The organism is Fulvivirga marina (assembly GCF_016775155.1).
GTDB lineage: Bacteria > Bacteroidota > Bacteroidia > Cytophagales > Cyclobacteriaceae > Fulvivirga > Fulvivirga marina.
On the sequence record NZ_JAEUGD010000042.1, the window covers coordinates 115343 to 173013 of the forward strand.

General features: G+C 39.0%; 50 protein-coding genes (2 of these 50 running past the window's edge). 27 read left to right on the top strand and 23 right to left on the bottom strand.

The window, feature by feature from the left end; translation table 11 throughout:
- The 9 genes from rpoB to chrA form a co-directional block, all read left to right on the top strand.
- A protein-coding gene (rpoB, locus tag JMN32_RS11285) for a DNA-directed RNA polymerase subunit beta (RefSeq protein ID WP_202856437.1) crosses the window boundary here: on the top strand, positions 1-1453 show its final stretch. Its footprint begins 2420 nt before the window's first position; 1453 of the gene's 3873 nt are visible here — the last part of the coding sequence; the start codon falls outside the window, past its left edge; the stop codon is at positions 1451-1453.
- Positions 1454-1514: 61 nt separating this feature from the next.
- The gene (gene rpoC, locus JMN32_RS11290; protein ID WP_202856438.1) at positions 1515-5822 is read left to right on the top strand and encodes a DNA-directed RNA polymerase subunit beta'; all 4308 of its coding nucleotides are present in this window, start codon (positions 1515-1517) and stop codon (positions 5820-5822) included.
- A gap of 2 nt (positions 5823-5824) precedes the next feature.
- On the top strand, positions 5825-6154 hold the full coding sequence (locus JMN32_RS11295; protein ID WP_202856439.1) for a DUF3467 domain-containing protein: 330 nt from the start codon (positions 5825-5827) through the stop codon (positions 6152-6154).
- Positions 6155-6313: 159 nt separating this feature from the next.
- The gene (gene rpsL / locus JMN32_RS11300) at positions 6314-6688 is read left to right on the top strand and encodes a 30S ribosomal protein S12 (RefSeq protein WP_009581870.1); all 375 of its coding nucleotides are present in this window, start codon (positions 6314-6316) and stop codon (positions 6686-6688) included.
- A 14-nt stretch (positions 6689-6702) separates the two neighbouring features.
- Entirely contained in the window at positions 6703-7170 is a 468-nt protein-coding gene (gene rpsG / locus JMN32_RS11305; protein ID WP_202856440.1) for a 30S ribosomal protein S7, read from the top strand.
- 11 nt (positions 7171-7181) lie between these two features.
- Positions 7182-9296, top strand: a complete 2115-nt coding sequence (gene fusA, locus JMN32_RS11310; protein ID WP_202856441.1) for an elongation factor G — start codon at positions 7182-7184, stop codon at positions 9294-9296.
- Between the two features lie 11 nt (positions 9297-9307).
- On the top strand, positions 9308-9613 hold the full coding sequence (rpsJ, locus tag JMN32_RS11315) for a 30S ribosomal protein S10 (RefSeq protein ID WP_009581876.1): 306 nt from the start codon (positions 9308-9310) through the stop codon (positions 9611-9613).
- Between the two features lie 138 nt (positions 9614-9751).
- Positions 9752-10723: an isopenicillin N synthase family dioxygenase gene (locus JMN32_RS11320; RefSeq protein WP_202856442.1), complete on the top strand. Its 972-nt coding sequence runs from the start codon at positions 9752-9754 to the stop codon at positions 10721-10723.
- Positions 10724-10731: 8 nt separating this feature from the next.
- On the top strand, positions 10732-11907 hold the full coding sequence (gene chrA / locus JMN32_RS11325) for a chromate efflux transporter (RefSeq protein ID WP_202856443.1): 1176 nt from the start codon (positions 10732-10734) through the stop codon (positions 11905-11907).
- Between the two features lie 568 nt (positions 11908-12475).
- Here chrA and JMN32_RS11330 read toward each other — a convergent pair.
- The 16 genes from JMN32_RS11330 to JMN32_RS11405 form a co-directional block, all read right to left on the bottom strand.
- Complete coding sequence (locus JMN32_RS11330) at positions 12476-13150, bottom strand: energy transducer TonB (RefSeq protein WP_202856444.1); 675 nt, start codon at positions 13148-13150, stop codon at positions 12476-12478.
- A gap of 72 nt (positions 13151-13222) precedes the next feature.
- Positions 13223-13591, bottom strand: a complete 369-nt coding sequence (locus JMN32_RS11335) for a VanZ family protein (protein WP_202856445.1) — start codon at positions 13589-13591, stop codon at positions 13223-13225.
- 5 nt (positions 13592-13596) lie between these two features.
- Positions 13597-13977 (bottom strand): glycine cleavage system protein GcvH, encoded by a 381-nt coding sequence (gcvH, locus tag JMN32_RS11340; protein WP_202856446.1) that lies wholly within the window; start codon positions 13975-13977, stop codon positions 13597-13599.
- 57 nt (positions 13978-14034) lie between these two features.
- Positions 14035-21261 (bottom strand): T9SS outer membrane translocon Sov/SprA, encoded by a 7227-nt coding sequence (gene sov, locus JMN32_RS11345; protein ID WP_238354439.1) that lies wholly within the window; start codon positions 21259-21261, stop codon positions 14035-14037.
- A gap of 13 nt (positions 21262-21274) precedes the next feature.
- Positions 21275-21868 carry a Holliday junction branch migration protein RuvA gene (ruvA, locus tag JMN32_RS11350; protein ID WP_202856447.1) on the bottom strand — a complete coding sequence of 198 codons (594 nt, stop codon included), beginning with the start codon at positions 21866-21868 and terminating at the stop codon, positions 21275-21277.
- Positions 21865-24144 carry an NADP-dependent malic enzyme gene (locus tag JMN32_RS11355; protein ID WP_202856448.1) on the bottom strand — a complete coding sequence of 760 codons (2280 nt, stop codon included), beginning with the start codon at positions 24142-24144 and terminating at the stop codon, positions 21865-21867. The genes ruvA and JMN32_RS11355 overlap by 4 nt, the downstream gene beginning before the upstream one ends.
- Positions 24145-24291: 147 nt before the next feature.
- Positions 24292-25389: a DUF4837 family protein gene (locus JMN32_RS11360; RefSeq protein ID WP_202856449.1), complete on the bottom strand. Its 1098-nt coding sequence runs from the start codon at positions 25387-25389 to the stop codon at positions 24292-24294.
- A gap of 82 nt (positions 25390-25471) precedes the next feature.
- Positions 25472-26872 carry a lytic transglycosylase domain-containing protein gene (locus JMN32_RS11365; RefSeq protein ID WP_238354440.1) on the bottom strand — a complete coding sequence of 467 codons (1401 nt, stop codon included), beginning with the start codon at positions 26870-26872 and terminating at the stop codon, positions 25472-25474.
- Complete coding sequence (gene gatA / locus JMN32_RS11370) at positions 26869-28296, bottom strand: Asp-tRNA(Asn)/Glu-tRNA(Gln) amidotransferase subunit GatA (RefSeq protein ID WP_202856450.1); 1428 nt, start codon at positions 28294-28296, stop codon at positions 26869-26871. The genes JMN32_RS11365 and gatA overlap by 4 nt, the downstream gene beginning before the upstream one ends.
- A 6-nt stretch (positions 28297-28302) precedes the next feature.
- Complete coding sequence (gene tatA / locus JMN32_RS11375) at positions 28303-28506, bottom strand: twin-arginine translocase TatA/TatE family subunit (protein ID WP_202856451.1); 204 nt, start codon at positions 28504-28506, stop codon at positions 28303-28305.
- Positions 28507-28610: 104 nt separating this feature from the next.
- Positions 28611-29804 carry a murein hydrolase activator EnvC family protein gene (locus JMN32_RS11380; RefSeq protein WP_202856452.1) on the bottom strand — a complete coding sequence of 398 codons (1194 nt, stop codon included), beginning with the start codon at positions 29802-29804 and terminating at the stop codon, positions 28611-28613.
- On the bottom strand, positions 29791-30549 hold the full coding sequence (locus tag JMN32_RS11385) for a DUF4292 domain-containing protein (RefSeq protein ID WP_202856453.1): 759 nt from the start codon (positions 30547-30549) through the stop codon (positions 29791-29793). The genes JMN32_RS11380 and JMN32_RS11385 overlap by 14 nt, the downstream gene beginning before the upstream one ends.
- Complete coding sequence (locus JMN32_RS11390; protein WP_202856454.1) at positions 30542-32218, bottom strand: tetratricopeptide repeat protein; 1677 nt, start codon at positions 32216-32218, stop codon at positions 30542-30544. The genes JMN32_RS11385 and JMN32_RS11390 overlap by 8 nt, the downstream gene beginning before the upstream one ends.
- Positions 32219-32287: 69 nt before the next feature.
- Complete coding sequence (locus JMN32_RS11395) at positions 32288-33292, bottom strand: sugar phosphate nucleotidyltransferase (protein WP_202856455.1); 1005 nt, start codon at positions 33290-33292, stop codon at positions 32288-32290.
- 67 nt (positions 33293-33359) lie between these two features.
- Positions 33360-34847, bottom strand: coding sequence for a lipopolysaccharide biosynthesis protein (locus JMN32_RS11400; RefSeq protein WP_202856456.1), 1488 nt, complete (start codon positions 34845-34847; stop codon positions 33360-33362).
- Positions 34848-34858: 11 nt separating this feature from the next.
- The gene (locus JMN32_RS11405; protein WP_202856457.1) at positions 34859-35644 is read right to left on the bottom strand and encodes an enoyl-CoA hydratase/isomerase family protein; all 786 of its coding nucleotides are present in this window, start codon (positions 35642-35644) and stop codon (positions 34859-34861) included.
- 315 nt (positions 35645-35959) lie between these two features.
- On the opposite strand from JMN32_RS11405, the gene JMN32_RS11410 reads away from it, so the two are divergent.
- Positions 35960-37048: a T9SS type A sorting domain-containing protein gene (locus JMN32_RS11410; RefSeq protein ID WP_202856458.1), complete on the top strand. Its 1089-nt coding sequence runs from the start codon at positions 35960-35962 to the stop codon at positions 37046-37048.
- On the opposite strand, the gene JMN32_RS11415 is transcribed toward JMN32_RS11410, so the two are convergent.
- Complete coding sequence (locus JMN32_RS11415) at positions 37025-37981, bottom strand: NAD-dependent epimerase/dehydratase family protein (RefSeq protein ID WP_202856459.1); 957 nt, start codon at positions 37979-37981, stop codon at positions 37025-37027. The two genes, JMN32_RS11410 and JMN32_RS11415, sit on opposite strands and share 24 nt — an antisense overlap.
- Positions 37982-38004: 23 nt before the next feature.
- Between JMN32_RS11415 and JMN32_RS11420 the strand changes: the two genes are divergently transcribed.
- Both JMN32_RS11420 and kbl read left to right on the top strand, forming a co-directional pair.
- A complete protein-coding gene (locus JMN32_RS11420) occupies positions 38005-38541 on the top strand; it encodes a hypothetical protein (protein ID WP_202856460.1) in 537 nt (178 codons plus the stop codon).
- A gap of 6 nt (positions 38542-38547) precedes the next feature.
- Positions 38548-39744, top strand: a complete 1197-nt coding sequence (gene kbl, locus JMN32_RS11425) for a glycine C-acetyltransferase (RefSeq protein ID WP_202856461.1) — start codon at positions 38548-38550, stop codon at positions 39742-39744.
- 82 nt (positions 39745-39826) lie between these two features.
- Here kbl and cdaA read toward each other — a convergent pair whose 3' ends face one another.
- Together cdaA and folP are read right to left on the bottom strand one after the other, a co-directional pair.
- On the bottom strand, positions 39827-40711 hold the full coding sequence (gene cdaA, locus JMN32_RS11430; RefSeq protein ID WP_202856462.1) for a diadenylate cyclase CdaA: 885 nt from the start codon (positions 40709-40711) through the stop codon (positions 39827-39829).
- Positions 40708-41574, bottom strand: a complete 867-nt coding sequence (folP, locus tag JMN32_RS11435; RefSeq protein WP_317191774.1) for a dihydropteroate synthase — start codon at positions 41572-41574, stop codon at positions 40708-40710. The genes cdaA and folP overlap by 4 nt, the downstream gene beginning before the upstream one ends.
- Positions 41575-41611: 37 nt before the next feature.
- Here folP and JMN32_RS11440 point away from each other — a divergent pair, with 37 nt between their 5' ends.
- From JMN32_RS11440 to JMN32_RS11450, 3 genes are read left to right on the top strand one after another with little or no spacing between them, the layout of a single operon-like run.
- Positions 41612-42160 carry a DUF1599 domain-containing protein gene (locus JMN32_RS11440; RefSeq protein ID WP_202856463.1) on the top strand — a complete coding sequence of 183 codons (549 nt, stop codon included), beginning with the start codon at positions 41612-41614 and terminating at the stop codon, positions 42158-42160.
- A complete protein-coding gene (locus JMN32_RS11445) occupies positions 42157-43266 on the top strand; it encodes a BT_3928 family protein (protein WP_202856464.1) in 1110 nt (369 codons plus the stop codon). Before JMN32_RS11440 ends, JMN32_RS11445 begins: the two co-directional genes overlap by 4 nt.
- A complete protein-coding gene (locus JMN32_RS11450) occupies positions 43250-43777 on the top strand; it encodes a shikimate kinase (RefSeq protein WP_262896714.1) in 528 nt (175 codons plus the stop codon). The genes JMN32_RS11445 and JMN32_RS11450 overlap by 17 nt, the downstream gene beginning before the upstream one ends.
- A 47-nt stretch (positions 43778-43824) precedes the next feature.
- On the opposite strand, the gene JMN32_RS11455 is transcribed toward JMN32_RS11450, so the two are convergent.
- Together JMN32_RS11455 and JMN32_RS11460 are read right to left on the bottom strand one after the other, a co-directional pair.
- Positions 43825-45426: a hypothetical protein gene (locus JMN32_RS11455; RefSeq protein ID WP_202856466.1), complete on the bottom strand. Its 1602-nt coding sequence runs from the start codon at positions 45424-45426 to the stop codon at positions 43825-43827.
- Between the two features lie 28 nt (positions 45427-45454).
- Complete coding sequence (locus tag JMN32_RS11460) at positions 45455-46810, bottom strand: hypothetical protein (RefSeq protein ID WP_202856467.1); 1356 nt, start codon at positions 46808-46810, stop codon at positions 45455-45457.
- 145 nt (positions 46811-46955) lie between these two features.
- Between JMN32_RS11460 and proS the strand changes: the two genes are divergently transcribed.
- From proS to JMN32_RS11490, 6 genes are all read left to right on the top strand, one after another.
- Entirely contained in the window at positions 46956-48431 is a 1476-nt protein-coding gene (proS, locus tag JMN32_RS11465) for a proline--tRNA ligase (protein ID WP_202856468.1), read from the top strand.
- Between the two features lie 154 nt (positions 48432-48585).
- Entirely contained in the window at positions 48586-49272 is a 687-nt protein-coding gene (locus tag JMN32_RS11470) for a glycosyltransferase family 2 protein (RefSeq protein ID WP_202856469.1), read from the top strand.
- 3 nt (positions 49273-49275) lie between these two features.
- Positions 49276-50730: a cellulose synthase family protein gene (locus tag JMN32_RS11475; RefSeq protein ID WP_202856470.1), complete on the top strand. Its 1455-nt coding sequence runs from the start codon at positions 49276-49278 to the stop codon at positions 50728-50730.
- Positions 50723-52072, top strand: coding sequence for a polyprenol phosphomannose-dependent alpha 1,6 mannosyltransferase MptB (mptB, locus tag JMN32_RS11480; protein WP_202856471.1), 1350 nt, complete (start codon positions 50723-50725; stop codon positions 52070-52072). Before JMN32_RS11475 ends, mptB begins: the two co-directional genes overlap by 8 nt.
- Positions 52065-52562 carry a rhodanese-like domain-containing protein gene (locus tag JMN32_RS11485; protein WP_202856472.1) on the top strand — a complete coding sequence of 166 codons (498 nt, stop codon included), beginning with the start codon at positions 52065-52067 and terminating at the stop codon, positions 52560-52562. The genes mptB and JMN32_RS11485 overlap by 8 nt, the downstream gene beginning before the upstream one ends.
- Positions 52555-53145, top strand: a complete 591-nt coding sequence (locus tag JMN32_RS11490; protein WP_202856473.1) for a TIGR04282 family arsenosugar biosynthesis glycosyltransferase — start codon at positions 52555-52557, stop codon at positions 53143-53145. The genes JMN32_RS11485 and JMN32_RS11490 overlap by 8 nt, the downstream gene beginning before the upstream one ends.
- Positions 53146-53165: 20 nt before the next feature.
- On the opposite strand, the gene JMN32_RS11495 is transcribed toward JMN32_RS11490, so the two are convergent.
- Positions 53166-53846: a Crp/Fnr family transcriptional regulator gene (locus JMN32_RS11495; protein ID WP_202856474.1), complete on the bottom strand. Its 681-nt coding sequence runs from the start codon at positions 53844-53846 to the stop codon at positions 53166-53168.
- Between the two features lie 91 nt (positions 53847-53937).
- Here JMN32_RS11495 and JMN32_RS11500 point away from each other — a divergent pair, with 91 nt between their 5' ends.
- Genes JMN32_RS11500 through JMN32_RS11515 form a run of 4 tightly spaced genes read left to right on the top strand, consistent with a single transcriptional unit; the run spans position 53938 to position 56401 of the window.
- On the top strand, positions 53938-54756 hold the full coding sequence (locus JMN32_RS11500) for an MOSC domain-containing protein (RefSeq protein WP_202856475.1): 819 nt from the start codon (positions 53938-53940) through the stop codon (positions 54754-54756).
- 38 nt (positions 54757-54794) lie between these two features.
- Entirely contained in the window at positions 54795-55343 is a 549-nt protein-coding gene (locus JMN32_RS11505) for a CopD family protein (protein WP_202856476.1), read from the top strand.
- Positions 55327-55959, top strand: a complete 633-nt coding sequence (locus tag JMN32_RS11510) for an SCO family protein (RefSeq protein WP_202856477.1) — start codon at positions 55327-55329, stop codon at positions 55957-55959. The genes JMN32_RS11505 and JMN32_RS11510 overlap by 17 nt, the downstream gene beginning before the upstream one ends.
- Before the next feature lie 4 nt (positions 55960-55963).
- Positions 55964-56401, top strand: a complete 438-nt coding sequence (locus tag JMN32_RS11515; RefSeq protein WP_202856478.1) for a c-type cytochrome — start codon at positions 55964-55966, stop codon at positions 56399-56401.
- 3 nt (positions 56402-56404) lie between these two features.
- Here JMN32_RS11515 and JMN32_RS11520 read toward each other — a convergent pair whose 3' ends face one another.
- Positions 56405-56815: a DUF2141 domain-containing protein gene (locus tag JMN32_RS11520; protein WP_202856479.1), complete on the bottom strand. Its 411-nt coding sequence runs from the start codon at positions 56813-56815 to the stop codon at positions 56405-56407.
- Positions 56816-57019: 204 nt separating this feature from the next.
- Here JMN32_RS11520 and JMN32_RS11525 point away from each other — a divergent pair, with 204 nt between their 5' ends.
- Together JMN32_RS11525 and JMN32_RS11530 are read left to right on the top strand one after the other, a co-directional pair.
- Positions 57020-57436, top strand: a complete 417-nt coding sequence (locus JMN32_RS11525) for a c-type cytochrome (protein ID WP_202856480.1) — start codon at positions 57020-57022, stop codon at positions 57434-57436.
- A 46-nt stretch (positions 57437-57482) separates the two neighbouring features.
- Positions 57483-57671 carry the beginning of a nuclear transport factor 2 family protein gene (locus JMN32_RS11530; RefSeq protein ID WP_202856481.1) on the top strand. It continues 270 nt past the right edge of the window, so only the first 189 of its 459 coding nucleotides appear in the window; the start codon lies at positions 57483-57485; its stop codon lies off the right edge, out of view.

Here is a 57671-nt window from a genome sequence, read left to right on the forward strand (position 1 = left end):
AGATACCAAAAGAGGAGAAGAGGAATTGACCTCTGAAATTCCTAACGTTAGTGAAGAGGCTGTGAAGCACCTTGATGAAAATGGTATCATAAGAGTTGGTGCAGAGGTTAAGGAGGGAGATATCCTTATTGGAAAGATCACCCCTAAAGGAGAAACAGACCCTACGCCGGAAGAGAAACTTTTAAGAGCTATTTTTGGAGATAAGGCAGGAGATGTAAAAGATGCATCTATGAAGGCTCCTCCATCATTGAGGGGCGTGGTTATAGATACAAAACTCTTCTCACGTCCTAAGAAGGATAAAGACCTTAGAGCAAAATCTAAGAAGGAGGTAGAAATACTTAAGAATAAATACACTAAGCAGTTATTAGCTTTAAGGTCTCAAATGATTGAGAAGCTAACTCAGTTGCTTGATGGTAAAGCATGTCAGGGGGTTAAGCACAAATTTGGGGATGAACTTATCAGCAAAGGAGTGAAATTTAATGCTAGAAATATTGAGCAGAACTTATTCCCTGAAAAGAATATTTATAAAGACGAAAGTACATATAACGTACCTGAAGAGGTAAATTTAATTTCTGATGTTATACTTGATAACTGGACAACTGAAGAGAAAGTAAACGATTTAGTGTTTAGACTTGTTAAAAGTTACAATATCAAACGTAACGAGATAGCAGGTGATTTCAAGAGAGAAAGGTTTACTTTGGAGGTTGGTGACGAGTTACCTGCCGGTATTGTACAGCTAGCTAAAGTTTATATAGCTAAAAAGAGAAAACTTAAGGTAGGTGATAAAATGGCTGGGCGACATGGTAACAAAGGTGTGGTCGCGAGAATCGTTAGAACTGAGGACATGCCATTCCTTGAGGATGGAACGCCTGTTGATATCTGTTTGAATCCACTTGGTGTACCTTCTAGGATGAACTTGGGACAGATTTATGAAACAGTATTGGCATGGGCTGGTCTTGAGCTAGGAAGAAAGTATGCCACTCCAATTTTTGATGGAGCTTCAATGGATGAAGTAGCCAAGGAATTGAAGGAAGCAAGTCTTCCTGAATATGGTAGAGCGTACCTTTATGATGGGCTTACGGGGCAGCGATTTGATCAACCGGTTACAGTAGGTATAGCTTATATGCTTAAGTTAGGTCACTTGGTTGATGATAAAATGCACGCAAGATCTATAGGACCGTACTCATTGATTACTCAACAACCGCTTGGAGGTAAAGCTCAGTTCGGTGGACAGAGGTTTGGTGAGATGGAAGTTTGGGCTCTTGAGGCATTCGGTGCATCACACGTTCTTCAGGAAATCCTTACCATTAAGTCGGACGACGTAATCGGAAGGGCTAAAGCTTACGAGGCTATAGTAAAAGGTGAAAATATGAAAAAACCTAACATTCCTGAGTCATTCAATGTTTTAGTTCATGAATTGCGTGGACTTGCATTGGAAATTACTTTAGACTAATATTTAAAATATTGATGGCTGGGAGTTTATCTCCCGGCTATAGACATTAAATAATCAAACTATGTCGTTCAGAAAGAATAAAAAACTAAACCTTGATTTTTCTAAGGTTACCATTAGTTTGGCATCACCTGAATCTATTCTTGAGAGTTCTCACGGTGAAGTCACACAACCGGAAACCATAAATTACAGGACTTACAAGCCTGAGATGGGCGGATTATTCTGTGAAAGAATTTTCGGTCCAGTTAAAGATTGGGAATGTCATTGTGGTAAATATAAAAGAATACGGTACAAAGGTATCATTTGCGACAGGTGTGGTGTTGAAGTTACCGAGAAGAAAGTAAGAAGAGAAAGAATGGGGCACATAGAACTTGTTGTTCCGGTTGCTCACATTTGGTACTTCAAGTCATTACCTAATAAAATTGGCTATTTGCTTGGGCTACCTACAAAGAAGCTAGATCAAATCATATATTATGAGCGATATGTAGTTATTCAAGCTGGTATCAAAGAGGAAGACGGTCTGGCAAAGATGGATTTCCTTACTGAGGATGAGTATCTGGATATCTTGGATAAATTGCCTAGAGAAAACCAACTTCTTGATAACGATGATCCTAACAAGTTCATTGCTAAAATGGGAGCAGAGGCTCTTGAAATGTTGTTGGCAAGAATCCAACTGGATGAACTTTCTTACGAACTGAGACATCAGGCTGCTACAGATACTTCTCAGCAGAGAAAAGCGGAAGCATTGAAAAGGTTGAAGGTAGTTGAAGCTTTTAGAGAAGCTCGAACCAGAATCGAAAACCGTCCTGAGTGGATGGTTATAAAAATGGTTCCTGTAATTCCACCAGAATTAAGACCATTGGTCCCTCTTGATGGAGGTAGGTTTGCTACTTCAGATCTTAACGATCTTTACAGAAGAGTAATCATAAGAAACAATCGTCTTAAGAGACTTATAGATATTAAAGCTCCTGAAGTAATCCTTAGAAATGAAAAGCGTATGCTTCAGGAAGCAGTGGATTCACTATTTGACAATTCAAGAAAAGTTAATGCTGTGAGATCTGATGGGAATAGAGCTCTTAAATCTTTAAGTGATATGCTTAAAGGTAAACAAGGTCGATTCCGTCAAAACCTTTTGGGTAAAAGGGTTGATTACTCTGGTCGTTCAGTAATCGTTGTAGGACCTGAACTTAAGTTACACGAGTGTGGCCTGCCTAAAGATATGGCTGCGGAGCTTTTCAAACCTTTTATTATCAGAAAACTGATTGAAAGAGGAATAGTTAAGACTGTTAAATCAGCTAAGAAGATAGTAGATAGAAAGGATCCAGTAGTTTGGGATATTCTGGAGAATGTCTTGAAAGGACATCCAGTTCTTCTTAACAGGGCTCCAACGCTTCACAGATTGGGTATTCAGGCATTCCAGCCTAAATTAATAGAGGGTAAAGCAATTCAGTTGCACCCATTGGTTTGTACAGCATTCAACGCAGACTTTGACGGTGACCAGATGGCTGTTCACGTACCGCTTGGTCAGGAAGCTGTTTTGGAAGCTTCATTGCTGATGCTTTCATCTCATAATATCCTAAACCCTGCAAACGGAGCTCCTATTACGGTGCCTTCTCAGGACATGGTACTGGGACTTTACTATGTAACCAAGGGTAGAAGAGGAACAGAGGAAAAGCCTGTTGATGGTGAAGGAATGATGTTCTACAGCGCTGAGGAAGTTATCATAGCGATTAATGAAAATAGACTTTCTAAGCATGCCTATATTAAAGTAAGAACCAGGGTTAGAAATGATAATGGCGAATTAGAAACCAAAGTTATAGAGACCGTAGCTGGTAGGGTTTTATTTAACCAGTATATACCAGAGGAAGTAGGTTTCGTTGATGAACTCCTTACAAAGAAAAAACTTCAGCAAATTATCTCTGATGTATTCAAGATTTCCGGAATGGCAAGAACCGCACATTTCTTGGATGATATAAAAGAGCTTGGTTTCCAGATGGCATACAAAGGAGGTCTTTCAATGGGACTAAATGATGTGGCTATACCAGCTGAGAAAGAGGAACTTGTTGCTCAGGCTAAGGAGGAAGTAGATGCAGTATGGAATAACTACCTGATGGGTCTTATTACCGATAATGAGAGATACAATCAGGTAATTGATATTTGGACAAGAATAAATACTCAGCTTACTAATACACTAATGACGAAACTTGCTGAGGATGATCAAGGCTTTAACTCAATCTACATGATGATGCACTCAGGAGCAAGGGGATCGAGAGAGCAGATTCGTCAGCTGGGAGGTATGAGGGGGCTGATGGCCAAGCCTCAGAAAAACCTTGCTGGATCGGTTGGAGCTATTATTGAGAACCCAATTCTTTCCAACTTTAAGGAAGGTCTTGACGTAATCGAGTACTTTATTTCAACTCACGGTGCTCGTAAGGGTCTTGCAGATACCGCTTTAAAAACTGCCGATGCTGGATACCTTACAAGGCGTCTTGTTGATGTTGCTCAGGATCTTGTAATTACTGAGGACGATTGTGGTACATTAAGAGGATTAACAGTTACCGCACTCAAGGATAATGAAGATATCGTTGAGGCGTTATCGGAGAGAATTCTTGGACGTGTATCTGTTCACGATATTTATGATCCACTTTCAGATGAACTCATCTGTGAGTCTGGAGAAGAAATTACTGAAGAAATAGCTAGAGTCATTGACGAAAGTAGCATTGAGGAAGTGGAAATCAGATCACTTCTGACTTGTGAAACGAAGCAAGGAGGTTGTGCTAAATGTTACGGGCGTAACCTGGCAACAGGTAATATGGTACATGCTGGTGAGTCTGTTGGTGTTATTGCAGCACAGTCAATTGGTGAACCAGGTACGCAGCTTACATTAAGAACCTTCCACGTTGGTGGTACTGCCTCAAACATTGCTGTTGATGCTAACATAAAAGCAAAATTTGATGGTACTATAGAGTTTGAAGGAATTAGAACTATCAAGACAACCAATAAGGAAGGTGATGCTGTTGAAGTAATCATGGGACGTACTGGTGAAATTAAAGTTGTGGATGAGAAGAGAGGCGTGGTGCTAATGACAAATCACGTACCTTACGGATCATTCCTTAAAGTGAAAGAAGGACAGAAAGTTGAAAAAGGACAAGAACTTGTTTTCTGGGATCCTTATAATGCTGTAATCCTTTCAGAATTTGATGGTGCAATTGAGTTTGAATCAATTATAGAAGGGATTACTTATAAAGAAGAGTCTGATGAGCAAACAGGTCACAGAGAAAAAGTAATTACTGATACAAAGGATAAAACCAAAAACCCTGCAATTAGAGTAAATACCAAGGATGACGGTAAATCATACAATATTCCGGTGGGAGCTCACTTGGCAGTTGAAAATGGAGAGAAGATTAAGGCAGGGCAGATTCTGGCTAAGATTCCTCGTACCATGGGTAAATCAAGAGATATTACAGGGGGTCTTCCTAGAGTTACTGAGTTATTTGAAGCCAGAAACCCTTCAAACCCTGCAGTAGTTAGTGAGATAGATGGAGTTGTTACATATGGAGGTATTAAACGTGGTAACAGAGAAATCTTCATTGAGTCAAAAGATGGTATTAAGAAGAGGTATTTGGTGTCATTGTCTAAGCACATTCTAGTTCAGGATAATGACTTTGTGAAAGCGGGTTATCCACTTTCTGATGGAGCGATTACTCCAGCCGATATTCTTGCTATTAAAGGACCAACTGCTGTTCAGGAATATTTAGTAAATGAGATTCAGGAGGTTTACCGTCTGCAAGGTGTGAAAATCAATGATAAGCATATTGAGGCTATCGTTAGCCAAATGATGCAGAAAGTTCAAATCGTAGACCCGGGAGACACCAGTTTCCTTACTCACGAGATTGTTGATAAGTTTGTGTTCAGTGAGGAAAACGATGCGGTTCTAGATAAGAAAGTGGTTACCGATGCAGGTGATTCTGAAAACCTCAGGCCAGGTCAGATCATTACAGCTAGAGAATTAAGAGATGAGAATTCTACCCTTAAACGTAAAGATCTTAAAACTGTTGAAGTAAGAGAGGCAATGCCAGCGGTATCTAAGCCTACATTACAAGGAATCACTCAAGCGTCGTTGAAAACAGAGAGCTTCCTTTCTGCGGCTTCTTTCCAGGAAACCACTAAGGTGCTTAGTGAGGCTGCAATACGCGGTAAAGCAGATCAATTACTAGGACTTAAAGAAAACGTAATTGTTGGACATTTGATACCAGCAGGGACAGGACAGAGGACTTTCAAAGATGTTATCGTAGGTTCTCAGGATGAGTATAACGAGCTGGTGTCTTCAAAAGAGGAATCTAAAGAGAGACAACTTCAGGAAGGTAATTAATAATGGCTGAGGATAATAAAGAAAAAAAAGAGAATCCCAATCAGATAAACATCGAATTATCTGAAGAGGTTGCCGAAGGAGTTTATTCGAATCTGGCGATGATAGCCCATTCGAATAGCGAATTCGTTATAGACTTTATTCGTCTGATGCCGGGTGTACCAAAGGCAAAAGTTAAGTCCAGGATAGTAATAACTCCTGAACATGCAAAACGGTTACTAACGGCTTTGAATGAAAATATTCATAAGTACGAAGAGACTTTTGGTCCCATTAAAAAGACTGAAGAAGCCCCTAAATTTCCAATTAATTTTGGAGGGACTGTTGGGGAGGCCTGATACACTGAAGGAATCTGTGTATCAATAGAAAATAAATTCAACCCGAAGTATTGCTTCGGGTTGAATTTATTATATAAAGTATTTGATAAGTAAGACTGTTTTTTTTAACTTTGCAGTCCGAATTTTAAAATGGAATAAAAACTAAAGAAAGAAATATAAATGCCTACTATTCAACAATTGGTTAGAAAGGGTAGAAAGAAGTTGGTAACTAAATCCAAATCGCCTGCTCTTGATTCATGTCCACAAAGGCGAGGTGTTTGTACCAGGGTGTACACTACTACACCTAAGAAGCCTAACTCTGCTATGAGAAAAGTGGCAAGGGTAAGATTAACAAACGGTAAAGAAGTTAACGCTTATATACCGGGCGAAGGCCATAATTTACAGGAACACTCGATCGTATTGATCAGAGGGGGAAGAGTAAAGGACTTGCCAGGTGTAAGATATCATATCATTAGAGGTGCACTGGATACTGCTGGTGTTAATGGTAGGTTGCAAAGAAGATCAAAATATGGTGCTAAAAGGCCCAAGAAATAAATAAGTAGAAAATAATGAGAAAAGCTAAACCAAAGAAAAGGTATATCCTGCCAGATCCTAAATTTCAGGATACTCTTGTTACCAAGTTTGTTAACTATCTAATGATTGACGGTAAAAAGAGTACTGCTTATGCTATTTTCTACGAGGCTATGGAGCAAGTAGAAAGTAAGACAGGAGAAAATGGCTTGGAGACTTGGAAAAAAGCTCTAAATAATATCATGCCTTCTGTTGAGGTTAAGAGTAGAAGAGTTGGGGGCGCAACATTTCAGGTGCCAATGGAGGTTAGACCTGAAAGGAAGATCACTCTGGGAATTAAATGGATGATTAGATATGCTCGTCTTCGTGGAGAAAAGACTATGAGAGACAGACTGGCGGGTGAGATTATTGCAGCTTCAAAAGGAGAAGGTGCTGCAGTTAAGAAAAAGGATGATACGCACAGAATGGCTGAGGCGAATAAGGCATTTTCACACTTTAGATTTTAATATCTGTTACAATGGCAAGAGATCTTAGATTAACGAGAAACATAGGTATCGCTGCACACATCGATGCTGGAAAAACTACTACTACAGAGCGAATCCTGTATTATACTGGAGTAAGCCACAAGATAGGAGAGGTACACGACGGTGCTGCAACTATGGACTGGATGGAGCAGGAGCAAGAAAGGGGTATTACAATTACTTCTGCTGCGACAACAGTATTCTGGCCTTACAAAGGTGACAATTATCATATTAATATTATTGATACTCCTGGACACGTTGACTTTACGGTTGAGGTGAATAGATCTTTGAGGGTATTGGATGGTTTAGTTTTCTTATTTAGTGCGGTTGATGGTGTTGAGCCTCAATCAGAAACTAACTGGAGACTTGCAGATAATTATAAAGTTGCTAGAATCGGATTTGTAAATAAAATGGACCGTGACGGTGCCGATTTCTTAAACGTGTGTAAGCAGGTTAAGGAGATGTTAGGTACTAAAGCAGTTCCACTTCAATTACCAATTGGAGCTGAAGCTTCTTTCAAAGGAGTTGTAGACCTTGTTGAAATGAAAGCAATGGTTTGGAACGAGGATGACATGGGAATGACATTCAACGAAATTGACATTCCTGAGGATATGAAGGAAGAGGTGGATGAGTATAGAGAGCATTTATTAGAGTCTGTTGCCGAGTACGATGAGACTTTAATGGAAAAATACTTTGAGGATCCTGATTCAATATCTAGAGATGAAGTAGTGGCAGCTTTGAGAAAAGCTACCATTGACTTGGCTTTCGTGCCAATGATGTGTGGTTCAGCCTTTAAAAATAAAGGAGTACAAACTATGCTAAACTATGTAATGGAGCTTTTACCATCTCCGTTAGATAGAGATAATATTGTTGGTGTAAATCCAGATACAGACGAGAAAATCTCTAGAAAGCCTTCAACTGAAGAACCTTTCTCAGCATTGGCATTTAAGATTGCTACCGACCCATTCGTAGGTCGTCTATGTTTTGTGAGATCGTATTCTGGGCTACTTGATTCAGGTTCGTATGTGTTTAATACCCGTACGAATAAAAAGGAAAGAATTTCTCGTATTTTCCAAATGCATGCTAACAAGCAAAATCAAATTGAACAGTTGCATGCTGGTGATATAGCTGCAGTAGTAGGTTTTAAGGATATAAAGACAGGAGATACGCTTTGTAACGAGAATCATAAAATTGTTCTCGAGTCAATGGTATTCCCTGAGCCTGTAATTGGATACGCAATTGAGCCTAAAACTCAGGCCGATGTTGATAAAATGGGTATGGCAATTGCTAAGCTCGTTGAGGAAGATCCTACGCTACAAGTAAATACAGATGAAGAAACTGGTCAGACTATCCTAAGGGGTATGGGTGAGCTTCACTTAGATATCATCATGGATCGTTTGAAAAGAGAGTTCAAAGTAGAAGTTAACCAAGGTGCTCCTCAAGTAGCATACAAGGAAACTATAACTTCGCTGGTTGATCATAAGGAGGTATACAAAAAGCAGACCGGTGGTAAAGGTAAGTTTGCCGATATCGTCTTCAAATTAAGTCCAGCCGATCCAGATGAGGATGGAGTGATTAAGCCAGGATTACAATTCGTTAATAGTATTACAGGTGGTGTGATACCAAAAGAGTTTATCCCAGCCATTCAAAAAGGTTTCGATCAGGCTATGAGCAACGGACCTTTGGCAGGATACCCAATTGAGGCTATGAAAGTTGAGTTGTACCACGGAAGTTTCCACGATGTTGACTCAGATGCCCTTTCTTTTGAGTTAGCGGCTAGGCTAGGATTCAAAGCTGCTGCTAAGCAAGCAGGACCTCAACTACTAGAACCAATTATGAAGGTAGAAGTGGTGACTCCTGATGAGTATACAGGTTCAGTTACAGGTGATTTGAACAAGCGTAGGGGATTGATGAAAGGTATGGATACCAAAGGAGCTGCTCAGGTTATTAAAGCTGATGTGCCTTTATCAGAACTGTTCGGGTATGTTACTGACCTTAGAACTATTACTTCAGGTAGAGCTACTGCATCGTTGACGTTCTCACACTACGATCCAGTTCCTAAGAACCTTGCTGACAAAGTAATAGAAGAAGTTAAAGGAGCAGCCGTTTAATTAATAAAGCTATGAATCAGAAAATTAGAATAAAACTTAAGTCATACGATCACAATTTGGTTGATAAATCATCTGAGAAAATTGTGAGAGCTGTGAAGACTACTGGTGCAGTAGTAAGCGGACCTATTCCTCTTCCGACAATAAAGGAAAAATTTACAGTGTTGAGATCACCTCACGTAAATAAAAAGTCGAGAGAGCAGTTTCAGCTTTGTACTTACAAAAGACTAGTTGATATCTATTCAAACAGCACAAAAACTGTTGACGCTCTAATGAAGCTTGAGCTTCCAAGTGGGGTAGATGTGGAGATCAAAGTCTAAGTAGGCATACTGAGATTAAAGATAAAAAGGCTGATACATTGTATCGGCCTTTTGTATTATTGAGGCTCTAGTCTAGCCCACTATAGCTTTATTTAAATTAATTCATTTAATTTAGCATAGTAATTAAAACGCTAATTTATGAGTGATATATTATATGATGAAGTACCATCACTTGATCTTGCAGATTTCAATAGTGGTGATGAAGCTCGCAGGAGCAAATTTGTAAATGACCTAGGAGAAGCTTATAATAATATAGGTTTTGTAGCAATTAAGAATCACTACCTCACCGAAGAGTTATCTCAAAAGTTATATGCAGCTATACAGAAGTTTTTTTCGCTGTCAGATGATGTTAAGCAAAAATATGAAATTGATGGACTGGCAGGTCAGCGAGGTTATATAGGCAAAGGAAAGGAGCATGCCAAAGGAAGAAAAACAGGTGACCTAAAAGAGTTTTTCCATATTGGGCAGGAGGTAACGGACAATGATCCTATAAAGGAGGAGTACCCTGACAATGTTTGGGTCGATGAAGTGCCTGACTTAGAGGCCATAGGCTTAGAAGTATACAAGCGGTTGGAAAAGACAGGTGTTGAAATGTTGAGAGCGATAGCTCTATACCTTGGTCTTGAGGAGAGCTATTTTGATAATAAGGTTAAGAATGGAAACAGCATATTAAGACCTATACATTATTTTCCTATTGATAATCCAGAGGCGGTACCAGATGATGCTGTTAGAGCAGCTGAGCATGGAGATATTAACCTTATAACTCTCTTAATGGGTGCAAGTGCCGATGGCCTTCAAGTTTTAAGGAGAGATGGTAAATGGATACCTATTACAGCGCTTCCTGAGCAGCTGGTTGTCAACGTAGGTGATATGTTGGAAAGACATACCAATAAGAAATTAAAGTCTACGATTCATAGAGTGGTTAACCCTCCTAAGGAGCAGATGAAAACATCTAGATATTCTATTCCATTTTTTATGCATCCTAGGTCTGAAATGGATTTAACCTGTCTTGAGAATTGTGTTGATTCAAATCATCCTAAGGAGTTTGACGATATTACTGCAGGACAATTCCTTGACCAGAGATTAGCGGAGATAGGCCTTAAGAAATAACCTGAGCGTTGATAAAGAGGGTACGATATTATATCTTCCTGAAAGACGTTTTGGTGTTGGCATTAAGCGCCTTTGGCGGTCCTCAGGCGCACGTTGCGCTTATGTTTGATCTTATGGTCGCGAAGAGAAGATATTTGTCTGAAGAAGACTTAATAGAGCTTAATGCTTTGTGTCAAATATTACCGGGGCCTACTTCCACCCAAACAGTTACTGCAATTGGTTTTAGGATAGGTGGCCCCAATCTTGCTTATTTGACTTTGCTAGTGTGGATGATACCGGCTGTTACATTAATGACTATTGCTGGGATTACAATGAGTCATTTGCAGTCTCAAAATATGTCTACTGAGTTTACAAAATTTATCCAACCCATGGCCGTAGGGTTTGTTAGCTATGCGGGACTGAAAATTAGCAAGAAAGTTATTAAGACCAAAACAGCCGTGGTGATTTTACTTCTTTCGGCCATTGGATCATTTCTTTTTAGGTCACCTTTCGTGTTCCCAATATTAATACTTGCGGGTGGTGCCTTTACAGCCTTTAAGTATAAATCTCAACCCATTGAAGAGAAGGATAGAATAAAAATACAATGGGCTAACTTTATCTTGTGGGCAGGATTCTTTGTTTTTATAGCTGCATTAGGAGGTGTTACAAGGTATCTTCCTGTACGCTTGCTGGAGAACTTTTATCGTAGTGGCAGTCTGATCTTTGGAGGAGGGCAAGTATTAATACCACTACTCTATACAGAATTTGTAGAATTCAAGCGATATTTGACTTCTGAGGAGTTTTTAACGGGCTATGCACTAGTGCAGTCGGTTCCCGGACCAGTTTTTTCGTTTTGTGCTTACATAGGTGCGCTGTCAATGCGAGGTTTTGGTTTTGGTGGACAAATACTAGGTGCACTTGTTGCTTCAATTGGGATATTTTTACCAGGAACGTTTCTAATATTTTTTGTTATTAGGTTCTGGGAAGGTCTTAAAAAGTACCGTATCGTGAAGGCATCGTTAGAAGGTATTAATGCTGCTAGTTCAGGTATGGTTATAACAGCTGCTGTTCTAATGTTTCTTCCTCTTGACCCTAATCTTCAGAATATCTTAATTACTATAGGAACGTTTGCGGTACTTGCATTTACAAAAATACCAGCTCCAATAATTATATTAGTAGGTCTGGGAGCAGGGTTTGTTTTATAAAGAATTTTATTGAAGGTCTCATACTATTTGCATCATTATTCTCTGACTTTCGAGCACATCGCTTTGTTTCGTAGAGTTGTATAAAAGCCTGTTTTAGTTATTTCATTGTTGTTGCTCTAAGTCCTATGGCTGCCTGAGAATCGTTTATTTTGCTTTGCCTGGTAACCTCAAATTGAACAAAGAAAGGGATACTGTTCCGGTTCCTGTCTGGCGTAGAGAGCTTGATGGCTATTTATAAAAATGATAAACTTGTTCCGGAACTGTGGGATTGTTCTACTATTTGGGGTGCTTGATTTACATTTCTTCTTCAGGTGACCTTTCTTGTACTATATCCTTTAGCCTGGTCTTCACCTAGAACATTATATAATGTCAGGTTTTTTAATACGCAGTTGAATGGGGTGCTTTTTACTATGTTTCCAGAACCTAAAATCTATGCTAAAATAAATCATTTGTATACACACAAATGCTTATGTTTTTAATTTAAGTCGCATCAGCTGATTAGATAGATTAAACTAAAGAGTTAGTTGATTTAGCCAAAAAGAAACCCGGTTTTAACCGGGTTCTAATATTATCCTAATTTAAAGGTAATTGGTAATATAATTCTTTGTTTTACTGGTTTCCCTCTTTGTTTTGGGGGGCTCCATTTCGGGGCTCCTTTAATAACCCTCACTGCCTCTTCATCACAACCAGCCCCAATACCTTTTACAGCTTGAACTTCAGTGAGAGAACCATCTTTATCAACAACAAATTGAACGTATACTTTACCTTCTATACCCATACGTCTGGCTTGAGCAGGGTATTTTAGTTTGTCAGCCACATATTTGTAGAAAGCCTCGTAACCACCTGGAGGTGTTGCAGGATCTTCTACAATCATAAATACCTCTTCGGCAACCTCTTCTTCAGGAGCCTCTTCTATTACAATGTCTTCAATAACTTCTTCTTCAGTAATTTCAACATCGAGGTCTACCTCAATCTCTTCTTCAATTTCCTCCTCATCAGGAACCTCTATAATTTCAGGTTGCTGAATTTTTGGTGGTGGGGGAGGTGGCTGCTCGGTAGGGGGTATTTCCAGCAAGTCCTCAAAATCATCTTGTACCTGTCCAAGGTCAACTAAATCCCCTTCTTCATAGTTTTTCCATTCGAAGGCCAATACCACTAAGCACATGGTAACTAGCAAACCAATGTTGAAGAAAAGACCAGTTTTCTTGCCAAGGTTAGCTTTTTCTGTCTTTTTAGCTTCCATTATTAATGTACTCTTTATTTAAAATCAAAATAAGTCGTGTTTTCAAATATACAAAACTTAATCAATTTTCAATCAAGCTTTTAACTTATTACGTATATTAAACAGCAATAATCCCAAAAAACATCCTGCCACATTAGCCACAGCATCATATGTCTCCATGGACCTGTCAGGTATAATACTTTGCATGCCTTCAATCAAAAAACCGTAGCTAGCTGCAATAGTTATTCCGATATAAATGGCCCTTTTTTTTCTGATGGAACCTTTCAAGTTTTCATATAATCCGCTAATTAGCAGAAACGTCAGAACAAAAAATACAAACCCATGTCCTAGTTTGTCATATGAAAAGATGGATAAGTCGGGAACAGATTTACCAGGGGTTAGTGTTAGGATTAGGATTAAAATGGCCCAAATTATCGATCCTATCAGATACTTGTTTAGCATGTAAATTAGCCGCCTATTACTTCTTTGTAAGCGTCTGCACTTAACAAGTCATCAATTTCTGACTGATCAGATAGTTTGATTTTAATCATCCATCCCTTTTCATAAGGATCTTCGTTAACTAACTCAGGGGCTGATTCTAGTTCGGAGTTTACTTCTTCTACAGTACCGCTAAGAGGCATAAATAGGTCAGATACTGTTTTTACAGCTTCTACAGTACCAAAAACTTCGCCTCTTTCTACCTCGTCTCCTTCGGTTTCAATTTCAACATAAACAATGTCACCAAGCTCTCCCTGAGCAAAATCTGTAACTCCAACAATGGCCGTATCGCCATCAATTTTCACCCATTCATGATCCTTTGTGTACTTTAATTCGTTCGGAATGTTCATATCTTTGTTGTTAAATTTTGGCTCAAAAATACACTCTTTTTCCTAATGCAGAAATTTTTATTGAGCTAAACTAAAGCGTATCTGAACTCCCAACCGGGTTGTTGCCCGCCTGTAAGAATTTGATATTTTTGGTTCGTTAATGTTGCGCTCAAAGTAAAACTGCAGATTAAGCTTTTCATTTAATACATAACTGATGTTGGGCCTTAGTTGGATGTTGAGGCCTCCATTAGTGATGGTATTTACTTCATTAATTTTCCTTTGGATAGTTTCCGTATCCCTGATAGTGAAGTTCATTCTGAAGGTAAGGTCATTTTTCAATGAGATTACTCTACCTTGTGATTTAAAAGGAAGTTTAAAATTAGCTTTTGTAAAGCCTACTTCGAGAACAATATCGTTACTCCTTACCTCTGTTACCTGGGCGTTTGTAATATTAAGTGCAACATCGCGTTTCGTCTTATACTCAGCCTTTGCTGTTAGTCTACTTTTTGTTCTAATGTTAATTCCAATTAGTGGAGAAAACTGTTCGCTAATCATTACTTGACTAATGATATAAACAGGTACTAGTTCTCCCTCGCTGTTGAGGCTGCCAAACTCCGAATCATTATAGCGCTCTATATTTCTGTCCAGTTCTAACCCTTCAGTATATTGCAATGAGTTGCTATAATTTGAAACAGTATAATTTGATTGGTATCCGTGTGTAATGCCTACAGACTGAAATATCTTCTGAAGTGCCGGGATTCGGCTTAGCCCTGTATAATCAACTCTCCAGTTAGGTAATGGGGTTTCAGGGAATGGACTTAAACTAACATCACTTGCATTTTTTCCTGTATAAGCTGCTATGAAGGCTGGAATAATCACATCCTGAGAATTAGTATCATATACTATCCCTGTTTTTTCATTGAACCTGCTGAGAATATCAAACCTATTGGCTTCAAAATCTTGAAATATATCCGAATTGTTATCATCATCATCTCTGCTAAAAGCTGTTTTGATACTCATGTATGAAACTGAATAAGCCCCGGATCTACTGGGGTTTAAAGACGCAAAGAAGGGGTCTTCTCCATCATCTGCAACATTTCTGAAAATTTCTTCATATGAAGAGCTCTTTGTTTTTCGCACGTCTAACTGCACCTTCAAGTCTTTCAGTGGTTCAATGTTGGCTCTTATATTATAATCCTGAGTTTTGGTTTGAGTAAAAGGAGCTGTTAATTCATTATTAGTTGTTAAGGCTCCTGCTTTCTGAAGTTCAAACCGGATGTCAGGGTCCTGGGATCCGAGAATGAATGGCAGGCCTGGTTCGTTCCAACTGCTGTCCATCCCGAAAAGGAATGCTCGAGGCATGTACCCAGGGATCAACGTACCTTCACGAAGCGTATAAGTAGCATTGATAGACCTTACAGACATTAACAACCGGAAGAAGCCCTTCAAACCCTTGTTTTCAGCTTTTGGGGCCTGTTGAGTTGTGTCTTGTACATTGGTTTGTCTAAGGGAGCTCCTTCTCGTGCTTCTTGAAGGAGAGTTGATCTCTTTAAGAAAAGAGATTTTATTATATAGCTTAATCAAGTCTATCTTCCCGCTTATTGTATTGTCTCGGCTATTTTGAATGGTATTTCCGAAATCGAGACTATCTGGTCGGTTAATTGGTCCTGCTGTCCATGAGAAACCAGCTTGATACCTGTATTCGGCGCTTGTCCAGTCGGTAATAGGTAGTTTGTCAAGGGGAAGACGGTAGTTTGCACTAACCGTCTGGTCAAAGTTTTTCATTCGACCCAGATTTTTTAGGTTGGTCATTACCGAATCTCTGTATTGGTCTGCGGTAATATACTCGTTTGTGCTTAGACTATTACCTCCCCTAGGATCGCTGTCTGGTTCATCAATGATTGCATTGGCCCTGGCATTGTAATCTAGAGACAAGCTTTTCGTAATGTCCCATTGTAGGTTATAAGTACGGTTAAATGTGAAATACTTCTCCATATTTACAAGGTCACTATTGTAAACATCAGGGTTATTGCGATAAACCGTTTTTCGGAACTCTCGTCTTAATTCACCTCTTACTGAAATGTTCGTTGGGACTGGTGTGAAATTGAAGTCTTTGATTAACTTCAAAAATGGTGATTTAAGGAATTTAATATCCTTGAAAGGCTCCCAAGGGAGCACTTGAGGACTGTAATTATATGCAACAGCGGCATTGTGGTTTTCCTGGAGTTGCTGCTGTAAGTTGAAATTTGTTCGTATCATTTCACTATAGGCATAGGTAAATGACAGATTTTCAACATCATAAATATGCTTTTTTGCATCAGGTTTTACCTTTACTTTGCGCACATTAGTAAAGTTTATGCTCCTTCTCGTGGTTTCATCAGTTACCTGATCTTCGTATTCTCTGCGTTCTTCTTCTGTTTCCAATGACTGCAGCGTTGCGTCTAACGTAATGTCCGGATTGGCTGGGTCGAACTTTGGCTTAATGGTCGTTTTTTCGTAGCTGACATACATTGGGATCTTTAAACCCAGCTGCTCTGGGAGCAGCTTGTCCAATGTAACGTTAGCTGAAACGTCGTAAGAGGTAGTTTCTTCTCGCGTACGTTCGGCAATCTTTGATTGAATACCGCCAAAACCAAATGTAGTGTGCCTTGCAGTGGCTGTTATATTAGCAAAGTCTGCTAATTTGGTATTTAGGGTTGCATTGGCAGCCCACCCTTTGGTCCTATCAAAGTCGGTTACCCTTAACTCATTGGCCCATATACATACTGATTTAGCCGCCCCGTCAGATCGGGGATTCCTGATACCAATGGTAAGCCAGGTGACTGCACTCATATCAGGATTACCCCTTAATCTAATTCTGTTATTGCCGACATCTTTTGGTCCACTGAGGGGGAAGAGCTCTCTTTTAGATATGTTTTCCCTATCACGCTGTGATTTAAGTGCGTAGAGGGCTTCTATATCTATATCAATCTCATTCTCGACAGGCCAGATGTCTTCTGCCAGTATAGCTCCGGGTTCAGTAATTTTAAGAGGTACTTCTATTTCGTAATAGTTGGAGTCCACATCAGAGCCTAACCTTAAAAATGCTGTAACTTCATCATCCTCTGCGTCTTGACTGTCTGCGTGCAAGAACATTTTTATTCTGCCATAGTTGATTAGGTCAAGAGCTACTTGCTTGTAAACAGCACGAGCATTTCCATCCTCCAGGTCTTCAACGCATACTTGGAGAGATTGCTCATTTAATCTTCTTTCCACTGAAGACGTATTATCTCGGTCCCTGTTAAAACCAGGAGGTAATACATATGGTGATAATGTCTCGCTACCGGCGCCATTTTCTTCAACGTTTACAACAGAAACAGTGAGGTTGGTGAAGTCCTCTGCTTCATTAACCTGATTGAATTTAGGGTCCGCTAATGAGTTATCATACCTTCTCCATCGACTTGCCACAAAGCGAAAGTTTGCCATTCTAAGCACTACAGGTTCAGAAAAGTTAGTAAGATAGGTTCTTAAGTACTTGATTGATTTGAACCCTGATATACCTCCATAAGTTGCATCAGGTTGTCTGATCGGTATTCTGAACAAGTACCATGTTACTTCATCTCCATTTACTTGTTTGCTTACTTTGTCCACCACATATTCATGGCTTTCTAATTGGTTCGGATCAAGATCAATTTTGTATTCATAATACTCCTCCAACTCATTGAGGGTGTTATCACTATTTAAGTCCTCATTGTCCGGAATTGTAGTGGCTGAAGGTGTGTAGAGTCCAGTATTATTGGTGACTACCGGAGAGTTGTTTTCTATACCATTAAAATTCTTATATCGCTCCAGGATTCCAGCATCTTTTGAGTCAAGTTCGTCTCCCAGGAAATAAGTAAAGTCATCGGCTGTTGGGTCAGGGAAGTTTGCAAAGGCTTGAAATGGTCCATATAACTTTTCTTCTTCATTGCTCAAACCATCAAAACCTACGTCCTGATTTGCTCTTGCTGACTCTGAATTATCAAATGCGTTGGTGAGATATTGCTGAGTTGTAACAAAGCCCCAAGGAGAGGTCTCTTTAGCTCCTATTGGGTTGGTGATGTCAAAGCCATTGGCAGGCAGACCATTTTCAAAGGCATGCTTTCCATCTGGTACCAAGTCTTCAGAAATGGAGCCAAGGTTAAAATAGAGATCTCCACCAGTAGTGTTTGGTTTGTTGTTTCCCCTGCCATCATCAATATTTCCGTAGGGTGAGTTGATGAACGGATCCATTAACCAAAACTCAATGTACTCTACATTTGACTTGTCAAAATCTACTTCCGAGCGAATAGCATTGGTCATACCCCCCCAGTTTGATCTTATTTCACTGGAGTTAGTAAATACACCGTCAGTTCCGGCCACCGCAGGGTTTAAATTATACTGCCCTCTTTCTGCAGGATAGTATGCAATATCAAAGATGGGTTGAATATTAATAACATTTGGGTCAAGGTTAGGGAAGATTTCCTGTGGTGTTACCTGTCTTATGTAATGATTTTTAAGATCTTCATCCGAAATTCCTTCTGGCTTTCTTCTGTCACTACGGTAGAAAAGATTATCAACTTGATACCAGGCGACTTTAGCTCGTTTATATCCATACTCCAGATTATTCCGATTGGAACCATTGAACCTGTTATCAGAAGTGCGAGGGGTAGAAGCCAACTTCCAGCTGTTAGGATTGCCTAGCGCAAATGGCGTTGCTGTATTCTCAAAATCATCAATATAGGAGGTGCCCTCGCCATCCACAACGTTGGATGTCCCAGGTATTAGCTGAGCAAATTCAGCGTTGAATGTAATGCTTGATGGTTCCTTGGTTTGAATTAGAGGTAGCTTGTCAAGCATTTTTGTAATGAAGCGAGAGTCTTTCCTTATGTTAATATCAAAGCCATATTTTGTGTTTCTAGTTGGTTCATTACCAACACTCACCCTGGATATCAGAGGCCTTTCATTTAAATGAAGTAATGTAGCCCCAAGGGTGATATCATCATCTACTTTGTAATCCAATCTGGTTCCCAACAGTGTTCTTGACTGAAAATTGAAAAGGTCAGCTTTTTCGTATGAAATGGTCAGTTGCTTGCCTGAGTTGAGTACTCCTTCATTGATGATATTCACTTTACCAAAAGTATAGTCAACTTGGTAATCAACACCCTCCTGCAATGGAGAGCCTCCGGCATAAACCCTAACGGATCCTTCTGCAATATTAAATCCCGGAATAACAATTTCATTAGTCGATCCGGCCTGGAAGCGACCCATGATTACATACTTATTCTTTCCAGAAACTAGTTCGGCATCGTTTCTTGTTTTGTTATACAGTTCTTCGTAAACGTATTTTTCTACCAGTCCTTGCTCTTGGGGTTGAAATTCGTTACGCAGGGGGTCATCGAATGGCTGTAAGTATGGGAAGATGATCAAGCCGGATTCCGGTTCAATAGTTACTCCTTCTACATAGTCAAAATTACCATCTCTTGTAGGGTCTTCATTTTGATTAAGCCTATCCAGACCAAAGATTTCAATCAATGGTTTTGTACTGGCCGTTACACCTTGCTGGAGCTGTGGATTATCTATTCCAGTGTTATCATCACGATAAATTACTCTGAGTTGGAAACCTTCTTCCGCAATGTTGGTTCCATTGAGGTTGTAGATGTTTTTCATCATCAAGTCCCATGTAGGAACTCTATTATCTTGTGCGTCTGTAATGTTGATTTTCCGTGGCCTAAGGAGTTTTAGGAATACGACCTGATCTTCATTAAGATTAGAATAATCTTCGGATAGTTCACCTACTTTATAGCTTTTTCCATTATAGGTGTATTCGTATGCTACTGCGAGAGCTTCATCATTTTGCAGCTTTCTAAAAAGTGTGATATACCCCAGACGAGAATTTACGACATATTCATTTGGAGCTAGTTTACGTGCACTGCTTATTTTTTCAAAATCCAAACCGTTCGATTGAGCTCCAAAAAGGCTTTCAAGCCGTGAAGTTATATCATCTGCGTTTCTGCTGTTTAAACCAAGAAGTTGTTGAAAAAGTGTGTTTGCTCCATTGTAGTTGGCCGTAGCTCCTGCTGTAGGGGAGACAACTGCATCGCGGTAAATATTTGCAGTGTTGGGTTCTGCCAAATCCATGAGGCCAACCACGTTTCTTAAGGTTTGGGTGTCATTGTTTCTATTAACTACATAAACTTCGACACGAGTTACATTTACTCCTGAATTTACAAAGGGTATGCTACTCAGCCATTTTTCATAATTATCTCGGAAAAAATGCCCAAGAAAGAAATGCCTGTTTTCATCATAGTTTGATGCTCGTATCTCAAATTCACGCCCCTGAACACCACCACCATCAATAGTTATTGATTCTGATTTTCCTCTTTGCGTTGAAGCAACACTGGTGACATAGAGGTCTCCAAATTGCATCTGCGCTTTAATACCAAATAGGTTCTGTGCCCCCGTAATCAGGCTATTATTAAGCGGAAGACTTACATTACCGATTTCAAGTTTTTGAAGAATATCTTCTTCATATCCAGTGTACTCTACTTTAAGGTTGTTTTCAAAGTCGAAGGAGTTATTGTTGTCAAAATTTGCGGTAACCTGAAGTTTCTCGCCGATCTTTCCGACCACGTTCATACTTATTTGCTGATCAAATTCAAATCCCCCACTTCTCTGTTGTCGAATAGGGATATTGGGGTTGTTGATCCTTTGCCATCTACCCCCAAAATCCAGGGTAACAAAACCCCTTGGAATGATCTCAACATATGTGCCCCCAAAGATTCGATCAAATATAGGGCTCACATAAATAGGAGGTATAAGATTTCTGCCACTTACAGCACTTTCTCCATCTAATCCTGCTGATCTGTTTTTCCAGTAATCTTTTAGTTGTTGTCGTTCCTGATATCGCTTGAACTCTTCAAAGGTCATAGAAGAGGTTGGTCGGTAATTTAAATCACCTATCTTTTCATAGATGGTGTAGTTCATACCGGTGTCAATTTCAACATCTAACTGAAGACTAGCCGGATCTTGCAGCAATAGAGGTGATGGACTAGTAACATTGCTGAATGGGTCCCCTAAGCGATCTTTAGGTTGAAACGTTGGCTTTCTTGATGGCTCGTATTGTTCGTTTTTTGCTGAATCAAGTTTTGTAGTGTCTTGTTGCTGCAACTTTATCAAATACTTTTTCGTAGAATTTGAAAGGTTAAAGCTTTTATTCTTTGGATCTTCCTCATAGGTAAATCCAGAGCAAATCACGTAAGCGCATAGAATAGCCGAGAGCGATTTATAGATTCTCTTTGAAATCAAAACGTAAGTATTATCACGCGTTTTTTAATGTGAGCTTAATTAATTCCTCCAAAGTAATCGTATTTCCCGAATTTTTCAGGATCCTGTCGATACTTTTTTCCGCCGCAGATTTGTTAATTCCTAGCGTTATCAAGGCGGATAACGCTTCAGAACGCATAGTATTGTGTGAAGTTGATGCTAATTCTGATTCATCAGGATAAAGCCCTTCTTTTTTGATCTTATCTTTTAATTCAAGTATAATGCGCTGTGCGGTCTTTCCACCAATGCCTTTAACTCCCTGAATTGTTTTAACATCTTCATTAAGTATGGCCTGTTTCAGTTCTCCAGAGGAAAGCGAGGACTGTATCATCAAGCCTGTGCTGGGACCCACACCAGAAATGGAAATAAGATTAAGGAACATCTTCTTTTCCAATGGACTTGAAAACCCATAAAGGGAGTGGGAGTCTTCCTTTACATGTAAATATGTATGAAGCATGATGCTTTCTACATCCTTTATATCTCCAAATGTGGCCAAAGAGATATTTACGTGGTACCCAACCCCGTTGACATCTATTATCACGTGGGTTGGGTCCTTGAATGAAAGTTTACCTTTGAGGTATGAAATCATTTTTTAAGGTTGTTATGGTATATCTGGGCGTCCACTACTGCAATGGAAGTCATGTTAATTATTTCTCTAACGGAGCTGCCCAGTTGCAATATATGAACTGGCTTTTTCATACCCAAAAGTATCGGGCCAATAGCCTCAGCACCACCAATTTCCATTAATAGTTTGTAAGCAATATTACCTGCGGCCAGGTTTGGGAAAATAAGTGTGTTTGCACCTTTTTCTGCTAATTCGCTAAATGGGTAGTTATTTTGTTGTATATGGGTATCCAAAGCTACATTGGCTTGGATATCACCATCTATAATAAGTTCCGGGAATTTTTCTTTAGCTAGTTTAACCGCCTGTTGTACTTTTTCGGGTGTTTTGCCTTTGCTTGAACCAAAATTGGAGTAAGACAATACAGCTATACGAGGTTCAATATCAAAGAATTTTACACCACGAGCCGTCATACCTATAATATCCACAAGCTCTTCTGCTGTAGGGTCTACATTTACCGTAGTATCGGAGAAAAAGAACGTCCCCTTCTTATTGGCAATAATGTACATGCCGGCAACTCTTTTTACGTCCTTTTCCATACCAATAACCTGCAATGCAGGAAGTATGGTCTTTGGGTAATCTTTGGTAAGTCCTGAGATAAGTGCATCAGCTTCATCGTGTTCTACCATCATACTTCCAAACATATTTCTTTCACGCATTAGCTTTGTTGCTTCGTACAGTGTTACTCCTTTACGTTTACGCTTTTCATAGTAGAGTTTTGCGAACTTTTCAACTTTCTCGTCTTCTTCATAAGTGTCAATAATAACACATTCGTTCAGTTCAAGTTTATGCTCTTCTATTAAGCCTTCTATAACATTTCTCTTACCTAGAAGAATCGGGAAAGCAATTTTTTCATCTTGGATTATTTGTGCGGCCCTAAGGATTTTAAGGTCATGAGCTTCTGCAAACACTACACGTTGAGGGTTCTTTTTAGCTCTGTTAATAATTCTTGACATTAGCTTCTCATCTATACCAATTCTCTGTTGTAATTCGATATGGTATAGACCCCAGTCTTTTATCTCTGCTCTGGCAACTCCTGTATCCATAGCAGCTTTGGCTACAGCAGGTGATATGGTTGTTATTAATCTTGGGTCAAGTGGCTTGGGGATAAGGTAATCTTTTCCGAACATTATTTTACTATCTCCATAAGCTTTGCTTACCATATCGGGGACAGGCTCTTTGGCCAAATCTGCAATGGCCCTTACTGCAGCCAATTTCATCTCTTCATTAATGGAAGTTGACCTTACGTCTAGCGCACCTCTGAAAATGTATGGGAAGCCCAGTACGTTATTAACTTGATTGGGATGATCGGACCTCCCTGTAGCCATGATAATATCATCGCGGGTTTTCATCGCTGTTTCATAATGTATCTCAGGGCTGGGGTTTGCCAATGCAAAAACAATTGGGTCATTAGCCATGGAAAGTATATCTTCCGGTTTAAGGATGTCTGCAACAGATAGACCCAGAAAAAAGTCAGCGCCATTAATAGCTTCTGATAGTGTTTTTAGCTCAGTGTCGATTGCAAATTCAGCTTTTGATGCATCAAGGTTGTTTCGCTTTTTGCTAATAACACCTTTGCTGTCACACATAATGATATTTTCTTTTCTTGCCCCAAGTGCAATATAGATTTTTGTACAGGCAATTGCAGCTGCTCCGGCTCCGTTAACTACTATTCTTATATCTTCTATTTTCTTGTTTACAAGCTCCAATGCATTAAGAAGCGCGGATGCTGAAATTATAGCTGTTCCATGTTGGTCGTCATGCATCACGGGAATATTCATTTTTCCCCGTAATTCCTGTTCTATCTTAAAACTTTCTGGTGCCTTAATGTCTTCCAGGTTTATCCCTCCGAAAGTAGGCTCCAGAGATTTTACAATTTCTATAAATTTATCAGGATCCTCTTCATTGATTTCTATATCAAAAACATCTATTCCAGCGAATTTTTTAAATAAAACGCCTTTGCCCTCCATTACAGGTTTAGAGGCCTCGGCACCTATGTTTCCTAAACCGAGTACTGCCGTACCGTTAGAAATAACACCTACAAGATTACCTTTTGCGGTGTATTTATAAACATCCTCTTTATTTGCTGCAATTTCTTTACATGGTTCGGCTACCCCAGGAGAATATGCCAAAGCAAGGTCCAGTTGCGAACTCAGAGATTTAGTTGGTACCACTTCTATTTTACCAGGTTGATTCTGAGAATGATAGTTGAGTGCGTCTTGTTTTCGTATTTTAATTGCCATAAGTTGGTGTGTTAGCATAACAAAAAAACTGCTTCATATTATAGCCACTCATTTGCCTATTTTAAGATTAGAAATAGATACACGAGGAGAGGCACTATTTAGAAGCAGCCTTCTTACCCTATATAAGATAAAGTTAATAAATAATCATTAGCTACCAGATGTAGGCAGCTGTTCTTTGATTTTAAAGGTAGACAGAATTACTTCCAGCTCTCTAATATATTCCCGTTGATTTTTGCCGGGACTATAAACAAAGCCTTCGATATAATATAGCCGGCCCAGATCTTCGTCTACAAGAGTATAGCTTATAAATGGCCCTCCCATAGAGAGATTGTTGGTTTTCCATAAACCCCTCATTTCTACGGCAAAGCTCCCATTAAAGTTTACTTGAGTCGTCTTTACCGGAATGTAGGGTACTTTTGTCTCCGTAATGATATGAGTTTCTGGCATTTCAGGGTCTTCAAATAGTTGGATTCTTGCAATAGAATCCCTTAAGCTTATTATGGCCTCTTGTTCAAAGGATTTTTCTGATTTGTATGGCCGGTAGGTTATGAATAAATTCATGTCGCTTTCAGCATTGATCTGTCTAAACCAAATAAAGCCTGGCTGATTAACCACAAGCTTATAGCCAAAAGGAATACGCATAGAGCATTTATGGTCCTCATTAAGCATTTTAGATAGACCTTCTACTTCTTTTGCTTTATAGAGGCCTGCTGCTAATCGAGTATTTTCTGCCTTGTTAAAGAATTCCTGTAGCTGCTTTTGATTTTCTTCAATATTCTCAACCAACAAGTTCTCATTTTGACCAAAGAGATACATTACTGTTTGACCTTTAGCGAATTCATCTTTCGCAGTGTGTACAAATAGGCTTGGATCTTCCTTAATTTTATCTATAGATGATTTGGTGAAGTAGTTTCTTACAACTCGAGATCCAGGTTTTTTGTCATCAATGGTCATGACAAAAACTAGATTTTTAACGGATTTCAGGATGTCATTGAGGTTCCGAGGATCAACATAGTTGAGCTTAAACATCGATTCCTCTCTAGGCAGTCCACCGACTTCTGCTTTAAAAGTCTTCCTGACTTGTTCGCCAACTTTCCCCTTCCATTTAGAGGAGTCCATCACCACAATTATTTCGCCGGCTTTGCCACTGGCAGGAGGGAGTAGGCCTTTGTTTTTCCGTCCACTGCTATTACCACAAGACCAACATATGACTATTAATATTATTAGGGAAAAGGTGCTTCTCATATCAATATATTCTTTATAGGAATAACCTGTAACTTATAATAAAGTCACTCGGTGCCCTAAAATTAAATAAATGAGAGCAGTTTTACTTAAGGCTAACGATTAGTTTTTGGCCGGGTTTTATGTTGTTGGTTTTCAGCTTGTTCATTTTCTTGAGCTCATCCAGACTGATTTCTGAGAATTTTCTTGAAATATCCCAAAGCGTATCACCAGGCTGTACCACATACATCTTTGAACCGTTTTGTGCAGTGACTATTTGCGTTGTAGATCTTGTGGAGACTCTCGAGCTTCCAGATTGCCATATATTCAGGTGTTGGCCTATTCGTATAGTATTATTTCTTAAGTTATTCCACTGCCTGATATCAGCGACTCTTACATTATACCTTTCAGCTATTTTTCCAAGAACATCACCGCTACGAACTCTGTGAACAATTTTCTCGCGTCCATAGGTGCTTCCAACTGTATTTACCGCGAGTTGTTCTAATTCTTTTCTCCCAACCTTGCTGGCAGAGTCCAGAATAGCAAGTCGATTTAATTCAAACGATTCTTTAATGTCTGCAGGAATTTTAAGGGTATAGCCATTTTTTGTTTCAGGAATGACACTGCGTTTTAATCCTGGGTTAAGCGTTTGTAAATCTTCAATGCATATGTTTACCTGGTTGGCGAATGTTTGAAAGTGTAAGTATTTAGACACATGAATAGTGTCAACTTCCATGCTGTACTCCAGGTTGTTTTCTACAAAGTTATGCTCATGTGCATAATTCATTATGTAGGCAATGGCTATAAACTGAGGAAGGTACGCTCTTGTCTCTCGATGAACATATGGGTAGATTTCCCAAAAAGATTTTTTATATCCTGATCTTCTTATTGCTTTTCTAATGTTGCCAGGGCCCGTATTATAAGCAGCAATGGCTAGCTCCCAGTCACCAAACATATTATAAAGCTGTTTCAAGTATCTACAAGCTGCTTCAGTTGATTTCTCTGGATCCATTCGTTCATCAATATACCAGTCCTGATGTAGGCCGTAGTGTCTTCCTGTATAAGACATAAATTGCCAAAGTCCAACTGCACGCGCTCTTGATACTGCTGTTGGATTAAGCCCAGACTCTACAATAGATAGGTATTTTAACTCTTCGGGAATACCATATTTCTTTAGGTACTTTTCAAATAAAGGAAAGTACAGATTTTTCCTTTTAATGATCATTCTTGTATACTCCCTGTCCTTTACTGCAAAGTAATTTACAAAGGCATGAACTCTGTTGTTATAATGTAAGGGGACCTCGTTTTCTATACACTTCAATCTATCCTTAATAAGATCAAAATCCGCCTCAGCAGGAATAAACTCATAATCTGATGCTGGGAAATAATAATTATCCAAGGTGTCAGACAGTGTAATAGGATTGGTTATAGAGTCGGTAGTATTAAATTTTGCATCGCTTTTCTTAACAAAAAGAAAGCAAGTAGCAATTAGTAATAGTTTTCTCAATTGAGGTTGATTAAGTAATCTGAAAACGCTAGTAATTGATCTTCCTGAAAATCATCAGCCATTATTTGTAGGCCGATTGGTAAACCGCCGCTGTCTGTACCATTGGGAACAGATATAGCCGGCAGACCGGATACTGACGATTGAACAGTGAATAGATCAGCAAGATACATTTCCAAGGGGTCTTCACTATGCTCACCTAGTTTAAAAGCCGTAGTAGGCGTAGTTGGCATAATAATAAAATCATAATTAGAAAGTATACCCTTTGTGTGCTCCCTGATGATTCTCCTTACTTTTTGTGCTTTCGTATAGTAAGCATCATAGTAGCTGGCACTTAATACAAAGGTGCCAAGCATTATTCGTCTTTTCACTTCTTCACCAAAGCCTTCTGTACGTGTTTTTTTATACATGGATTCTAAGTCAGAAGTATTTGGGCTTCTAAAGCCATATTTAACACCATCGAACCTGGAAAGGTTCGAACTTGCTTCAGCAGTAGTGAGAATATAGTATGTAGGAAGTAAATAGTCAAGCAAAGGAAAGTCTACCGCCTCAATTGTATGTCCATCAGCTTTTAGTTTTTCAAGAGCTTCCTGGGTCTTTAGCCTGATTTCTTTACTAATTCCTTCAGCTTCTAAAGTCTCCTTGATGTAGGCAACCTTGATTTTTTTGGAAGGATCAAACTTTGATTTTGAATAGGCTTCGACAGGTTGAGTCGAAACGGTACTGTCAAACTCATCTTTTCCTGCTATTACTTCAAGTGTAATAGCCATGTCCTCCACATTTTTTGAAAAGATACCAATACAGTCAAAGGATGAACCGTAGGCAATCAATCCATGCCTGGATATTCTTGAATACGTAGGCTTAAGCCCAAGTATTCCACAAAAAGCAGCGGGTTGTCTTACCGAACCCCCAGTATCCGAACCTAAAGAAACAAGACACATGTCTGCCTGTACGGCAACTGCTGATCCGCCAGAGGATCCTCCGGGGACACGTTCATTGTCTGCTTCATTTAAAACCGGTCCAAATGCAGAGTTTTCATTAGATGAACCCATGGCAAACTCATCGCAGTTATTACGACCTATGATAATTGCATCTTCATCAATCAGGCGCTGGACTGCTGTGCCATTAAATTGAGACTCGAAAGTGTTAAGAATCTTGCTGGACGCCTGTAGCCCATGGTCTGTATGACAGAAAACATCTTTTAAAGCTACCACCATTCCCGCCAGCTTGCCAGCTGTTCCATTTTTTACTTTTTGATCAACTTCTACGGCTTTTTGTCTGGCTTCATGATCATAAACTTCTAAAAAAGCATTAAGATGCTTTTTAGAATCAATGTTGCCTATATAGTAATCAACAAGCTCAGCACACGTAACTGAACCGGCTTTTAAATCCTTTTGAATAAGACTTAAGGAGGTATACTTTTTCAAGGATGGTTATTTTTTTTCGTCCTCTAACTTTGCTGAATCATCAATGTCTTTTTTGATCTCTTTCGTAGCATCTTTAAACTCTCTGATTCCACGACCAAGTCCTCGAGCTAGTTCAGGAATTTTCTTGGCTCCAAAGAATATCAAAACTACAAGAATGATGATGACCCATTCCCAACCACCTGGCATGCCTAGTGCAAATAAACTTTTCATCTGTATTTTATTTAAAAATTGCGCTGTAAAGATATACATTAATTAATCAACGAGAAAAAAACTCACTTCACATAAGAAGCTAATTAAGGTTGAAAAAGTTCGTTTTAGTTGCGATTTAACCACTGTTGAGGGTCGAGTGCTGTTACACTTTTTCTAACCTCAAACTTTAGTTCTGAAACCCCATCCTTATTCGTGAGGATTTCACCCAATTCCTGACCTGTAGTTACTTTTTGGCCTGTTTTTACTAGCACGTCCTTTAATCCGGCATAAACAGTATAGTAATCTCCATGGTTTATCACAACTGTATTACCTACAAGTGGGATGAAAGCTACTGTTCTCACTTCTCCATTAAATATGGCCTTTACCTTTTCTTTTTCCTTGGTTTGAATGTTGATACCAGTGCTTTGAACGACTATACCTCTAAGTACAGGATGGTTATGTCGACCGAATTTTTGAGAAACGAAACCTGAAACCGGCCAGGGAAGTTTAGATTTATTGTCTGCAAATTCATTGGACAACTTAACGCTTGCATCAGTTACAGTCTTTTCAGCTTTCCTTGCTTTTGCCAACTCTTCCTTAATCAGGTCATTGATCAACTTGTCAAGTTTAGCTACAGCTTCTCTACGCTCGTCAAGGTCTTTCTTTAAGGATTTTTCCTGCTGTTGAAGATTCTGTACCAGTTGGTTTTGGTTTTGCTTTAAACTGAATAGACTTTTGTTTTCTTCCAGCTGTTCGGCCAAAAGAATATTCTTTTCTGACATTTTACTTTCTATTAGCAGTATTTGCGAGCTAAGCGTTTCCTGTACTTTACTGATTTGTTCAGCCTGCTTTTTTCGTGCTTTACCGTACTGATCCATGTACTGCAATCTCATCAAAAATTGGTTGAATGATTCGGCAGAAAAAATGAAGGTAAGCTTATTAAAACCGCTGTTGGCCTTATGGGCTGCATAGACCATAGAAGCATATTCCTTTTTTAGTTGCTTTACATCATCTTCCAGCGATGCTATAATTTGGTTGTTTTCCTCAATTTCTTCGTTCAGAAGGTTGATTTCCTTTCTTATGGAACTGATGAGGTCTTCCTGGGTTTTAATTCTTTGATTAAGGGCACTTAACTGGCCCATGGTGTTTTTCTTTTTACCCGTTGTTTCAGCAAGTATTTTTTCCGCTTCCTGAATTTTTCTCAGATTTTCCTGCTTCTCTTTCTGAAGCTGTGCTTTGGATTTTTGAGCAATGGAGGCAGATGTGCTAAAAAGTAATAAGAGGAAAAATATTCCAAAAAGTTTTTTACTTACGCCCATATTTTTTTGGAATGTTAAAAGGGAATTTTAACTCCTTGTCTTCGATTTCAGCCTTGCTATATTCTAATTCAATTACAGTGTTGAGAGTCCCAGACTTGCCTTTGTAAAATAATGAAATAATCTCCGAAAAAGGAAATGCGTGAGTCCCTACCATTTGAAAATCATAATAGCGGATTACTGCGGAATTTTTTGAAGGTTTTTCGAGCATTTCTACGCGCTCGATCTTCATGGTTTTTGGGTTAACATAATTGCTAAAGTTAACTGATCCGGATTGTTGTTTGAGAATATAAAAGCTCTCATCTTTTATGACATCATCGGATCGGCTTCGGTTAACAAGTAAATTGCCTAGTGCAGCAGCCTGTATAGCATCATAGTTAACTTCAAAGTTAAATTGCTTGGTCAGAGAGTCGTAGTTAAAAACATAATATTCTTTCTTTACCATGTTAACTATTGTAATAGAGTCTTTGCTTATCAGGCATCGGGCTCCTTGTATACCTACCGATGAAAAGGCTATCCATATAACGCTATCTTTTTTGATTCGTATATTTGCCTTGGCCTTTATATCTAGTTCATCATCTTTATAATTGATCTTGGCCTTTCCTGAAAAGTACTCAAAGTCTATTTGTTGAACCTCTAGTTTATTCTTATCAAGGAAATTCCAGTTCACACCTGAGAGGCGCTTGCTACATGAAGAGGAAATAACCAACAGTATGCAGGTGATAAAGAGGGCTGTTCTGTTATTCATAGAGTTTGCGGTCAGCTATCTTTTTGTCTATCAATTCGGAGTTTGGGTTGAGACCTTTGGCTACTTGCCATTGTTTTACAGCCTCATCTATATTGCCTAATTTATACAGGATATCCCCATAATGCTCATAATGTATTGCAGATGCATCACCTGTTGAAATTGCTTGTTCTATAACCTTTTTGGCTTCTTTGTATTTCCCTCTCATGTATAAAACCCATGCATAGGTATCCAAAAAAGTAGCATTATCAGGGTTGTCTTTTACGGTTTTTGCAGACATTTTTTCAGCCTTTTCCAGGTTATCTTTTTTTAGCGCTAGAAAGTAGCTGTAATTATTTAGTACTGAATAATTGTTTGGGTCATAATCAAGAGCAGCCTCAAATGCTTTGTAGGATTTTTCGTACTCCTTATTGCCGTTGTATGCGTCTCCTAGCATACTGTTAAAGGCGTTTACCAAAGCCAGGTTCGCAGAAGATAATCTTTTGCCATGCTCTAGTGCAGCAACAGCCTCCTCATAATGACGTTTTTGAAGGTGAGCAATACCGTTGAAATAGTATAGTGTACCTTGGTTTGGGAAAAGTTCAAGAGCTTTGTCCGAGATCAGTAATACACTATCCATTTTATTTAATTCTGTAAGTATTTGTAGAGAGTTTTGCCATACGGCAAAGTTTGACCCATCTAATTCCAGCGAGCGAATGTATTGATCTTTGGCTTGTTGATTTTTTCCAACCGCCTGAAGCAAATCACCGTAGATGGTATGAGCGTCTGCGATATCTGGATGAGTATTTACCAAAATTTCGCCCAATCTCAATCCAAACCTGCTCAAATCATCAGGAGATAAGTCAATCCTATACTCTGCCAAAAGTTGAATTTTATTTTCAACACTTAGGTCGGGACTCTTAAAGGCAAGTTCAATGTTTTTGACAGCCTCTTCTACGTTGCCTTTTTTCCTTTGAAGCTCAGATAGAACCAACAACGATTGGGAGGCTTCGTGGTGATCTTTGATAAAGCTTTTCAGGTAAACAATAGCCTCTTCGTTTTGATCATTGGATATCAGTATCTCTGCCTGTTTTAGAATATAAGCCTCTTCTTCTGGGTATGCCGCAATTAGTCGGCGGCCCTCTTCAAGAGCCTTTTGAAGGTTATTGTTTTGTAAATATATTTTTTGCTTTTGCGTAATGATCTCCTCGGATATACCGTAGGCTGCCTCTATTTTATTGTAAGTGGACAAAGCATCATCATACCTTTGTTGATATATATAAATAGCAGCCAATTCAAATAAATATTGATCGGTATTTTCAAGCCTTCCGATCATCTCTTCATAAGTTTCTGCAGCCCGGCCGAAGTCTCCTAGCTGCGTATAAATGTCAGCAGCAAGTACATAGAAATATTTGTTGCTTTGATCCAGACTTAGAGCTTCCTGAATATGGGCAAGAGCTTTTTCCATCTCATTGCCCTGAGCTAATATCTGAGCTATTTTATAGTAAATGGTAGCATTATTGGGGGCTACTTCTAAAGATTTTTGAAATAGAACCAGAGCCTTAGCATAATCTTCAAGTATATAATATTTCTCACCTTCGGTAAAGTAAAATTCCGCCTCTCTTAGTTTAGACTTAGAAATATTACTTTTGTTTTTTGTCTTTTGACCAGAAGCATCATGTGCAGATATCACTGAAATTAAAGAACAAAAAATGACTGCGATGATATAATGTTTGCTAAAACCCATCAAAAAATTTACTGATTATTGTATGGAGTTGTAATCCCCTAAACTCAGGTCATCAGATTTACCTTCAAAGCTAACGTAATTCCCCAAGATTGAGTTTTTGAAATTGGCGTTATTTATTTCGGTATTTGTCTGAATGATAGAATTTTGAATTACAGAACTCTTAATTATAGTATTTTCACCTATCGAAACATGAGGACCTATTACAGAGTTCTCTAAAACGACATTTTCCCCAATAAAAACAGGGGGAATAATTACAGAATTTTTCTTTTGAACAGTTTTAGCTTCCAGGTCTGAGTCCTTGATAAACTCCAGATATCTTTTGTTTGTATATACAGTGGCGTCTTTATTTCCACAGTCCAGCCATTCAGAAACCTGACCAGGGCTAAATTTAGCACCCTTCTTTTTCATGTTCTCCAGTGCATTGGTCAACTGGAACTCACCTTTATCCTTGATATTATTGTCAATCAGATATTGCATTTCCTTTTTGAGAAACTCACCATCTTTGAAGTAATAAATACCAATGATGGCAAGATCGGAAACAAAGGTGTCCGGTTTTTCCACAAAGTCCGTGATGTTTTGATTTTCATCAACTTTAATAACTCCAAAAGCAGAAGGATCATCCACTTGCTGAACCCATATAATACCATCTTTTGTAGCATCCATTTTAAAATCCGCTCTAAAAAGAGTATCAGCAAATGCGACGATTACATTGCCTGCCAAAAGCTTTTGGGCACATAAAATAGCATGAGCGGTACCCAATTTTTCATCCTGATAGAATATGTGCCCTTCGCCACCTACAGAGCTGGCTATCTGTTTTAGGTTTTCTTCAACATCTTTGCCGAAATCCCTGCCAATGATAAAGCCAATTTTACCAATGGAAGTATCACATACCTTGGCTATGTCCTCAACCAGTCGCTGAACTATAGGCTTGCCAGCAATGGGCATTAGTGGTTTAGGAACAGTCAGTGTGTGAGGACGTAATCTCGTGCCTCTTCCGGCCATAGGAATTATTATATTCATGTGATATATCTCTATTAAGTATGTTCAAAATAAGCTTGCTGAGGTGGCAAAACTAATGAAATAAGTTCTAATTTTTAATCAAACGCGGTTTTTCCAAAAAGTAGATGGCGATTACAATTATTATGGAAATAAATATACGGGCTATGCTATCTATCACAAAATCACCATATTCCAATAGCATTGACATTGCAATGAGCGTGCATGACACCAAAAAATATGGTAATAATACTTTGAAGTTATAAGGGATAGGATAGTGCTTTTGTCCTTTAAAATAGCAAAAGAGGGTCATACTGCCATAGCAGAGTACTGACGTGATGGCGCAACCCAAATAACCGATCAGTGGTATAAGTATGAGGTTTCCGACAATGGTGACAAGTGCCCCCGCAATACTGAAGTACATGCCGTAGGCTGTTTTATCCGTTAGTTTGAACCAAATGCTGAGGTTTATGTAAATACCATAGAAAAACTTTCCGAGCAGGAGTATGGGTACGAGGTATAGAGCCAGTCGGTATTCAGGGTTACGAAGGAATATGAAGCCAATCAAATCAACATTAATGCTGACGAGAACTAGAATCAAAAGGCTTAAAAGTACAAAATAATGCATAACCCTGGCAAATAGGTCAGGGGCCTCAGGGTCTCTAGCATTGCTGAAAAAGAAAGGTTCGCCAGCGTAGCGGAATGCCTGAATAGCAAGCATCATAAAAATGCTTAGCTTAAATGTTTGGCCATACACCCCGACGGCGCCGGTGCTTGTCAGGTTATCATAAAAGTCATCTGGAAGTAGTTGTTCTAAGAGGATCTTGTCCAACTGTTCGTTAAACATTCCGGCAACACCAGTTATCAGAATTGGAAACGCATAGATTAATATAGGTTTAAGTTTATCCCTTTCAACCCTGATCCTGATTTTTGATACTGACTTCCAAAGCATGGGAATTAGCAATGCATTGGCAATTAGGTTGGCAAGAAATATATATCCGATCCCTAAATTGCTATTGTATACTGACTCTATAAACGAATATCCTGGCCATTGATTAGAAATTAAGAATGGAATGGCCATGAGGAACAGGATTTGCAGGCCAACATTAATGATGATGTTCAACATCTTGGCTGTGGCAAATAATCGAGCCTTGTTCTCTAAACGTAATCTTGCAAATGGAATGGCCAGTATACTGTCTATCCATAGAATGATGGCCAACCAAACAATTAATGTCGAGGCGTTAGGGTAGCCGATGGCAATGGCTATTTCTGTTGCAAATAGTAGTATCAGTGCAGAAAACAGCGTGCTTACAGCAACTACTGCAGTGCTGGTGGTATTGAAGGTGGTGGATAATTTATCTTTTGTGGCAAACCGAAAAAAGGCTGTTTCCATTCCAAAAGTATAAATTACCATCAAAATGGCTACATACGCGTATAAACCTGTAACAACGCCAAGGTCTTCTGAATCGGGAAATACTTGAGTGTGAAGCGGTACCAAGGCATAATTAAGAAGTCTTCCAAGTATACTGCTAATTCCATATACAGCGGTTTGACTCGCCAGACTTCTTAATTTACCCATTTAGAGTTTGATTACTCGCCTTTAAATTCGGGTTTTCTTTTTTCAATGAAGGCTTTGGTGCCCTCATGAAAGTCTTCTGTTTTTGTGCAATTAGAAAAGAAATTAGCCTCGGCTTGAAACCCATTCTCTTCTGAAGAGTAATAAGCGTTAACACAATTGATAACCATGCCGACAGCTAACGGGGCTTTTGCAATAATTTTGCTCATTATTTTATTACTGAGCTCCATCAACTCCTCCTTGGTTTCTACAACGTGGTTTACCAGTCCGATGCTTTTTGCATCTTGTGCGGTGATCATGTCACCTGTGGTCATTAGCTCCAAAGCTTTGCCTTTACCAACAAGCTGAGTAAGTCTTTGTGTGCCACCATACCCTGGAATGATACCAAGGTTCACTTCTGGTTGTCCGAATTTAGCATTTTCGGAAGCAATACGTAAATGGCAAGCCATGGCAAGTTCACACCCGCCACCTAATGCAAAGCCATTAATTGCAGCAATAATAGGTTTTTCACATTGTTCGATCAGGGAAAATACTTCCTGGCCATTCTCTGCAAATTTCCGGGCATTTAGCTCGTTCAGTTCTGCAATCTCTTTAATATCGGCACCTGCAACGAAGGACTTGCTACCTTCACCAGTAATAATGCAACCTTTGATCTCTTTGTTATCATAAACGTCCTGGATAACAGTTCTAATCTCTTCAATGGTAGAAGTGTTCAGTGCGTTGAGGTGTTCAGGTCGCGATATAGTTAAGGTCAGTATCCCGTTGCTAATTTCCTCAGTCAGGTTTTGGTATAAGCTCATAAAAATTTCTTTCGACTAATGTAGCTCAAATATACGAGAGAATGAGCAAACGAAAAATCACAAATCACGTATAAGGATTAATTTTACATATCTTATCTTATGAGATAGTGTTATTTTAAGATTATTTTTCCTAAATTGGGAATATTTTGTAATATTATTGTTTATAAGCGGCTGAAATTCAATAAAATACGTAATTTTGGCATGATTGGTCTGTAAATTGAAACAGCATGTTTAGGTAATCATTTAAGTTGTATTTATTACTTAGGTTACTTTTTCTGGAAAAAACAAATAAATGCACAGGGAAATAACAAAATCATGAAAAATTTTATAATAGCATCGGTTCTAGGGTTGACGATGCTTACAAGCACTGAACTTTTTGCGCAGTGCTCCTACACCCAAAGTGGAAATCTGTCTTCAACTATTTCTTTTTCAAGTATTATCAATTGTCCGAACGGAGATGTAGTATTGGATAATATGAATTCAAATCCTGCAGGGGATGGTAAAGTGATTTTCGACTCTGATGTTACCCTTAACAGTTTGACGGTTAACTTTGCTAATGGTAATAAACCTGTTGAATTTATCATTCCTGCGGGAGTTACTGTCACCATCACAACTAACCTTACATTTATTGGGCAGCCGGATAAAGGGAAAACCCTTACGGTTTATGGAACTTTAATTGTTGGTAATACTCTTGATTTTGGATCAGTTCAATTTGAAATTGATGGAACCGGTACAATAGATGCATCTGCAATTATCGGTGCTGATGCCGTTACATGTTCTGGTCCACAAAGTGATGGAACTTGTCCTTTAGTTACAGCAGGTTCTTGTGATGACGGTGGAAATGGGTTTTGTGGAGCTGATGTTTTGCCGATAGTTTTGACATATTTTGATTCGAAGTCTACAAACCATGGTGTGGAATTAAAGTGGGGGACAGCCTCAGAAGAGAATAATGACTACTTTACTATTGAAAGATCGGCCAATGGAAGCCACTTTGAAAAAATAACTACTGTTTCTGGAGCAGGAACTCATACAGGAAATCTTGATTATACTTATTTTGATAAGAGTCCTTTAAAAGGGAGGTCTTACTACAGGTTGTCTCAAACAGATTTTGATGGTACTACAGTTTACTTCGATATACTAGCTGTAGACTACACAACTGTAAAAGAAGTCTCGGTCTATCCTAACCCGGCTAACATCCTGGACATGTTGACCATACAGACAGGGGCAGATAGTGATGAGGATATTGAGCTTTCGATCTACGGTAGCACTGGTGAGTTGCTGAAGTCAGAAGTAGTTCATGGAAGTGGCGCAGTGACTATTCAGAATGATCTCTGCGCCGGATTCTATACTCTTCAAGTTAGATCAGGGCAAGTTGTGATCTCAACCCGTCTGGTGGTTCAGTAGGTCTCTCAGTCCGCTGAGGATGGTAGAAGTCATTTTCGATAGATCAAATTGATGCTGCCATCCCCACTGTTTTCTGGCTTCAGAGTCATCTATTGAGTCAGGCCACGAATCTGCAATAGATTGTCTGAAATCGGGGTTATAAGTTATTGAGAAATTTGGCAGGTGTTTCATGATTTCGCCTGCTATTTCTTTTGGTGAAAAACTAATCGCCGCGACATTATAACTTGATCGTATTTGTATTTTTTCCTTGACGGCTTCCATAAGATCAATGGTGGCTTTAATAGCATCATCCATGTACATCATTGGTAAATAGGTGTTTTCTGAAAGAAAACTTTCATAGGATCCATCTTCTAAAGCTTTGTAAAAAATGTCAACAGCATAGTCGGTGGTTCCGCCTCCAGGTTTAGATTTATACCCAATTAAACCGGGATATCTTAGGCTCCTTACATCTACGCCATACTTTTCAAAATAATATTCACACCATCTTTCTCCCGCTAGCTTGCTTATGCCATATACAGTATTTGGATCCATTACGGTATGCTGAGGAGTATTCAGGCTCGGTGTGTTTGGTCCAAATACAGCAATAGAGCTTGGCCAGTAAATCTTTTCAAGGTTTTTATCTCGGGCAAGTTCAAGTACATTTAATAAACTGTTCATATTGAGATCCCAGGCAAATTTCGGATCTTTTTCTCCTTTAGCGGAGAGAATAGCAGCCAGATGGTATATCTGTGAGATAGTATGCTTATCGACAATGTTTGCCAAGTCGGTTTTATTCAGCACATTAAGGATTTCAAATGGTCCGTTGGCTAAATCCCCGTCAGGTTCCCTTAAATCGGAAGCTACTACATTATTATCTCCGTACATGCTTCTGAGTGTTAATGTTAATTCAGAACCTAATTGCCCACAGGCACCGATTACCAATATTTTGCTCATCTTATCACATTAAAAATTTGCTGGTGCGAAATTACCAATTAAATGGTGTGCAAACCAAATCATTTGCTACTATTGCCCATCCAATAAAGTTTTTATATTTGCTACACGGGCGTATGGATTTTCAAGAATATTTACATAGTAAAAAAATAGATTCTGATGCTTTTAAACAGGCTCATTCATTACAATGGCATGAATGGCAGTCTGTATTTGATCAGATGCATCCTAAAAGTTTTTCTTCACAGAAGCTTTTTCTTATTAACTCTCTAAGACATAAGTTTCCCTATGATCCACCTAAAGAAGTGGAGGAGAGGAAAGTTAGCTCGAAGAAGCCTGTAATGCCGAAACCTCCTAAAAATCTGGAACAGGATGAGAAAAAAGATGTCAGTCCTGAGACTAAAGCCAATCCAAAGGCAAAAGTGAAGCCCTTAATGAAGGCTAAGCCAAAGGTGTCGACAAAGCCGAAAATACCACCTAAGCCGGGTAGTCAAGGTCAGGAGAGTGAAAATAAGCCTAAATTCAGGCCCAAACCGGTGATCAAGAAAAGACCGAAAACTGATTGATAAATTATGTACAATACATTAAAAAAGAAACTACAGGATGAATTGGCTTCCATTAAAGAAGCAGGCTTGTATAAGAAAGAAAGAATTATAACAACACCCCAAGGAGCCGTAATTAAGACACAAGATGGCAAGGAAGTTATAAACTTTTGTGCTAACAATTACCTGGGACTTTCATCACACCCGCGAGTTATAGAAGCCGCGAAAGCCACTATAGATACTCATGGTTATGGGATGTCTTCTGTTAGATTTATTTGTGGAACTCAAGATATACATAAAAAACTAGAACAAAAGATCTCAGAGTTTCTGGGGACAGAAGATACCATTCTTTATGCTGCTGCATTTGATGCAAATGGAGGTGTTTTTGAACCATTGTTTGGCCCGGAAGATGCTATTATTTCTGACGCACTGAACCATGCTTCTATTATAGATGGTGTTAGACTGTGTAAGGCTATGAGGTATAGGTATAACCATAACGATATGGAAGACCTTGAAGTGAAGCTGAAGGAGGCAGATGTTGCAGGAGCAAAGGAAAAGATCATTGTAACTGACGGCGTGTTCTCTATGGATGGAACCATTGCTCAACTGGATAAAATTTGTGATTTGGCAGATAAATATAATGCACTGGTGATGTCAGATGAATGTCATTCTACCGGTTTTATGGGCAAGACTGGTCGTGGGGTTCATGAGCACCATGGAGTGATCGACAGAATGGACATCATTACAGGTACTTTAGGTAAGGCCTTAGGCGGCGCATCCGGTGGTTTTACTTCTGGTAAAAAGGAAATTATTGAAATTTTGAGACAAAGATCTCGGCCTTATCTATTCTCCAATACACTGGCGCCATCTATTACGGGAGCTTCTATTGCAGTTATTGATATGCTCAGTGAAACCACTCAATTGAGGGATAAACTTGAGGACAATACGAAGTATTTTAGAGAAGAAATGACTAAGGCTGGTTTCGATATCAAGCCAGGAAGCCATGCTATTGTTCCTATTATGCTGTACGAGGCTCCTTTAGCACAAAAGTTTGCGGATGCACTTTTGGAAAAAGGGATATATGTAATAGGGTTTTTCTATCCAGTGGTTCCTAAAGGGCAGGCTAGAATCAGAGTACAGATGTCTGCAGCTCATGAACGTGAACATTTGGATAAGGCTATTCAGGCTTTCACTGAAATAGGTAGAGAACTGAAGGTTATAAAATAATGTTTATTGAACAACTGAAAAATCCCTTCTTGTGCTTCAAGAAGGGATTATTTATAAGCTGAATATTGTGAATAAAGCCTGATCAGGCTCTTGCTTTGGCTTCATTTATTGAAGTAGCTTTTGTTTCCTTTTCAACAGATTCCTCCATTGCTTCTTCTTTTTTCTCGTCTTCAGTGGTGAGGTAATCATTTATTTTCTTTCTGAGCTCTTGGGGCGATAGGTTATGCAGGAGCTTGCCATTTCTTGCCAAAGAAAACTGACCTGTTTCTTCCGATACAATAAGTACCATGGTGTCTGTAATTTCAGACATGCCTAAGGCGGCCCTATGTCTTAGACCAAACTGTGCAGGTAGTGCATCATTCTCTGAAACAGGCAATATACACCTTGCAGCCTTTATTTTGCCTTTGAAGATAATCACTGCACCATCGTGGAGCGGACTATGTTTATTAAATATAGAAAGCAATAAACGTTTTGATAAATAGGCATCTATAATGTCCCCTGATTCTGCATAGAATTTTAGTTCAGAATCTTTAGATAATACGATTAGTGCTCCGGTATTTGTGCCTCCGAGAGTTTTAGCAGCCTCAATGATCGGAGTTATGTTATAAGCTTCTTTTGAAGTTCGGCGTTTCCATACAAAAAGGCCGTTGAAGAAATTGCCTTTATTAAAGTCTGTCGTTTTTCCGATTAACAAGAGGAATTTTCTGATTTCGGGCTGGAACAATATAATGGCAGCGAGTACACCAACGCCCATAAACTGACCAAGGATCAATCCCAATAACTCCATCTGGGCAGCCCTTACGATAAGGTATATTAAGTATAGCGACAGTACACCGAGAAAAATCTTAACGGCAACGCTGCCTCGCATCAGTTTGTAGACTTGATAGAGGAGAATACTTACCAGCATGATGTCAATTACATCAACCCAACTGACTTCCAAAAAACCTATGCTGAATAAGTAGATCAATTTTCTATATTGTTATAAGTTAAATTAAAAAGTTTTACCGTTTCAACCGCCTCTTTTACATCATGGACTCTCAAAATTTGTACTCCATTGAGGAGGGCAATTGTATTCAGAACAGTGGTTCCGTTCAGAGCTTCTGAGGGGGGAATACCAAGTTTTTTGTAAATAAATGATTTTCTTGAAACTCCTGCTAACAATGGAAGCCCTAAAACCTTAAAGTAATTCAAATTTTTTAGTAAAGCATAATTCTGATCCATCGTTTTGGCAAAACCAAAACCGGGATCAACTACTATATCTTTAACACCTCTCGAATGTAATTCGCTCACTTTTTTCTCAAAAAAATTAAGAATTTCAATCAAAATATTGTCATAAGATGTTTTTTGCTTCATCGTTTGTGGCGTGCCACGCATATGCATTAGTATATATGGTACTTGAGCATCAGTAACCACATCATACATTCGCTTATCTAAGTCGCCCCCAGAGATATCGTTGATGATATCTGCTCCTGCCTCGATGCTTTTTTCGGCTATGGTGGCTCTGAAAGTGTCAATAGACAGGTATACATCGGGCAGTTCCTTCCTAATGTTTTTGATGTGAGGGATAACCCTTTTTAGCTCATCTTCTGTAGAGATATTCTCGGCACCCGGGCGAGAAGAGTAACCTCCGATGTCAATAATATCAACACCTTCATCTACCATCGAACGAGCTCTTTCCAAAACAGCTTTTTCGTGGGTATATCTACCTCCATCAAAGAAAGAATCAGGTGTGGTGTTGAGGATTCCCATAACTAGGGGAGTCTGCAAACTGACTATATTTCCGCCAATGTTGAGTGTATTTTTACCCGAAAAAGGTGTATCTTTCGCCACGTTTAAAGAAGGTTATATTTATAAATAAACATTAAAATTGATAGATAAAACGGTCAGCGAATATAAGCAGGTAATACAGGAGTGTAAAGGACTTTTTGAAAAGAAAACAAAAGATTATGGTACTGCGTGGAGGATATTAAGACTTCCTTCCATTACTGATCAGATATATATTAAAGCACAGCGTATACGTTCCATTCAGGATAAGGGGCAGCAAAAGGTTGGGGAGGACGTAACCTCAGAGTTTGTCGGGATTATCAATTATTGCATAATGGCTATCATTCAGATAGAGTTAAAAGATAATACCAATCTGGATCTTAAATATGAAGAACTTGAGCCGCTGTATGATCGTATAGCAGAGGAGACCCTTGATCTTTTGCAGAATAAAAATCATGACTACGGTGAGGCTTGGAGAGAAATGAGGGTTAGTTCTATTACTGATATTATACTAATGAAGCTTCTTCGTGTGAAGCAAATAGAGGATAATCAGGGTAAGACTTTAGTGTCTGAAGGCATTAAAGCTAACTATCAGGATATGATCAATTATTCAGTGTTTTCGTTGATAAAACTTAATTATTTAGTTAAATGATAAAGAAGGGAATTGATATTTTTTCGAGAGTTTTTGTAGGTGGGCTATTTATCTTCTCCGGGCTGATAAAACTTAACGACCCTATAGGTACCAAGATAAAACTGGAAGAGTATTTTGATGTGTTTTCTGCCGATTTCGGTTCCTTCTTTGAATTGTTTATACCTATTGCTTTGCCTTTGGGGCTTGTACTTATTGTGCTTGAAGTGGTGTTAGGGATTGCGGTTCTTATCAACTATAAAATGAAGACTGCAACCTGGGTGCTTTTATCCCTGATGGTCTTTTTTACCTTTCTGACGTTTTACTCAGCATATTTTAATAAGGTAACTGATTGTGGATGTTTTGGTGATGCTATTCCTTTGACCCCGTGGGAATCTTTTTATAAAGATATTATCCTGATGGTTTTTGTTTTGCACTTATTCTGGTATCGAAAGCGATTTGAGCCGATGCTTCGCAGCAGACCTGGTCATTTTATTATTGGTGCAGTAACGGTTATTTCATTTGGTCTGGGTATTTATGCAATTCAACACCTCCCCTATATTGATTTTCGTCCTTATAAAATTGGAGCAAGTATTCCTGAGAATATGATTGCTGAGGAGACTCCAAAGCTTCAATATACTTTCAAAGGCTCTGATGGTGAATTGATAGAATCAGATAAATTCCTTATGCCGGATGACGGTTACGAGTATATATCTTCTATGGTAGCCAACCCGAAAAAGTCAACACCAAAAATTACCGACTACCAGGTTTTGGGGATTGATGGTGAAGATTTTACCCAAGAGTCATTTGAAGGAGCAAAACTGATCCTTGTGTTTTATGATACTCAAAAAGCTAATAAGGAACATATTAAGGATATAGCTGCTTTAGTGAATGGTCTAGACGCTGCAATAAAACCTATTGTGCTGACCTCTGCAAGCGAGAGTGATTTTGAAGCTTTGCGTCATGAGTACCAGTTGGCAGTTCCCTATTATCAAACAGATGCAACTGTATTAAAAGCTATGATAAGGTCTAACCCAGGTGTTATGCTATTTAAGCATGGTGTTGTTTTGGGAAAGTGGCATTATAATGATGTGCCTTTGGCAGAAGCAATTAATGAGCTTGCACTATAAAATTTTCCTCGTTGGCATGCCTGGTTCAGGGAAGTCTACTGTAGGTAGGCAGTTGGCTGATAAACTGAATATGACAGTTGTTGACCTAGATGAAAAAATTGAAGAGCAGGCTCAAAGTTCCATTAAAGAAATATTCACTCACCATAGTGAAACTCATTTCAGAGAACTCGAGCAAAGTGCGTTAAAGGTGGTTGCTCAAATAGATGAAAGCCTTATTATATCTACCGGAGGTGGGGCTCCTTGTTTTTTTGATAATATGGATGTTATCAAGAGTAGTGGGGTGAGTGTTTTTGTGGATACTCCACTAGAGGAACTTATTGTTCGACTTAACGCATATGAAAAGGGTAAGCGGCCAAAGTTTTCATCGCATGAGGGTTTAAGAGAGCAACTTGAAAAACTGTATACGGATAGGTTGCCTTTTTATCAACAGGCTGATTTGAGATGGGTTAGTACCAAGGAGACAGTTGATCAATTAATAGTCAGGCTAAAAGAATTAAAAAAGCTCAACTGATTATTTCCAGTTGAGCTTTTTTTAACCTGTGATTTATTGATATCCTTTTAGAAAAAGAATCCTACTGAAATGGTAGCTGTGGTATTTGTATTTTCTACCTCAGCTACTGATGCACCAGGGTAAGGCATAATGGTGGAATTTCTTCCAAGGCTGTTTACAATGCCAAGATCAACAAAGAAATCTTTAGTCCTCATACCTCCACCGATGGAGACTTTACTTTCACTATTGTCTATATTATCATCTGTTGGGTCTCCAAGATAGTTGAAACCAGCTCTTACCCTAAACATATCAAATCTAAACTCAGTACCCAGCCTGTAATTGAATGCTGACTCAAATTGATCAACAACTTGGTTATAATCTGAAAAAGTAAATCCATCATCACCATTATTTAATTTGGCTCCACTATAATTAACTCGTTCAATATCAGTGCTGATAAAACCAATTTTTCCGAAGAAGAAAGTAGCCCCTGCGCTAATGCGTGAAGGTGTTGAAATATTGTAGTTAAAAGGCTCATATGTTATAGTCCAGTCGTGGTATGCATTACGATAATCAGTAGAACTTGTATAATCTGCTTGTAGGATTGTTTCTTGAGTTTGCTCCATGCCATAATAGCTAGGAGTGGTGTACGATGTTCCTAATAATAGGAAGGGCAAGGGACGTGCTATGATTCCAAAAGTGGCATTGATACCTATGCCACTGATATTATAGTTGTCGATCAGTGTAAGCCTTCTTAAAGTGGCTTGGGTGGGCTCTTCTGTATATATTCTTTCCACATCTCTATCTATTGAAAGAATACCTATGCCAGCGCCAAAGTAAACTCGGTCATTATAGTTCCCTCCATATGAAATTGAAGTCTGGTAGATCCCTCCTTTTGAGTTAATGACCTCTCGTTGTTTTGTTGGGTAGTTTAGCTCAGGAAATGCAGGAATGTAAATAGGGTTGCCGCTATTATCAGTAAGTAAGGCTCCATTTTCATCTGTAGCATATATGTCTCGGTCAACAATAGATTCAGTCGCACTAATAGGAAATACATCAATAAGGTAAGTTTCATACGCAAGCTCTACAAAGCTATTACCATTATAGGTGAGATTTCCATTGCCGTCAATTCCTGAGCTTAATACTGTATATTCTATGAAATCTTTTGGATGGTTGGCATCCAATACTATATCTCCATTGGAGTCAACCGGATTGTATGAATTCCCTTCGTAAGTGATTCTGTTTTGAAAATCAGCGATTCGATTTAGACTGAGTCCAAAGGAACCTCCCCGCCATTTGCTCTCTACCAGATCGCCTTTGGTTTTGTTAAGCACTACACCCAGGTTGGCAAAATTCAGATTCAATTTAGAGTCATTGACACTGCTTTCCAAGTAGTCGGAGGAAGAGCTTATTACATTTAATGTAGGACTAAAGGAGAATTCTGAACGGTTGAAAAACCCAAGCCCTGCGGGGTTTGAAGAGGCAGAACTGATGTCTCCACCCAATGAAGTTTGTGCACCGCCCAGTCCCTGCATTCTGGCTGATCCGCCAAGATATGTTCTGCTCATATCTAAGACTGTTGCTGAAAAATCTCCTGCATCTTGTGCTTTGACAGTTATCACCAGGCAAAGCTGTAGCAGGCTTATAGGTATAAGCTTAATTAATCGGTTCATGAATTAATGATCTTTGAGTATTTACAAATTAGTTACCCCCTCTTCTTGATCGGCTACTTCCGCCACTACTTGATCTGCTGGAAGAACCAGAGCTTCTGGAGCGACTTCCGGAAGAGTATGAGCCACTACTTCTACTGTTACTACGAGATCCGGAAGAGTAACCGGAAGAACTACTTCTGGATCTGCTGCCAGAAGAGTATCCACTGTTAGACCGCGATCTGCTAGGAGCATTGTAGCCGGAAGAAGACCTGCTGTTGGACTGCGATCTATTATTGTAATAATTTGAATTATTATTTCCGGAAGATCTATTGTATGAAGAAGATCTGCTACGGTTTGTGTTTCTTGATTCTGTTGAGTAATTAGAAGTAGACCGTGACCTGCTATTGTAGGTCCTGCCGTTTGTTGTATTGTCATTTGATGAACCAGATACGGCTTCCCTTGACCTTCTATAATATCTGCTTTGTGTATTACTATAGTCTCTCGATGTTGACTGAGTGGCAACTCTACTTGTTCTTCCATTACTGATATCCCCATCAGAAGAAGTTGTTGTTCTTCCATTTCTGCCTCCATTGCTCACTAAGTCGCCACTTCTTGACGTGCTAGGACCTCTTTTAACGGTTCTATTACTCCTGGTTTCGTAGTTATTAATTATCACGTAGTTATTTCTGTAAGGGTAATAGCCGCCGTATCCATAGTAAGAGTTGTAGTAATATGGTGAGCAGAAAGGATCATAGTATGATGAGTACCAAGGATCATAGTAACCTCCCCAGCCGCTACCCCAGCCGTATCCTATTGAGAAGCCCGAATACCATCCGCTTCTCCATCCCCAGGTGTTGCCGAACCCGAATGAAACAGACCAGCCAGATCTGAAGGGTCTATAGCCATAGCCATAACGTCCATATCTGTATGTGCTGTAAAAAGGATCGTAAAAAGTGCCTCTATAGTATAAAGGGTCACTCCAGTAAACATCTGAATAGTTTCTAAAATAGGTAGTATTGCCATATCTGTCTCTTACAACGACATTTGCATTTTGTTGATAGTCATTGACTACAGAGTAAGCATTGTCATAGTCATCGTTAAAGTATTCGTCACCTGAATATTCGCTGTCGCTTACATACTCATTCTGCGATTTTGCTTGATAACGAGCGATATATTCAGGGTTCACAGTTCTAGAAGAGAAGTTTTCCTGAGGGTTGGTCGTAAGTTGCTGTACTTGATTGGCATCTTGCACAACCTTATTTTCAACCTTAACCTGCTTCACTGTGTTGCGGTCGTTAGGCATGAAATAAAGGTCATCATATTCCTTGTTCTGGGCCAGCGAACTGCCCAGAGCGAATATCGATGCGCCTAAAAGGGCGGATAATTGTTTGATGTGGATATTCATGGCGTTACCTGTTTTGGGTTATAAACATACTTTATTAAACGACAATTCCAAAAAACGGATATATTTTAAGATAATAATATCCTTATATTTGCCGGAATAAAGTTATTCTAAGCTATTTACATCAAATTTTATACCAAAAACTGCTATGGGTAAAGGATTACCAAAAAGAAGTGAAGATTATTCTCAATGGTACAATGAATTAGTTAAAAAGGCCGATTTGGCTGAGCATTCAGCCGTAAGAGGCTGCATGGTCATCAAGCCCTACGGCTTTAGTATCTGGGAGAAGATGCAAGCTGCGCTTGACAAAATGTTTAAAGACACAGGTCATACCAATGCTTACTTTCCTCTTTTTGTACCCAAGTCTTATTTGAGCAAAGAAGCGGACCATGTTGAAGGATTTGCTAAAGAATGTGCTGTTGTAACACATTACAGATTAAAAAATGCCGAAGATGGTAGTGGTGTTGTTGTAGACCCTGAGGCTAAGCTGGAGGAGGAACTGATCGTAAGACCTACATCCGAAACTGTGATATGGAATACATATAAAAACTGGATACAGTCTTACCGTGACCTGCCTTTATTGATCAACCAATGGGCCAATGTAGTTCGCTGGGAGATGAGGACACGTTTATTTTTAAGAACAGCTGAGTTTTTGTGGCAAGAAGGCCATACGGCTCATGCTACAAAACAGGAAGCTATAGATGAAACTTTGCAAATGCTTAACGTCTATGCAGAGTTTGCAGAAAAGCATATGGCGATGCCTGTGCACAAAGGTGTGAAAACTGAAAGCGAGCGCTTCCCTGGTGCCTTGGATACCTATTGTATAGAAGCACTTATGCAAGATGGCAAAGCCCTTCAGGCAGGGACGTCGCATTTTCTGGGACAAAATTTTGCCAAAGCTTTTGATGTTAAGTTTGCAGATAAGGAAGGTAAGCTTGATTTGGTGTGGGGAACATCATGGGGGGTAAGCACAAGATTAATGGGAGCACTAATTATGGCTCATTCTGATGATGATGGCCTGGTACTGCCTCCGAAGCTGGCCCCTATCCAGGTGGTTATAGTGCCTATCTTTAGGAATGAAGAGCAGCTTAAGGCTATTTCAGAAGTTGTAGATAGGATTCAGGATGAACTCAAGGCTCTGGATATCAGTGTTAAATTTGATACCAGAGATACTAACTCTCCTGGATGGAAATTTGCAGAATATGAGTTAAAAGGGGTGCCGATAAGAATGGCTATAGGACCTCGAGACCTTGAGAAAGGTACTATTGAAGTTGCCCGCCGTGATACAAAAGAGAAGGAAGTAGTGGCTGTTGATGGTGTGGTGAAAAAGGTACAGGATCTGCTGGAAGATATTCAGAAGAATATTTATAATAAGGCCATGATTTTCAGGGAAAATAATACAACAAGCGTTGATACTTATGAAGAGTTTAAGTCGGTGCTGGATAGTAAGGGTGGTTTTATACTGGCTCATTGGGACGGCACACCTGAGACAGAAGAAAAAATAAAGGAGGAAACCAAAGCAACTATTCGTTGCATACCAGTAGGTGCTGTTGAAGAGTCAGGAAAGTGTATTTACTCTGGAAAACCCTCTGAGAGAAGGGTGCTTTTTGCGAGAGCATACTAAAATTAGTACCATTAGATATATTGGAAGACATGATGAAATACTACCATCATGTCTTTTTTCTTTTGGTCAGAGGAAGAAAGACGATAGTATTGTCATTGACCTGACTTTGCCTACACTATAATTCCTGTAATTTTACATTTGATTTTTTTGATGAATGAAACCAGTTATCAGGGTAATTATTCCCGCCTTTAATGAGGAAAATGGCGTTGGCAATGTGATTAATGAAATTCCTAAAGAACTTGTGGAGGAAGTAATTGTTGTCAACAATGCATCGACTGATGATACCGAAAAAGTAGCAGGTGATGCAGGAGCTACGGTGCTGAGAGAGCCAACCAAAGGGTATGGCAGGGCTTGTCTGAAAGGTATTGATTACATCACATCTAAAGGCAATACAGACATTATTGTTTTTCTTGACGCAGATTATTCTGACCATCCTCAGGAAATGTATCAGGTAGTAAAACCTATAATAGATGATAAGGCGGACCTGGTGATAGGATCAAGAGCTTTGGGACAAAGGGAGAGGGGAGCGATGACCCCTCAACAGGTGTTTGGAAACTGGTTGGCCACTTCGTTACTAAGGTTATTTTATGGAGTACGTTTTACAGACCTGGGGCCTTTTAGAGCGATCAGGTATGACAGGCTGATGGCATTAGAAATGAAAGATAGGAATTATGGATGGACCGTCGAAATGCAACTTAAAGCAGCAAAGCTGAACTTAAATTGTACGGAGGTGGCAGTTAACTATAGAAGAAGGATAGGTTTTTCTAAAGTATCTGGTACAGTGAAAGGTACTATTATGGCAGGATATAAAATCATTTGGACGATCTTTAAGTATATTTAGCAAGTGGAATATTTCGTAGTTGTAATTTATGGCTTATCGCTGTTGCTGATATTTCTATTTAGCCTGGGGCAGTTGCATCTCACCTGGCATTATCTCAAAGCAAGGAAAAAAAATAAAAGTGTTGTAAAGCCATTACAGGTGTATCCCAAAGTAACGGTACAGTTGCCGGTCTATAATGAACGGTATGTTATTCAGCGTCTTATTGATGCAGTTTGCCAGTTTCAGTACCCCAAAGATAAATTCGAGGTTCAGATACTTGACGATTCTACTGACGAAACCGTTGAGATCATTACAGGCAAGGTTTTAGAATGGAAACAGGAGGGTGTGGACATCAAGCACATCCAAAGAGAAGATCGAAAAGGCTTCAAGGCAGGGGCACTGCAGTACGGATTGGGGATTTCGGAAGGAGAATTTATTGCGATCTTTGATGCGGATTTTTTGCCTCAATCTGACTTTTTAATGAAGACATTACCGGTTTTTGAGAATACTACGGGTGTTGTACAAACGCGGTGGGGGCACTTAAATAAAGACTACTCTATGCTCACACGGCTGCAGGCATTTGGGCTGGATGCTCACTTTTCAATTGAGCAAACCGGAAGGAATCATGCTGGCAGCTTCATAAACTTTAATGGTACAGGTGGTGTATGGCGTAAAAACTGCATTTATGATGCCGGGGGCTGGTCGGCTGATACCTTAACGGAAGACCTTGACTTGAGTTACAGGGCTCAAATGAAAGGTTGGAAATTTAAATACCTTGAAGATTATGTAGCTCCAGCGGAGTTGCCAGTGATCATGCCGGCTATTAAATCTCAGCAGTACCGTTGGAACAAAGGCGCAGCCGAGACAGCCAGAAAGAATTTGTGGAAGGTATTTAGTTCCCCTATAAAAGGAATGGGTAAGATACACGCCTTTTTTCATCTTTTTAATAGTTCGGTGTTTGTCTGCTTATTATTGGCTTCTATTCTGAGCATCCCTATGTTATTCATAAAGGAGGCTCATCCCGGCTTTGACTTTATTTTCGACCTTGGTAGTATCTTCTTGATTGGTTTTTTGTCGATAGCGTTTTTTTACTGGGTGGCGAGCAAACAAAGTCACCCAAGAGGAACAGGCAAATACTATCTAACTACATTCCCTGTCTTTCTTACCGTTTCGATGGGGTTATCTCTGCATAATGGTATTGCTGTACTGGAGGGGTTGCTCGGAATAAAAAGCCCTTTTATAAGGACACCCAAGTTTAATATTAAAAACAAGGCGGATACATGGAAAGGGAATATTTATGTGAAGCCGAAAATTGATTTTGTTACCATTATGGAAGGGCTTTTGAGTCTTTATTTCATGTTTGGAATAGCCTCAGGAATCTATTTGCATGATTTGGGGTTGATGATTTTCCATGTGATGCTTAGTTTGGGGTTTGCAAGTGTGTTCTATTATTCCATCAAGCCGTTGAAACATGGTTAAAGGTAAATCTGGTCCTGTCTTATATTTGGCATCAGTAATTTCCTTGCTCGTATATGTTTTTATTGCATATGTTATTAAACGGCACGAGTCTATCCTGCTTTTAGGCGGTTATACGCTACTCTTTGTGGCGTTTCTGGTTATGTGGCATTATGCTTACTCTTCTAAAAGGGTTCGCTGGCTCGTAGTATTAGCAATATTTTTGAGACTTACTATTTTGTTGGCTTTTCCAAACCTTTCAGATGATATCTACCGGTTTGTTTGGGATGGGAGGTTAATTAATAGTGGGATTCACCCCTTTTCACATTTACCTACTCATTATATGCAGCCCGGTTCGCCGGATGTTCCTGGCATTACCCCCAGTTTGTTTTATCAGTTAAATTCTCCAGAGTACTTTACCATCTATCCACCGGTAGCTCAATTCTTTTTTTCAGTTTCTTCAGCGATATTTCCTGAATCTGTCCATGGAAGTGCTATTGTGATGCGAATTTTTATTGTAGTAGCTGAGGTAGGGAGTATCTGGTTAATTACTAGAATCCTTTTTCACTACAAGTTACCGTCAAAACATGTTTTATTATATGCACTCAACCCACTAATAATACTTGAGCTGACAGGAAACCTTCATTTCGAAGCTTTTATGATATTCTTTTTATTGGTGGCTGTTTATTTCTTTTTAACAGGGAGGTATATTATTTCTGCTTTGGCTTTAGCTTTCTCGATAGCCAGCAAATTACTTCCGCTAATTTTTTTGCCGCTACTTATCAGGAGGATTTGGGGCAAGCAACTATTAGTATATTATGTACTTACCGCAATTTTTACTGCAATTTTGTTTTTGCCACTAATAAACCAGGACCTGATTAGCGGAATGTCCGCCAGTCTTTCATTATACTTTCAGCGGTTTGAATTTAATGCTAGTATCTATTACCTCTTGAGAGAGGGAGGCTTTTATTTAAAAGGTTACAACACGATCCATATTCTTGGGAAGTACTTAGCAGCTTCAGCCTTTATATTGATTACGGGGTATGCACTAATTCATAACCCAAAACGTGTAAAACTGCCGGAAGCCATGCTTTGGGTAATCATGATTTATTGTATGCTTACCACTACACTACATCCCTGGTATTTGTCTACGGTTGTATTGCTGAGTGTTTTTACGCCATTCAGGTTCCCGGTTTTGTGGTCATTCCTAGTTTTTACGACTTATGTGGGGTACTCTGAACTTGGTTTTCAGGAAAATTTAATATTGACCACCATCGAATATGTTATAGTTTACGTATTTATGTTCTATGAAATTTATATCAATTATATCAGGTCAACTCATGAGAGGGCAAAATTATATGAATAGATTATATCTGGTGTTAGTATTACTAATGTCTACGCAATGTATGGGACAGAAAGATTTTGATGCAAAACTCAATTCTCTGCTGAGTAAATCGGTACCGTTTATCTATACTAATGAGCTTACTGAACTAACTGAGAATGAGGATGAGATATTGATCCTTGATACACGATCTGAAAAGGAATTTCAGGTAAGCCATATCCCCAATGCTATTTTTATAGATTATGAAGATTTCTCCATTGAATCAATAAAAGGTTATGACAAAAAAAGTCCGGTCATTGTGTATTGTTCGGTGGGGTACAGAAGCGAAAAAATAGGAGAGGAGTTGCAGGAACTGGGGTTTAGTGATGTGCGTAATCTGTACGGGGGTATTTTTGATTGGAAGAATAAGGGGTATGAAGTTGTGAACAATATGGGAAAAGCAACGGATAGCGTACATACCTACAACGAGAATTGGTCAAAATGGCTAAAGGAAGGTGTAAAGGTCTATGAGTAGACTGCTGATCATTTTTGTTAAAAATCCGGAAGTAGGGAAAGTAAAGACGCGGCTGGCTAAAACTATTGGGGAGGAAGCGGCTCTTGCAGTTTATCTAAAATTATTGACTCGAACTCATAAGACTGTTGATAGCGTGGCCTGCGATAAAGCCATATATTATTCAGGGTATGTGGACTCTGAGGATAATTGGGATAACCATAGTTACCAAAAGCACCTGCAAAAAGGTGAGAATTTAGGGCAGCGCATGGAGAATGCCATATGTGAGTCATTCTCCATGGGGTATAATTCAGTTTGCCTGATTGGTTCCGATATCTATGGATTAACTTCCGGCATTATAAACAATGCATTTACTCAACTAGCCACACATGATGTGGTGGTTGGGCCTGCTGAGGATGGTGGGTATTATCTTATTGGGATGAACAGGCCTCACCATGAAATCTTTCAATTGTCACAATGGAGTACTTCCGGAGTCTTGAGAGAAACGCTCGAACTCATTAAAGCAGAAGGGCTGACTTTTGTTGAGACTCAACTTTTAAAGGATATTGATCATGCTGAAGATCTGAAAGGAACAGACCTGATTTAATCTATTCCCGTAAGGTTATCTTAACAAAGTTTGTCAATATCACGAATTAATATCTTTCTTCTATCGAAGTTAATTAGGTTCTTTTCTTTTAATTCATTTAGAATAGTTGTTACTGTTTGCCGGCTGGTGCCTGTTAGATTAGCGATGTCTTTGTGCGTTAACTTGGTTGGTATCATGGTTTCAAAGCCAACTTTTTGCCCTTTCCATGCAGCAGCATCTTTTAAGAAATCAATGATGCGGGTTCTGGCATCTTTGAACACCAAGGATTCAATTTTCCTTTCCAGTTTCCTTATTCTTAAGCCGATGAGCTTATAGATTTTGAAACTTAGCTCTTTATTTTCAGCCATTAATGCCTGCATTTCTTCTATGCTGATTGGGCAAATGGTAGTGTTTTCATCCATGGCTTGAGCAAAGTCTGCTCTTCTTTCTTCTCCTGCCAGGGCCAGCTCTCCAAAAATTTCTCCGGTACCTAATATCGATTTTACTACTTCCTTCCCCTCTTCTGTATAGTGGCCGATCTTGATTCTACCTGCCGCGATCATATAAATGTTCTTGGCGGGTTCTTCGGGAAAATATACAAATTGATTTTTCTTGAAATAGTTAAAACTATGTTTTTCAGAGATGGTTTTGATCTTGTGCGGGCACATCAGATTAAATAAATCAACATCCTCAAAATACCATAAAGTTGAGTTTTTACTCATTGCAATTAAACTTCTCTCGTTACGTCCTGAAAAAAATATTTATGATTAAGTTAGTAAATATAATCACTTTAGTAAAGATATACCTATTGCTATGTTTCTTAGTGACATCATCATTTATCCCATAAAATCTTTTCCGGGTGTACGTATAAACGAAAGTAAAGTTGAGCAGCGAGGTCTGGAACATGATAGGCGCTGGATGCTTATAGATGAAAATGATAAGTTTATTACCATTCGGCAACACCATGAGATGTTATTCTTCGATTTGCACATTGAAGGTAATGGGTTCGTTATAAAACACCGCAAGAGTGGCGATACCCTCGAACTGCCATGGGAAATAGATCATGGAAAAGAAGTTAAAGTAACTGTTTGGGATGATAGTGCAGTAGCCATTGTAGGAAGGGGGGAGTGGAGTGACTGGCTCTCAGAAAAACTGGACATAGATTGTCGGTTAGTTTATATGCCGGATACTTCAAAAAGACATATCAAAAAGGATTGGGCTAAAGCCGATGAAATAGTGAGTTTCGCAGATGGTTACCCACTACTAGTGATAGGTTCGGCTTCCCTGGCAGACCTGAATGGGAAATTAGAAAAGAAAATCACTATTGACAGATTCAGACCTAACTTGGTTTTTGAAGGAGGAACGGCCTATGAGGAGTTTACATGGGGCGAATTCAGAATTGGAGAAAATAAATTTCAGGGCCTAAAACCTTGTGCAAGATGTGTGGTGATAACGTTAGATCCGATAACTGCAGAAGGGGGTAAAGAACCTTTGCTCACACTTTCAAAGCAGAAAGTTGATAACAAAGTGGTTTTTGGACAACATGCTTACGCTACTGAATTTGGCGTGATAAAGGTTGATGATGAAATAGAAATACTTAACTATAAAGATTCACCTTATGATCCGATTTAAATCGGATCTGATGGTTAACTTTGCTGCAAATTAAGAGTATGTCATTTTTATACATCAAAGCCCTTCATATTATATTTGTTACCACCTGGTTTGCTGGTCTTTTTTATATTGTGCGTCTTTTTATCTACCAGACCGAAGCATCAGAAAGACCTGATCCAGAAAGGTCTATTTTGGTAAAGGAATATAAGCGGAATACCAAAAGGTTGTGGTTTGCCATTACCTGGCCATCTGCTATACTTACCTTAATTTTTGGAACGTGGGTTTTGATGCATGTACCGGCGTACTTGAAAGAAGGCTTCATGCATATAAAACTAACTTTTGTGTTTATGCTTTATATTTATCACTTGATCTGTCATCGCATATACAAACAGCTTCAAAATGATACATATAAATATACTTCACAAAAACTGAGGATATGGAATGAGGTAGCAACCATTTTATTGGTTGGTATTGTCTTCATAATTGTTTTGAAAAATGCCATGAGCATGCTTTGGGGGTTAGTCGGCCTGGTGGCATTTACAGTTATACTCATGATGGCTATAAAAATTTATAAAAACATAAGAGAAGGAAATGGAAAACAGAAGTAACTATATTCTCATTATTCTTTTAATGGTAGTATTTGCTGCCTGCAATGAGCAGAAAAGTGAAAAGAAAAAATTGCCTATAATGGGGCGAACCGAGATTACTGAAACAGATACCATTCACCATACCATTGACGATTTTAAGTTTGTAGATCAGGATAGTAACTGGGTTACCCCGGAAACTTTCAAAGACAGAATCTATGTGGCGGATTTCTTTTTCACTTCCTGCCCTACAATTTGCCCGTTAATGAAGGCACAAATGCTCAGGGTATATGATTCTATTCAAAATAAGTCAGATGTATTAATACTATCACACACCATAGATCCAAAGCATGACACTGTTGCCGTACTTAAAGAATTTGCAAATCGTTTGGGCGTTGAGAGTAGTAAATGGCACTTTGTAACCGGAGAGAAAGATGCCATTTACAAACTCGGACAGACCAGTTATATGGTAAGTGCATCTGAAGACCCTGCGGAGCCGGGTGGCTATATTCATAGTGGAGCTTTTATATTGGTGGACAAAGAAAGAAGGGTGAGAGGGTTATATGATGGTACAAAGGCAGACCAGGTTGACAAACTTATTAAAGATATAGATGTTTTACTCCAGGAATATGAAAAATAGTGTGATGAGAAGTTTAGTATTATTATTAGCCGTTATTATTATTTCCTGTAGTGGTAAAGGGGGCGAAAATAAAGAACTGAGTCATTCTGAAAATGTGAAGTTGGAACAGTATATGGTTTCAGGGAGCAAGCTTTACACCATCCATTGTAGTAGCTGTCATCAGTCTGAAGGGCAGGGGCTGGCTAAACTATTTCCTCCCATCAGTGGTTCAGACTATTTGGATAACAATCTGGAGATCATACCATGCATTATCAAAAATGGATTAAGCGGTGAAATAACAGTTAATGGAGTGGGGTATAATCAACCTATGCCAGCTATACCACAACTAACAAACCTTGAAATTGCAGAGATTACCACTTACATCTATAATAGTTGGGGCAGAAGTCACGGTATGGTCAATGTTAAGGATGTTGAGAAAATGATTGAAAACTGTAAGAAATAGAAATTAGAAATATTTCAATGAGATGGTGATGGAAACATCACCATCAAGCTCAATTTTAGTATCATCATAAGAGGGTGGCCCAAAAGTACCCATCGACTTTTTTGAGAAGCCAAAGCCTTCCGTGGGTATCCCAAAGAAGTTTTTATCCAACTCCCCATTATTATTTTCATCATAAATTATCGATACTGAATACTGACCTTGCGGTAAGTCTTTGAACTTGATGCTGGTATTGTTATGCTTTACAGCAATAGTCTGACTTTCAAAAGGTTTTTTTAAATAGTTTTCCTTTGAGTTGAATATGGCCACGATCAATTGCCCCTTTGGATCTTTAATATTTTCTACGGTAATATTCAATTCATTTACACTTTGATTCGAATAGCCAAGTAGTAACAGGAAAGATAACAGTATTGTCATTTCAGGTGTTAATTAAGATAGCCCAATTATAGTGAAAGCCAGCGTAGATTTATAACATAGCGGTATAAGTAATGTTATGTTTGTCAAATCAAACATGTAGTTAAGAGTTAACAATATGATGTTTATCGAATAAGACAGGCGGGTGTCATCGCAATGGGTGTGATTTTCGTTTTACCAAATATTACCAAATACCTAAATTATTCTATGTATCTCAAAGCTTTGATACTGTCTTCTATTTTTACGTTTACCATTTTTCTATGCTCTTTTTCCGGAGACTCAGATCAGGGCGATAATTTGAAGCAAAGCCTGGAACGAGGTAAGGAACTTTATAGATCTTATTGTATTACATGTCATATTCAAAATGGCAAAGGTGTACCAGAAATCTTTCCTCCTTTAGCCCATTCCGATTATCTCATGGACAATGCTGGACGCTCAATAGAGCAGGTTATTAATGGAGTGTCAGGTGAGATAACAGTCAACGGTGTAACCTACAACAATGTAATGCCTGGATTTGATATGACAGACCAGGAGGTAGCCGATGTACTCAATTATATTAGAAACAGTTGGGGTAACAAAGGTGAAGTGATTACTGAAAAACAGGTGAGTTCCTTTAGAAAGTAATCGGTCAGGACTCGAAATATGTATTTATATCTTAAAACCACAACGCATGGAAATCAAAAGATTATTATTGATTTTAATCCTCTTTTTGGGCTTTAATTTTGTTGAGGCTCAGACGGATGAGGAATTGGTAAAGATGGCTATTCTCAATTATGTAGAGGGGATTTACGACGTTCAGCCCGAAAGGATAAAAAAGAGTGTACACCCGGAGTTGGTGAAAAAGGGTTTTTGGAGGGAA

Coding starts and splice junctions, on each gene's coding strand:
- JMN32_RS11450 (WP_262896714.1), top strand. CDS start 43,250: ATGAGCTTGCACTATAAAATTTTCCTCGTTGGCATGCCTGGTTCAGGG.
- JMN32_RS11380 (WP_202856452.1), bottom strand. CDS start 29,804: ATGGGCGTAAGTAAAAAACTTTTTGGAATATTTTTCCTCTTATTACTT.
- rpsJ (WP_009581876.1), top strand. CDS start 9,308: ATGAATCAGAAAATTAGAATAAAACTTAAGTCATACGATCACAATTTG.
- JMN32_RS11295 (WP_202856439.1), top strand. CDS start 5,825: ATGGCTGAGGATAATAAAGAAAAAAAAGAGAATCCCAATCAGATAAAC.
- JMN32_RS11320 (WP_202856442.1), top strand. CDS start 9,752: ATGAGTGATATATTATATGATGAAGTACCATCACTTGATCTTGCAGAT.
- JMN32_RS11490 (WP_202856473.1), top strand. CDS start 52,555: ATGAGTAGACTGCTGATCATTTTTGTTAAAAATCCGGAAGTAGGGAAA.
- JMN32_RS11515 (WP_202856478.1), top strand. CDS start 55,964: ATGAGAAGTTTAGTATTATTATTAGCCGTTATTATTATTTCCTGTAGT.
- rpsG (WP_202856440.1), top strand. CDS start 6,703: ATGAGAAAAGCTAAACCAAAGAAAAGGTATATCCTGCCAGATCCTAAA.
- fusA (WP_202856441.1), top strand. CDS start 7,182: ATGGCAAGAGATCTTAGATTAACGAGAAACATAGGTATCGCTGCACAC.
- JMN32_RS11410 (WP_202856458.1), top strand. CDS start 35,960: ATGAAAAATTTTATAATAGCATCGGTTCTAGGGTTGACGATGCTTACA.
- JMN32_RS11330 (WP_202856444.1), bottom strand. CDS start 13,150: ATGGAAGCTAAAAAGACAGAAAAAGCTAACCTTGGCAAGAAAACTGGT.
- tatA (WP_202856451.1), bottom strand. CDS start 28,506: ATGAAAAGTTTATTTGCACTAGGCATGCCAGGTGGTTGGGAATGGGTC.
- JMN32_RS11470 (WP_202856469.1), top strand. CDS start 48,586: ATGAAACCAGTTATCAGGGTAATTATTCCCGCCTTTAATGAGGAAAAT.
- JMN32_RS11500 (WP_202856475.1), top strand. CDS start 53,938: ATGTTTCTTAGTGACATCATCATTTATCCCATAAAATCTTTTCCGGGT.
- JMN32_RS11405 (WP_202856457.1), bottom strand. CDS start 35,644: ATGAGCTTATACCAAAACCTGACTGAGGAAATTAGCAACGGGATACTG.
- rpoC (WP_202856438.1), top strand. CDS start 1,515: ATGTCGTTCAGAAAGAATAAAAAACTAAACCTTGATTTTTCTAAGGTT.
- JMN32_RS11505 (WP_202856476.1), top strand. CDS start 54,795: ATGTCATTTTTATACATCAAAGCCCTTCATATTATATTTGTTACCACC.
- JMN32_RS11525 (WP_202856480.1), top strand. CDS start 57,020: ATGTATCTCAAAGCTTTGATACTGTCTTCTATTTTTACGTTTACCATT.
- proS (WP_202856468.1), top strand. CDS start 46,956: ATGGGTAAAGGATTACCAAAAAGAAGTGAAGATTATTCTCAATGGTAC.
- JMN32_RS11455 (WP_202856466.1), bottom strand. CDS start 45,426: ATGAACCGATTAATTAAGCTTATACCTATAAGCCTGCTACAGCTTTGC.
- JMN32_RS11355 (WP_202856448.1), bottom strand. CDS start 24,144: ATGGCAATTAAAATACGAAAACAAGACGCACTCAACTATCATTCTCAG.
- JMN32_RS11335 (WP_202856445.1), bottom strand. CDS start 13,591: ATGCTAAACAAGTATCTGATAGGATCGATAATTTGGGCCATTTTAATC.
- JMN32_RS11520 (WP_202856479.1), bottom strand. CDS start 56,815: ATGACAATACTGTTATCTTTCCTGTTACTACTTGGCTATTCGAATCAA.
- JMN32_RS11395 (WP_202856455.1), bottom strand. CDS start 33,292: ATGAATATAATAATTCCTATGGCCGGAAGAGGCACGAGATTACGTCCT.
- mptB (WP_202856471.1), top strand. CDS start 50,723: ATGGTTAAAGGTAAATCTGGTCCTGTCTTATATTTGGCATCAGTAATT.
- ruvA (WP_202856447.1), bottom strand. CDS start 21,868: ATGATTTCATACCTCAAAGGTAAACTTTCATTCAAGGACCCAACCCAC.
- JMN32_RS11400 (WP_202856456.1), bottom strand. CDS start 34,847: ATGGGTAAATTAAGAAGTCTGGCGAGTCAAACCGCTGTATATGGAATT.
- JMN32_RS11385 (WP_202856453.1), bottom strand. CDS start 30,549: ATGAATAACAGAACAGCCCTCTTTATCACCTGCATACTGTTGGTTATT.
- JMN32_RS11460 (WP_202856467.1), bottom strand. CDS start 46,810: ATGAATATCCACATCAAACAATTATCCGCCCTTTTAGGCGCATCGATA.
- JMN32_RS11510 (WP_202856477.1), top strand. CDS start 55,327: ATGGAAAACAGAAGTAACTATATTCTCATTATTCTTTTAATGGTAGTA.
- JMN32_RS11495 (WP_202856474.1), bottom strand. CDS start 53,846: ATGAGTAAAAACTCAACTTTATGGTATTTTGAGGATGTTGATTTATTT.
- JMN32_RS11445 (WP_202856464.1), top strand. CDS start 42,157: ATGATAAAGAAGGGAATTGATATTTTTTCGAGAGTTTTTGTAGGTGGG.
- JMN32_RS11360 (WP_202856449.1), bottom strand. CDS start 25,389: ATGAGAAGCACCTTTTCCCTAATAATATTAATAGTCATATGTTGGTCT.
- kbl (WP_202856461.1), top strand. CDS start 38,548: ATGTACAATACATTAAAAAAGAAACTACAGGATGAATTGGCTTCCATT.
- rpsL (WP_009581870.1), top strand. CDS start 6,314: ATGCCTACTATTCAACAATTGGTTAGAAAGGGTAGAAAGAAGTTGGTA.
- gcvH (WP_202856446.1), bottom strand. CDS start 13,977: ATGAACATTCCGAACGAATTAAAGTACACAAAGGATCATGAATGGGTG.
- JMN32_RS11415 (WP_202856459.1), bottom strand. CDS start 37,981: ATGAGCAAAATATTGGTAATCGGTGCCTGTGGGCAATTAGGTTCTGAA.
- JMN32_RS11485 (WP_202856472.1), top strand. CDS start 52,065: ATGAATAGATTATATCTGGTGTTAGTATTACTAATGTCTACGCAATGT.